Genomic DNA, 55,724 nt, shown 5'->3' with positions numbered 1-55,724 from the left:
CGGAACCCTTCCGCAGCGAGCGCAAGCGTAATACCTCGGACAAGGGCCCCGACGGCGTCAAGAGCACCGTTGCCTATGAATGGACCACCGATAAATCGCCGCGCAAGCCGCTGTTCGCGCTCACCACCACGACCAGCAAGAACAGCGTGGCGCAGGGCGTCGCCACCGCAGCCATCGGCAAATAACTCGACTGGCTTAGGGCAACTTGATCTTGATGATCGCGTTACCCGAGGTCGCGTACAAGTTGCCCTTGCCGTCGTTGGTGATGCCCCGGATGGCCGCCAGGCTGCCCGGCAGGTTCCCCGCCTGCAGCGCCGTGGCGCGCGTGGTGCCGGCGATCGTCGTCACCACGCCGGCCGGGGTGATCTTGCGCACCAGGTTGTTGACTGCGTCGGCCGCATAGACATTGCCTTGCGGGTCGACCGTCAGCGCCACCACGTCTTCGAAGCTGGCCGCGGCTCCCGTTCCGTTCGCCGCACCGCGAGCGCCGCCGGCCGTGCCGGCAAGCGGCGTAAGGACATTCATGGTGGCGATCGTGGCATTGTTGGTCCGGCTGATCCTGCGCTGCAAATCGAACACATAGACGTTGTTGCTGCTGTCGGTCGCCACCCCACGCGCCTCGGCGATGCGCGTGCCGAACAGGTCCTGTATCACCTCCACGCCCTCCAGCATGGCCGTGCCGCCAGACACGATGCGGCGTGTGCTGAAGCCATTCGTGACCAGCAAATGGCCGCGTGCGTCGACCGCGATCCCTCTGGCGGCAATCGCCATCATGCTGCGGCTGTCGACGTTGGGGCCGACCGGAATGGTGGCCACGGTGCCCACCTGGCCGCTGCCGGCCACGCTGCGGATGCGCAAGGCGTCGGTGACGAAAAGGGTGCCGCTGCCGTCGATCGCCAGCGCAGTGGGATCGGCGAAGCGTGCGCGGTCGCCGGCTCCGTCGATGATGGCGTTGTTCGGGTTGGCGGCGCCGGCCAGGGTAGTGACGACGCCGGCCGGCGTGATCTTGCGGATCGTTTGATTGCCGGTGTCGGCCACGTACAGGTTGCCGGCGGCGTCGATGGCGATGCCGCGCGGATCATTGAAACGTGCCGCATCAGCGGTGGCATTGGTGCTGCCGGTTTCGGTAGCGCTGCCCGCGACGATGCTGATGGCGGCCTGCGACGGCGGCGGCTTGTCGTCGCCGTCGTCCGCCGGCGGATGGTCGCCGCAGGCGGCCAGCAGCAGCATGGCCGCGGATGCACATACCAGGCGCAGGCGCCTGCGCGCCGCGGTGTTGACTTCGTGCTTCTTCATGAACGCCTCTCCGAGAGTCCGATCAGCAGATGCTAGCACGCGCCCGCGGCCCCGCTGCAGGGATTCGTCATGAGCCTTGCATGAAATGCGTTGTCGGCCGCCGTCACATCCGGTCCAGGATCTGCACCGATGCGCGCTCGCTCATCACCAGCACGAGTTTCAGGCGCGCGCGTGTCATGCCGACGAACAGTTTCCTCAGCGTCAGCTCGTCCATCTCTTCGAAATCGATCTCGGTGAAGATCAGCGCCGGCGCCGATTGTCCCTTGAAGCGGTACACCGATTCCGCCAGCAGCCCGCCCTCGCGGAACACCGGGTTGCCAAACAGGTCGTAGGCACCGGTGAAGGAGCGCAGCGTGTGGGCGTCGCTCAGTTTGTCCAGTTTGAGGATGGCCGATTTTTCGCGCCCGCGGAAGGAGCAGATCGCGATGTCCTGACGCTGGAAGCCGGCGGCCAGGCAGGTCGTGACGGCGCGCCGGGTCTGCCCCAGCATCGCCTCGGTATCGCCTTCAGGGTAGGTCAGCTCCTCGATGTCGGCGCCCTTGAAAGGGCTGCCCGCCTCCACCGGCTGGCTCACCGCGCCGATGGAACTGAGCATCTGCACGATCTGGCGCGGGCTGCGGTAGTTGGTGTTCGAGTGCAGCACCACCCAGGCCGGTAGCGGCACGCTCTCCTTGCCGTACAGGTTCTGGTCCGGGTCTTCCAGCCAGATGGCGCGCCCGCCTTCCCTCAGCATGCGCAGCACGATGTCGCGCCAGGTGGCCGAGAAGTCCTGGCCCTCGTCGACGATGACGACGTCGTACTGCCAGGTCTCGGGCAGGTCGGCCGAAGCCAGGGAGCCTTCGATCTCGGCCCAGACCGTGGGCGAGCCGTAGTCGGGCGTCCTGCCCTGGGCACGCAGCCAGGCGTCGCACAGTTCATGGAAGTTGGCGACGCGCCCGCCCGCCGGCACCAGGCGCTCGATGTGGTCGGCCAGCGGGCGGTTGAAGCAGACATAGAGCGGGCGCAGGCCGGCGTCGATGGCGGCCGTGTATTCGGCCAGCGCCAGCTGGGTCTTGCCGCTGCCGGCAGTGCCCATCACGCGCAGGCGGTAAGGCGTAACCTCGAGGCGCCGCGCCCAGGTCGCGAGGCCGCCCGACAGGCGCGTCACCATCTGGGTGGCGCAGCCGATCATCGAGCTCGGGTCGGGGCGCAGGCTCAGGGTGTCGCCGAGGTAGCGCGTGACCCGGTCGAAGTCCTCGGTGCGCGGCGTCAGCGGCAGGATCTCGCGGATCTTCGCGCCCAGCTGGCCCTTGGTGGTGGCGTCGATGATGTGGCTGGGGTCGATGCCGGCCTGCTGCGGGTCCTTGACGATGTAGTCGGGGCAGTACAGCAGGTAGTCGATCGACAGCTCGCCCTGGTAGCGCTTGGCGAAGCCTTCGATGGTGTGCAGGATCTGGTGGCGGATCTTGCGCGGCTTGCCCTGGTAGTTCTTCACCAGGCCGTCGCGGCTCTCGTTCAGGAAGCCGGCGATCTGCTCGATCAGCAGCAGCCTGCCGTTCGGCGCCAGGATGATGAAGTCGATGTCGCCGTAGGCCGAGAACCCGTGTTCGACATTGGTCCAGTGGACGCCGTGGTAGATCTCGTAGGGGGTGTCGGACAGGCGCTTCTCGAGCAGCGCCAGGGTTTCGATTTCACGCGCGGCGGCACCGGTGACGGACATCTCGCGCCAGCCGGCAGGATGGATATGGGCCATGGATCGTCGCTCAGCTGTTTTTAGAATAGCAACATTTTGACATCCTCCCCTCCCTAATGGAAGCGGATTCCTACTGCGCTGTGCGATTCGTTGCCAGTCGCTTCGGTGGTTCCTGCTTCATCGAGCGGCCCAGCTGCGCCGTCTCTCCACAGGCTAGCAAGCGGTGCCCCCGCTCAAGTACGTTCATTGCGCCGACTACGTCGGCGTTGTTAGCGTAGCCACAGCCGATACACAGGAACTGGGCCTGCGTGCGCCGGTTGTCCGGCGAGACATACCCGCATTGCGGACAGGTCTGGCTCGTATGGTGCGGCGGCACCGCAAACAGCAGGCCGTCGTTCCATGCCATCTTGTATTCCAGCTGGCGACGGAATTCATACCAGCCCTGATCCAGGATGGCGCGGTTCAGGGCAGTCTTCTGCTTCACGTTCCTGCCAGGCCGTGAGGCCGTACCGCGCGCCGATTTTGCCATGTTCCTGACCTGCAGGTCCTCGATGCACACGAGCGCGTGGTTTTTGCTGATCGTGGTGGTGGCCTTGTGCAGGAAGTCGCGGCGAACGTTTGCGATGCGGGCGTGCAGCTTCTGGACACGAGCCTGTACCTTTTTCCAGTTGCTGCTGAATTTCACCTTGCGGCGTAGGCGTCTCTGATAACGCGCCAGACGCTGCTTGTGCCTTTTGAAGCTGTTGATCGGTTCTATAAAACTGCCGTCGCTGAAGGTGGCGAAACGGACAATGCCAACGTCAATGCCGATGGCACCCGTCGATGCCGGTACGGGCTGGGCGACATCGCGTTGTGTCTGGATTGACACGTACCACCTGCCGGCTGACAGGCTGAGAGTCACATTACGCACCTCGCCCTGCACGTTGCGGCTCTTGCGGTAGCGCAGCCAGCCGAGCTTGGGTAGGAAAATACGACCGTTGCCTTGATCGAGTTTGATTTGTTTCGGATCTGGGTAGCGGAAGCGGTCGTGCCGTCCTCTTTGCTTGAACCTTGGAAAACCGGCGCGTTGTTCGAAGAAATTGGTGTATGCCCGCTCCAGGTCTTTCAAGGCCTGCTGCAGCGGCTGGGCCGGCGCCTCAGCCAGCCAAGCGGTCTCTGGGTCGTGGCGCCAAGCGGTGAGTTGGCGGCACAGGCCGGCGTAGCCAAGCTTCGGCAACGCGACTGCGTGGCGCTCCTGCTGCAGCGCCAGCGCCTTGTTGAACACGAAGCGGCAGCAGCCGGCGAAGCAGAGCATGAGGCGCGACTGTTCGCCAGTTGGCATCAGTTCATACTTGAAGGCTTGTAGGTGCCGCATGCCCTCAAGCCTGGCCGTCTTGCCAATGCGCGCCATGATTTGCGCCAATGGTGCGCGCGTCCGCGCGATCCTTCCCCCGCCCTGAAGAAAGATGCATGCCGCGCACCTCAGTAAAGCCGGTCACGTTTGCTATCGCTGAATTACGAATAGCTCTTTAATTCGGCGGCGAACGAACGCACCTGTGCGCAGCTGTCGGCAGCCGCCCGTGCGCACCATGCGCTCAAGGCCTCCTGCAGCTGCTCCTCGCTGGCCAGCGAGCGCTGCCACAGCTGCGCCAACTGCTCGCGCAGGGCCTGCACCCGGCGCAGGGAATCGCTGGCGGCCAGCACGCCGCCCAGCCGTCCTTGTTCGTCGCCGTCCAGGTAGCCCGGGTCGCGCATCAGGAGGCGCAGGACGGTTTTCCGGTCGATCCCGGCGCCGAGCGGGATGGCGCGGAGTTCGCGCCGCCACACCGGCTTGAGCCGCGCATTCAGCGCCGCCATCACGCGTGCGCGATTCGCTAGCACGGCGCGCAGGGTCATGGCATCGACTTCGGCGTGGCGGTAGCGGATGCCGGGTGCTGCCGGCAGCGGCCGCGCCTTCGCCAGCCGCAACCATTCCAGCATCCGGATGTACATCCAGCCGATGTCGAACTCATACCACTTCACCGACATCTTGGCCGAGCAGGCGAAGGTATGGTGGTTGTTGTGCAGCTCTTCGCCGCCGATCAGCAGGCCGAAGGGCAGAATGTTGGTCGCCGCTTCCGGGCAGTCGAAGTTGCGGTAGCCGATGGCATGGCCGGCGCCGTTGATCACGCCCGCCGCCAGCACGGGAATCCACAGCATCTGGATGCCCCAGACCGACAGGCCGATGACGCCGAACAGCAGCACGTCGATGATCAGGAGCAGGCCCACGCCCTGCCACGTAAAGCGGCTGTACAGGCGGCGTTCGATCCAGTCGTCCGGGCAGCCTGCCGCGTAACGCGCAATCGCTTCGTGATCATTGCTGGCGCTGCGATAAAGTTCCGCACCGCGCAGCAGCACGGTGCGCAGACCCACCTGGCGCGGGCTGTGCGGGTCGCCCTCGCGTTCGCAGTGCGCGTGGTGACGGCGGTGGATGGCGACCCATTCGCGCGTCACCATGCCGGTGGTCAGCCACAGCCAGAAGCGGAAGAAATGGGAGATGACGGGGTGGAGCGAGAGGGCGCGGTGCGCCTGGTGGCGGTGAAGGTAGACGGTCACGGCGACGATGGTCACGTGCGTCGTCAGCAGCGTGGTGGCCACGATACCGGATGCCGGAGCCCCTGTCAGGCCATCGGCCAGGAAAAACAGTAGCTGGTCCATCGCGTGCTCCCGTCGTCAGGTAGGCATACCGGAGTATGAACCCTTCCTGACGGCGGCGCGCACGCCTGCCCGGTATTAACGGCGGCGCGGAGGCGCGCGGCGTGGTGCGGCCGGGCCGCGCGTTTCGATGTGGCGGAACACGATCCGGCCCTTGGTCAGGTCGTAGGGCGACAGCTCGAGCGTCACGCGGTCGCCGGCCAGGATACGGATGTGGTTTTTCTTCATGCGGCCGGCGGTGTACGCGATCATCTTGTGTCCGTTGTCGAGGTCGACGCGGAAACGCAGTTCGGGCAGCACTTCGCAGACAAGGCCGTTCATTTCGATCAGTTCTTCTTTTGCCATGGTGGCTCCTGGAAAGGGTGCGTCCCGGCGCAGCGGGTCGACAGTGGGGAGGGAGTCGCGGCATGTCGCCACGTGTGGGGAGCCCGGCCTGGGACAGCCAGGAGGGGAAGAAGAAAAAAGCCCGCTCATGCGGATCCATTTTCTGGCGTGACCGGTATGTCGCCTTGCACCTGCACGGGCACAGCGAGGCAACCGGAAGCGGCAAGGCAATACCCTACCCGCTGGGACCAGTATAACAGCATTAGCCCTGCAGCGCCTGCGGGCCGTCAAGACCGCTATACTGCCCGGTTTGACGGAGACGCGATGAACAAGAACTATGTGATGGCGCTGGTGCTGGCCGCCGCCGCGCTTCCGGCAGCAGCCCGGGACGCGATCCACTGCACCCTGCTGGTCGATGCCGCGAGCGGCAAGACGCTGCTGCGCGACGGCCAGTGCGAGCAGCGCGTGACGCCCGCCTCGACCTTCAAGGTGACGATCAGCCTGATGGGCTTCGACAGCGGCATCCTGCAGGACGCGGCAAGCCCGCTGCTGCCTTTCCGCGCAAGCTACGCGGACTGGCTGCCGGAATGGCGCACCGCCACCGCCCCGGATACGTGGATGAAGCATTCGGTGGTGTGGTACTCGCAGCAGGTGACCACGCGCGTCGGCGCCGAGCGTTTCCAGTCCTACCTCGACCGCTTCGACTACGGCAACCGCGACGCCTCCGGCGGGCTGACCCAGGCCTGGCTGGGCAACTCGCTGAAGATCTCGCCCGACGAGCAGGCCGTATTCCTGCGCAAGCTGGTCAACCGCACCCTGCCGGTGTCGGCCAAGGCGGTCGACATGACGGCCTCGCTGATGCGCTATCCGCGGCTGCGCAACGGCTGGGATCTCTATGCGAAGACCGGCAGCGGCTCGGAACCGGGCGCCCTGCCGCATGGCTGGCTGGTGGGCTGGACCAGCGACGGCAAGCGCACGGTGGTGTTCGCGCGGCTGGTGCAGGATGCGAAGCGCGAGCCCGGCGGCCGTGCCGGGCTGCGGGTGCGCGATGCCTTCATCAGGGAGCTGCCGGCGCTGCTGGAGCGGCTCTGAGTATTCTGCACCGCACAATTTTTCCTTGACATACGGCCCACTCCTCTTTTAGAGTGGATCGCATGTCCTTCCACCTGCATCTGTCGACTTCCCTACTGCTACTACGCGCGTAATCCACGCCCGTACGTCCCGGCGCCTATGCCGGCCAAACAAGCAGCCAGGAGTTGTACCGATGTCCAAGATTGCCTTCCCTACTTCGTCGTTCTCCACTACCGGCACCAGCCTGGCAGCAGGTTCGCGCGCGCTTGTCCGTCTGCTGCTAAAGCTACCGACCGGTTGCCGGGCCTAGCGTTCGTGGCCCGTCCGGCAGCCTGCCGCCACACCCCCCGCCTAGCAAGGCGCACCGTGTACCGCAAACCAGGAGCAAACGATCATGCTGAAGAACCCCGCCGCCAAATACCGTCCTTTCCCCGCCGTCCCGCTGGCCGACCGCCAATGGCCGAATGCCGTCATCGCCAAGCCGCCGGTCTGGATGAGCACCGACCTGCGCGACGGTAACCAGGCACTGATCGAGCCGATGAGCCCCGAGAAGAAGCTGCGCTTCTTCGAGATGCTGGTCAAGATCGGCATCAAGGAGATCGAGGTCGGTTTCCCGTCGGCCTCGCAGACCGACTTCGACTTCGTGCGCATGCTGGTCGAAGAGAAACGCATTCCGGACGACGTGACCATCATCGTGCTGACCCAGGCGCGCGAGGAGCTGATCCGCCGCACGGTGGCGTCGGCGGCCGGTGCGAAACGCGCCGTGGTCCACGTCTACAACTCGGTGGCGCCGGTGTTCCGCCGCGTGGTGTTCGGCATGGAACGCGAGGAGATCGTGCAGATCGCGGTGAAGGGAACGCAGCTGATCAAGGAACTGGTGGCCCAGCATCCGCAGACGCAATGGGGCCTCGAGTATTCGCCGGAATCCTTCTCGACCACCGAGCTCGATTTCTCGAAGCAGATCGTGGATGCCGTCAGCGCCGTGTGGCAGCCGACGCCGCGGAACCCGATGATCGTCAACCTGCCCTCCACCGTGGAGGCGAGCACGCCCAATGTCTATGCCGACCAGATCGAGTGGATGTGCCGCCACCTGGAGCGCCGCGACGCGCTGGTCATCAGCGTGCACCCGCACAATGACCGCGGCACTGCCGTGGCGGCGGCCGAACTGGCCGTGATGGCCGGCGCCGACCGCGTCGAGGGCTGCCTGTTCGGGAATGGCGAGCGCACCGGCAACGTCGACCTGGTGACCCTGGCCATGAACCTCTACACCCAGGGCATCGACCCGGGCCTGGATTTCTCGGACATCGACGCGGTGCGCCAGCTGGTGGAGGAATGCAACCAGCTGCCGGTGCACCCGCGCCATCCGTATGCGGGCGACCTGGTGTTCACCGCCTTCTCCGGCTCGCACCAGGATGCCATCAAGAAGGGCTTCGCCGTGCAACAAGCCGACGCGCTGTGGGAAGTGCCCTACCTGCCGATCGACCCGGCCGACCTGGGACGCAGCTACGACGCCGTCATCCGCGTCAACAGCCAGTCCGGCAAGGGCGGCATGGCCTATTTGCTGCAGCAGGAATACGGCCTGGAGCTGCCGCGCCGCCTGCAGATCGAGTTCTCGCGCGCGGTGCAGCGCATGGCCGACCAGACCGGCCGCGAAGTCGCGGCATCCGACATCCATGCGCTGTTCTCGCGCGAGTACCTGGAACAGGACACGCCCTACGAATACGTCGCGCACCGCATGCTGGAAGACAGCGCGCACGGCGTGCAAATCGACCTGAACCTGGCGCGCCACCACGCGCCCCAGGCCCTGAAGGGTGAAGGCAACGGCCCGATCGACGCCTTCGTCAACGCGCTCGGCCTCGACATCCGCGTGATGGACTACCACGAACACGCGATCGGCCGCGGCGCCGATGCGCGCGCCGCCTGCTACGTCGAGCTGCGGGTGGGCAGCGGCCAGACCCTGTTCGGGGTCGGCATCGACAGCAATATCGTGACGGCATCGTTCCGCGCGCTGCTGTCGGCGGTGAACCGCCACCTGGCCGCCGCCAGTACAGGAGACACGAGCATTGCCGCCTGAGGGTGTAAGTTGCTGTCGAAAAATTTTACAGGCGGCAAGGAAAAGCTTCGCAAGTAACTGATTCGATTATCTGGAATAGTTTTTGCTCCACTCCTGGCATTTAACTAGGGGGCGAGATGAAAACTCTATCTTTCGTATCATTCGCTGCGGCTGGTTTCTTGTTGCTGTCCACCGTCAGCAGTGCTGCAAACGCTGGTCCAAGCATGCAGCTTACAACCGGTACTTGGACCAATGGAAAGAACGAGAATTACCAGGATACTGCTTTTCATTCGATCAGCTCACGTACTGAAGGTAACACCGGCGCCGGTGGCCAGCCCATTCCGCCCTACGTCGTGTCCGCCAATGCGTCAGGCATTGCAGGCGGCGGTGTCATCAAAGCTTCTGCGGATTCGTCGTACACGACCGGGCCACTAGCTGCGTCGTCGACCTCGTTTGTGCAATGGAGTGATCAGTTTCAAATTAACAGCAATAGTTTCGCGACAGGTACGGCTATTCAGATCCACTATAGCTTTCTGCTCGACGCCGCTCTTTCACTGGATTTTACTCAACTGAGCGGTTTCGGAAATGGTGACGCTTCGCTGGGATGGACAGAGTGGCGCTTCAACCATTACGCTAATTCGACATCCGTCAATTTTGGGGAGCGTATCGACGTCATGGATAACGGCAGCCTTGTGACCTCCCAGCAAGGAAACCACCAGGCACTTCCACAAGGCGGACGAATCAATCTGGTGGCGAATACGGCTGTCGGAATGCCGACACACATTTATATGGGTTTGTTGGCGCAGACTTTTATCGGCAATGGACGCGCCGTATCATCAGGCAACGCGGTAGCTGATTTAGGAAACTCGCTTTACTGGGGTGGTATTGATCGTGTCACCCTCGCCGACGGTACAGCGATTGATTTTTCTGCTTCATCCGGCAGCGGCATCGACTATGCCAATTCTTTTATTCCAACTGCTGATGTACCAGAACCAAATACTCCGGCCTTGTTTGCACTGGCAATGCTAGGTTTTGCTTTGGTTCGGCACAAACGTTCCAGGAACGATTGAACGAATCAGAAAAGCGCTGATCTGCTCAGTTCCGTCCGAACGCCTGGCGGTACTGCGCCGTCGTCATGCCGGTGACTTCCTTGAACATGCGGCGCATGCTGGCATCGCTGCTGAAACCGAGATCCGCGCTGATGCTGCTGGCCGGCGCCGAAGTGTGGATCAGGCGCTCGCTCACCTGGTTCAGCTTGATGCGCCGCACCCAGCTGGCCGCCGGCGTCCCGGTGGCCGCGCCGACCTTGCGCGACAGGGTGCGTTCGGTCGTCCCCAGTTCCTGCGCCAGGCGCGCCAGCGTCACCTCGAACGCGGGCAGGCGCTCGACCGTGTCGTGCAGGCGCTGCATCAGGCGGCCGGGCTGGCCGATCAGGTTCACGGTCTGGAAGGCCTGGTGGGTGCGCTCGGGGCGCGGCAGCACCATCAGCCGGGTCAGGTCGCGGTAGGCGTCGATGCTGAGGCGCTGCTCGATCAGGGCCTGCGCGATCGGAAGATAGCCGTTGACGCCCGAGGCAGTCGCGCTGTGTTCATTGAACACGCAGGTGCGCTCGACCTGCCAGTCCACGCGCGGGAAGCGCGCGCGCGCGGCGTCGGCCAGCCACCAGGTGATGGTCGCGGGCTGCCGCTCCAGCCGGCGCGCGGCCGCCGCCAGGCACACGCCGGTGCAGTAGCTCCACACCATGACGCCCTTGCCGAGCCGGCCGATGGCGGCGACCAGGCCCGCGTTGTCGGCCAGCGCCGCTTCCACCTGGCGCGCGGATTCGGTCCAGAAGCCGGGCACCAGCAGCGCGTCCAGTTCCGCCGCATCGAGCCGGGCCTGGGCCGGCAGGCGCAGGCCGTGCGCGCAGTCCACGATATCACCCGAAGCGGCCACGTACAGGGTCTCGAACAGCTGCCGGCCCGCGCGGCGGTTGGCGGCGTGCAGCAGGTCGGCGAAGGCAAGCAGCCCGGCCGGCATGCAGCCCGGGTAGAGCAGCAGACCGACGCGGAGCGGAGTGGTGTCCATGGCGTGAAATGGATGGTTTATGTCGATCCCTGCCATTTAAGCAGATGGCGCGCCGGCGGACAATGCTTTCATTCCCTCGAACCGGAGCATCCCATGAAGATCACCCAGCTGCGCAATGCCACCGCCATCATCGAACTCGGTCCCTACCGCATCCTGGTCGACCCCATGCTGGCGCCGAAACACGCCCTGCCCGCGCTGAAGTTCGGCGGCGGGCGCGCACGCAACCCGACCGTCGACCTGCCGCAAGCGAGCGACGCCCTGCTCGACGGCGTCACCCACTGCCTCATCACGCACTGCCAGAAGGGCCACTTCGACCACCTCGACCGCGCCGGCAAGCGCTGGCTGCGCGAGCGCGCCATCCCGGTCATCTGCACGCCGCACGACTCGGATTACCTGCGCGGTCGCGGCCTGAACGTGCAGCCACTGGCCGGCTGCGGCCACGCGCCGCAGCCCTTCCTGCGCGGCCAGGTCACCACGGTGCCCTGCCGCCACGGCCGCGGCGCAGTGGCCCTGCTGATGGAACACGGGGTCGGCTACTTCATCGAGATGCCGGGCGAGCCGACGCTTTATCTGTCGGGCGACACGGTCCTGACGCCGCAGGTACTGGATTTCGTCGCGCGCCGGCAGCCGGACGTGTGCCTGGTGCCGGCCGGCGGCGCCCGTTTCGACCTGGGGCACGAGATCATCATGAACACGGAAGAAGTGATGCGCCTGATGCGGGTGACGACCGGCAGCGTGGTGGCCAATCACCTGGAGGCGCTGAGCCACTGCCCGGTAACGCGCCGCGAACTGCTGGATGCGGCGCGCGCGGCCGGCGTGGCGGACCGGCTGTGGGTGCCAGGCGATGGCGAGGCGCTGTCCTTTACCCTCAGATTGTTGAGCGAAGCGGAATAATCTTGCTGCGCAGAAGCTAATTATCTTTTTCCGATAATAGTCCATCATGAAGGCATCCACTCACCACAAGGAGGCAGCATGAACCAGGACACCCGGCCGGTCGCGATCGTCACCGGCGCCTCGCGCGGCATCGGCGCCGCCCTCGCCCAGCGCCTGGCCGAAGACGGCTACCAGGTGGTCGTCAACTATGCCGGCAACGAGGCCGAAGCCCATCGCGTGGTCGCGACCCTGCACGCCTGCGGCCACAGCGCGATCGCGGTCAAGGCCGATGTCGCGAACGCGGAGGACGTGCGCGCACTGTTCGACAGCGCCGAGCGCGAACTGGGCAAGGTGGACGTCCTGGTGAACAATGCCGGCGTGCTAAAGACCATGCCGCTGGCCGACACCAGCGACGAGCTGTTCGCCCAGACCTTCGGGGTGAACGTGCAGGGCACCTTCAACACCCTGCGCGAAGCGGCGCGCCGCCTGAACGACGGCGGGCGCATCGTGAATTTTTCAACCTCCGTGCTGGCGATGAAGCTGCCCGGCTACGCCATCTACAGCGCCAGCAAGGCGGCGGTGGAAGCAATGGGCGCCGTGTTCGCGAAGGAGCTGCGCGGACGCCGCATCCGCGTCAACACGGTGGCGCCTGGGCCGGTCGCCACCGAGCTGTTCTTCACGGGGAAGACCCAGGAGCAGATCGAGGGTTTCGCCAGGCTGCCGCCGCTCGAGCGCCTGGGCGAGCCGGGCGACATCGCGCGCATCGTGTCCTTCCTGGTGAGCGAGGAGTCGGGCTGGATCAACGGCCAGGTGCTGCGCGCCAACGGCGGCACCGCCTGAACGGCGGAGACTATAATGGTCCCATGTCCTACCGCCTTGCCATTTTCGACTTCGACGGCACGCTGGCCGATTCCTTCCCCTTCTTCATCAGCGTGTTCAACCAGATCGCCGACGAGCACGGCTTCCGGCGCGTCGGCGCGGCCGAGGCCCAGGACCTGCGCCACCACGACACCCGCGCGATCATGCGCCACGTCGGCATGCCGGCCTGGAAACTGCCGCTGGCCTCGCGCAGCTTCATCGGCCTGATGCGCGAGAACGCGGCGCGCATCCCGCTGTTCGAGGGGGTGAGGGAAGCGCTGCACGGGCTGGACCGCGAAGGCGTGCGGCTGGCGATCGTATCCTCGAATTCGGAGCAGAACGTGCGGCTGGTGCTGGGCCCGCACCTGAGCGCCCTGTTCGGGCACTACGAATGCGGGATGTCGGTGTTCGGCAAGGCCGGACGCATCCGCAAGGTAATAAAACGCGCGGCGGTGCCGGCGGCGCATGCGCTGTACGTGGGCGACCAGGCGCTGGACGCCGATGCCGCGCGCCGGGCCGGGGTGGCCTTCGGCGCGGTAAGCTGGGGCTATGCGCCGATCGAGGCGCTGCGGCGGGTGGCGCCGGAGCGCGAGTTCGGCACGCCGGCCGAACTGCTGCACATCCTGCGTCCGCCTAACCCTTTACACAGACCACCTGCTTGAGGGTGTGCACGACCTCGACCAGGTCGCGCTGCGCATGCATGACGGCGTCGATGTCCTTGTAGGCCATCGGGATCTCGTCGATCACGCCCTCGTCCTTGCGGCATTCCACGCCCTCGGTGGCGCGTTCGGCATCCAGCCTGGTAAAGCGGCGCTTGGCCTCGGTGCGGCTCATGACGCGCCCGGCGCCGTGGCTGCAGCTGTTGAAGCTTTCCGGGTTGCCCTTGCCGCGCACGATAAAACTCTTCGCGCCCATCGAGCCCGGAATGATGCCGAGCTCACCTTCACGCGCCGACACCGCGCCCTTGCGCGTGACGAACACGTCCTTGCCGAAGTGCTTCTCCTTCTGCACATAGTTGTGGTGGCAATTGACTGCCTCCACGTGCGTCTCGAAGGGTTTGGTGATCACCTCGCGCATCGCCCGGATCACGTTGTGCATCATCACTTCGCGGTTGATGCGCGCGAACTTCTGCGCCCAGCCGACCGCTTCCACGTAGTCGTCGTAGTGCTGGGTGCCTTCCTCGAGGTAGGCCAGGTCCTGGTCGGGCAGGTTGACCATGTGGCGCCGCATGTCCTGGCGCGCCAGCTCGATGAAATGGGTGCCGATCGCATTGCCGATGCCGCGCGAGCCGGAGTGCAGCATCACCCAGACGGAGCCTTCCTCATCCAGGCAGACCTCGACGAAGTGGTTGCCGCCGCCTAGCGTTCCCAGGTGCTTGTAGTTGTTGGTGCCGCGCAGCTTCGGGTACTTGCGGCAGATCTCGTCGAACTCGCCCTTCAACTTCGCCCAGCCGGCATTGACCGGCGGCGGCGGGTTGCTCCAGGAACCGACGTCGCGGCCCTTGTGGCCGCGCGTCCTGGGCGACATCCCGTGCGGCACCGCCTGTTCGATGGCGCTGCGCAAGCCGTGCAGGTTATCGGGCAGGTCGCCGGCGCGCAGGGTGGTCTTGGCGGCCATCATGCCGCAACCGATATCCACGCCGACCGCAGCCGGAATCACCGCGCCCAGGGTCGGGATCACGCTGCCGATGGTCGAGCCTTTGCCAACATGGACGTCCGGCATCACGGCGACGTGATGGAACACAAAGGGCAATTGCGCCAGCTTCTCGAGCTGTTCCTTCGCCTCGGCCTCGACCGGGACGCCCTGGGTCCACATCTTGACCGGCTTGCCGCCCGCGGGCGTGAGCAGCTCGATGTCTTCCTTGGTCTGTTCGTGCTTCATGATCTGCGCTCCTTGGGTTCCATCTTCGCGCAAAACCCGGAACCACGGTGTCCGTCTCGAATCCGCGGCTTTGCTGTGCATGATCAAGAACCGCTTTACCGCAGGCACAAGACTGGGAGATGTTTCGAGCAAGAAAGGACAACCATGCGCATCATTGCGGTATCCGCCCTCCTGTTGGCGCTTCCCTGTGCGGCCCAGGAAGCCCGCTTCGTCACCCTGGACAACGACAGCTGGTTCAAGACCGACCGCTACTACACCAACGGCATCCAGTTCAGCGCGCGCACGCCCCAGGACGAGCGCGGCGAGCTGGTGCGGCGCTGGCTTGATGCAGCCTGCCGCCTGTTCGGCTGCGGCGATGCGCGCTTCATGCTGTCCCAGCACAGCGTCGGCCAGCTGATGTACACCCCGGCCGACATCACCATCGCCGCACCGCAGCCCTTCGACCGTCCCTGGGCCGGCCTGCTCTACGCCGAGCGCCAGTGGCTGTTCCTGGCGCCGGATGGCGCCGCGATCACGACCCTGACGGCCCAGGCCGGCATCACCGGCAAGCTGTCGCTGGCCGAACCGGCCCAGAAGCTGTTCCACCGCATCATGGACCGCCCGGCGCCGCAAGGCTGGGACCACCAGGTCGGCAAGTCGCTGTCGCTGCTGGTCTCGGCCGAGCGGCGCTCGGCCTTGCCGCTGCTTTCCGGCCAGCTGGCGGGGGACCTGCAGCTGCGCACGGCCGGCCACTGGCGCCTGGCCGCCGGCAACATCATGAGCTATGCCGCGGTCGGCCTGAGCATCACGATCGGCAAGAACCTGCCGCTCGTCGCGCCCGCCCCGCCGGGCATCGTCAACCGCGTGACGGGCGTGGAGACGGCCTGCCGCTGGCGCTGGGTCCAGTGCACGCTGGTGCTGGGCGCGGAGGCGCGCGGCATGGCCTACAACCTGTTCCTCGAAGGGCGGCCCTGGAAGGACGACCCGGGCGTGAAGCCGCGGCGCTGGGTCGGCGACCTGACGGCCGGGCTGCGCCTCGATTTTCCCGGCACGCGCGGCCGCGACCACGGCCCCTGGTTCGCCCAGCTGCGTGCCACCCGCCGCACGGCCGAGTTCCGCGCGCCGGTGCCGGTGCCGCGCCATACCATCGGTTCGCTTACGCTGGGGGTCGATTTCTGAACGTCTGGGCAAGGTGCGCGCGGTTGCGCCCATCCGATGCCCCTTCTATACTCCGTCAGGCGATGCACTCATGCATCTTTTGACAACGGAACCGCCATGCGCATGCCATCCATCCTGCTTCGCCCGCTGACTGCGGCACTGTTTGCACCGCTGCTGCTGGCCGGCTGCGTCAACGATTGGGCCAGCTACCAGATCGAGGGCAAGGAGCATGCGCTGACCCTGCGCGTGGTGCAGGACTATTTCTGGAGCAAGGAGGCGACGCTGCGCCTGACCGCCGCCCGGATGCCGGACTGCCAGCGCCAGATGGAGCTGGGCAAGGTATCCCTGCCGGGCCTGGAGATCGAGCTGTTCGCAAGCGGTCCCAATGTGTACACGCTGCGCGTGGGCGAGGATGTCTGGCAGGTCGACACCCAGGGCTGTACCGAACTGGAAGCGCCGGACGCGAGCGCCGTCACCGGTCAGGCGCTGGGCAGTTTCCATCTCGACGAGCACGACAAGCTGGTATTCGAGGCGGCCAATGCAAGCGGGAGCTGAGAAGACGAGGTAGGAAAGCGCGGCCGGCACGAGAACCCGTCCACGCGTCCTGCGTGCGTTGGATCCCCTCGTACGACGCAATGGCGGCCGCTACCTTGCCGGCCGCGCTAGCCTACTTTTCAGGGACGCAGCCAGCCGCGCCCGATCGGTACCGCCAGCACGCGGCGGTACAGGTTTTCCGTTACCGGCAACAAGGACGCGCAATACGCGCGCGCTGCCGGGGTCGATACCAGCAAGGCCATCGCTGCCGACATGCACAGTGCAACGGCCATGTCCTTCGGCCAGTGCCCCCCCAGGTAGACGCGCGACCAGGCCGCCATCAGCCACTGCGCGGCGCCGGCTCGAAGATAAAATATTGGCACATTCTTAGAGTAGCCGAGCTTGGCCGCCGCACTTTTCGAGAAGTGCAACAGATTGTGACAATGTGTAAGCGATGTCGCACACTCCTGCGTCAGCTCAACGCCGGTTGAGCAAACGGCGCAACTGGGTCAGTTCCAGCTCGCGCCCGGACTTCTCGAGTGCGCTTTCGAGCAGGCTGCGGTCGGCGTCGCGCAGCATGGTCCACTGCGTGAAATATTCGTGCACGGTGCGCCAGGGCGGGAAACCCGGCGGCATGCTGCGCCAGGTAGCGCCGGTATGGAGGAAATACAGGACGGCGCAGAACACGTCGTACAGGTCATGCTTGCGCGGGCGGGTCTTGCGGCGCGCCGCTTCCAGCATGCTGCGTACAGGCTCGAACTGTTCGCGGGAAATATCGCTGGGATAAGCCGGACGTTCCATGGCGCGCCCTCCGAAAATTACTTGGAGATCGGCGATCCGGAACAGGTTCCAAGGCGAGCCCGGCCGCGAGGCCCGGCCGGAGGTCCGATTACTATCAGCTTAGTCCTAGTCGCGCGCCAAAGCGAGGAATTCCGTGCGCAGCGCCAGGTTCGGCTGCAGTTCACCCAGCATGGCCGAGGTAATGGTTTCCTCGCCGATGGCGCGGATGCCGCGGCTTTCCATGCACAGGTGGCGGCATTTCACCACCACGCCGACCGCCTTCGGTTCCAGCACTTCCATCAGCGCGTTGGCGATCTGGATCGTCATGCGTTCCTGCACCTGCAGGCGCTTGGAGAAGATGTCGACCAGGCGGGTCAGCTTCGAAAGGCCGACGATCTTCCCGTTCGGCAGGTAGCCGACCGTGGCCTTGCCGAAGAATGGCGCCAGGTGGTGCTCGCAATGGCTGTAGACGGGGATGTTGCGCACCACGATCAATTCATTGTATTCCTCGGCGCCGTCCTCGAAGGCCTTGAGCACTTCGACCGGATCCTGGGTGTAGCCCGAGGTCCAGTGTTTCCAGGCTTTCGCCACGCGGTGCGGCGTTTCCTGCAGGCCCGGACGGTCGGGATCTTCGCCCAGGCTGGCCAGCAGGCGGCGCCAGTCTTGTTCGGTGAAAGCTTCTTTGTCAGACATGGTGAACCTTAAAAAATCAATTGCCGCAAGTATATAGAAAATGCGTGCAGGGCAGCAGCCACTGCCGGTTTATTGAGCAAAGTTAATGTGCCGACCTTGGGCCGAGCGTAGCGTGGAAGGTGGTTCCTCGCCTGGGAGATCGCCATGTTCGGCAGCACCGTCCTCGAAGTCGCCATCGGTTTGACGTTTTGCTACGGCACCCTGGCGCTGGTCGTCAGTACCGTGCAGGAAGCGCTGGCTGCAGCCTTCAGCCTGCGCGCCAACATGCTGCTCGACGCCGTCAAGCGCATGCTGGACGATCCGCGCTGCGAAGCGCTGGCGCAGAGCCTGTACGACCATCCGCTGGTCAATCCCCACGGCGGCGGCAAGGCCCGGCGTCCGCTGTCCGTCAAACCATCGTACATCGAACCCGCCCACTTCGCGATCGCGCTGCTCGATTCGCTGCGCAGCAACCCGGCCATTCCACTGCAGGCCGCCATCGACGCCCTGCCCGACGAGCAGGTGAAACGCGTGCTGCTGGCGCTGCACCGCCAGGCCGGCGGCGACCTGCAGCGTTTCCAGGACGGTATCGCCGGCTGGTTCAACAGCGCGATGGAGCGCCTGTCCGGCGTCTACAAGCGGCGCCAGCTGCTGATCTCCTTCCTGCTGGCCCTGCTGCTGACGATCATGCTGAACATCGACAGCATCCATCTGTTCCAGACCCTGTGGCAGAACCCGGCGCTGGCGGCGCAGATCAAGGCGGCCCCGGGAGCGCTCGACGCCGAAGCGCTGCGCCAGCTGTGGGCGATGCCGATCGGCTGGCGCAGCTTCCCGCCGCAGCTCACAAGCGCCTTCGCGCTGCAGGTGGCCGGCTGGCTGATCACCGCCGGCACCACGCTGTTCGGCGCGCCCTTCTGGTTCGACCTGCTGCAGCGTGCGGTGCAACTGCGCGGCACCGGCGCCAAGCCCCAGCCGGCCGCGCGCACGACGCCGGACAGCGTGCCGGCCCGGGGCTGAGGGCTAGCGTCCCGGCGGACGGTGCGCGTCGACCAGCACGCTCGACACCGATATGTGCGGCACCCGTTCGGGCCATTCGTCATCCGGCCCGAACCAGCGCGCTTCCGAAATTTCCGAGGCATCGACCCGGATCTCGCCGTCCAGGTAGTCGGCCGTGAACGCCAGCATCAGCGAATGCGGGAAGGGCCAGGACTGGCTGGCGAAGTAGCGCAGGTTCTGCACCCGCAGCCCCACTTCCTCATACACTTCGCGGTGGATCGCTTCCTCCACCGACTCGCCCGCCTCCAGGAAGCCGGCCAGCGGCACGAAGCGCTTGGTGGGCGACGCGACGTGCATCGCCAGCAGCACGCTGTCGCCCTTCTTGATCAGCACCATCATGGCCGGTGAGATGCGCGGGTAGGCCATGTGCCCGCACTGCACGCACTTGTAGCAGCGCTCGCCGGCGGCGAGCACGGTGCCGCTGCCGCAGGCGCCGCAGAAGCGGTGGGTACGCGCCCATTCGGCGACCTGGGCGGCGCGCGCCGCCAATCCCAGCAGCGCTTCATCCATGTCCGTAAACAGCGAACGCAGGCCGCGCAAGGCATAGCCCGGCGGCAGTGCGGGTTCGCTGTCGAACCAGCCGGTCTCGCAATAGCGTTCGCCATGCAGGCCAAGCGGCTGCAGGCGGGCGCGGTCCACCTCCAGCCGCTCCAGGGTCGCGGCGTCGGGCAGGGCGAGGTCGTGTTCGCGCACCAGCAGCCTGCCGCCGTGGAACAGGAAGCGCAGGGGTGCGGGATCGGGACGGGGTGCGAACAGCGGCGTGAAGGAGGCAGGTGTCTGGAGCATGGTCGGCCAGTAGGCAGGCAGGGCAATACCTCGATCATACCGTCTTTCCGGGTGCCGCTCTTCGACCCCCGTTTAGGCCCCGGCGCGGTGTGCAAACCCAGGCTGGCTTGGGCCAGCGCAAAAAAAACGCAGACGGCGCGGGGCGCGGTCTGCGTTGGAAGCCGGCTTGCGCCGTGCGAGGAGTGGGTGCCGGCCCCTGGCTGGCGAAACCGTTACTTCAGCAGTTTGGTACGGCTGGCAACGAAGGCGATGACCAGCGACAGGCCGCCGACGTAGGCGATCGCTGCCCGCATGCCGACGAAGTGGGCGACGGCGCCGATCACCGGCGGGCCCATCAGGCTGCCGCTGTAGGCCATGCTGGCGACGGCGGCCAGGGCCATCGGGCCTTGTGCGCCGGCCGCGCTGAACACGAAGGGGAACAGCAGCGACAGGCCGAGGCCGGCGATCGCGAAACCGCCCAGGGCGACGTAGGCGTTCGGGGCCATCACGGCGAAGAACAGCCCGGATGCCGACACCAGCGCGCCGATCTTGACCAGGCGCTGGGCGCCGAAGCGCACTTTCATCTTGTCGCCGACCATGCGCGACAGCAGCATCATGACCGAGAACGCCGACAGGGCCAGCGGCGCCAGGCCGTCCGAGGCACCGAAGTGCTCTTTCAGGAACACGCCGCTCCAGTCGGCGATGCTGCCTTCCGACATCGAACCGAGGAAGCCCAGCAGGCCCAGCAGCGCCAGCGGACCGCGCGGCAGCGAGAACGACTTCTTCTCGACTTTCTCGACACTGTCGTCGGCGTCCATCATGTTGAAGGCGCCCCACAGCGCCAGGGCCAGCGGACCGGCCAGCATCAGGAAGTGGGTGGCCGGGGCGATCTTCATGCTGGCCATCAGGCTGCCCAAGGTCGCGCCCGCCAGGCCGCCGGCGCAGCCGATACCGTGCAACATCGACAGTTCCGACTTGCCGGTCTGCTTCTCACGCTTGGTCGCGGCCGAGTTGATGGCGACGTCGAAGGTGCTGGCGGTGATGCCCAGCATCAGGACCGACAGCATCAGGCGCGGCACGGTCGGCGCCATGCCGATCGACACCAGCACGCACAGCAGGGCCATGCCCGAGATCAGCAGCGACTTGCGGGCGCCGAAGCGGCCCATCAGGAAGGACGAGATCGGGTAGGAGACGACGGCGCCCAGGCCGCCGCACAGCAAGACCATCGACAGCGCCGAGTGGGACACCTGGACACGCTCGGCCAGGGCCGGGATGCGGCCGGCCCACGAGCCCATGATCAGGCCGAACAGCGCGAACAGGACCGGCAGCGCGTACTGCTGGGTCTGCGCGAGAGAATACGAACGTGGTGCAGAAACAGTGGTGTGCATTGAAAGAACCGAATTGTTAAATTTTTTGGGTGATTAAAAACTGCCAAGGCGCCCTGAAATGCAAACGCCAACCGCAATTAGTTGGCGTCAGAAAGCTGATGGGAGGCAATTTTAACGACCGGAAAAAATCTGTGTTTGCCGTGCGGAAAAATATTTGCGCTTGTTGTTTTCCGTCGACGAAAACATGACAACTCTATTGGCGAAGCACTACGAAACCAAGGAGAAAGCCCGGCAGATTGCTGCAAAAGCGTGCAGTTAAACGGATTTACTGCTGAGTTTGTTCTTCACTCTTTCTGCCGAGGCCGCCTCGAAACGGCCCCTATTTGATAAAGGACGGATAAAAAAATAGCGGGAAATACGAACTCGGCATTATTCCGAAACCGTATTTCCCGCCATAACAATTCCCGCACCCACTGACATTATCGGGTGCACCGAATTGTGAAATATATGAAGTACGAATATGCGGCATACACATGCCGCATTACTTCAGATCATTAAATCAGTTCCAGGCTCACGTCGATGTTGCCGCGCGTCGCATTCGAATACGGGCAAACGAGATGCGCGCGCTCCACCAGCAAACGTGCTTCCTCTTCCGGCACGCCCGGCAGGCTGATCTGCAGCGTCACCTCGATACCGAAACCGCTCGGGATCGGACCGATGCCGACGCTGCCCTGCACCGACACGTCCGGCGAGATCTTCAGCTTGTCGCGCGCAGCCACGAACTTCATCGCGCCGAGGAAGCAGGCCGAGTAGCCGGCGGCGAACAGTTGCTCCGGATTGGTACCCCCGCCGCCCGCGCCGCCGAGTTCTTTCGGGGTCGACAGCTTGACGTCGAGTGCGTTGTCGGACGAGACGGCACGGCCGTCGCGGCCGCCGGTGGCCTTGGCGCTTGCACGGTAGAGGACTTTTTCGATTGCCATGATGATGTTCCTTTGCTGGTTGAGGGCACTTGCCCGGTTGCCTACTTAACGATTAGATAGTGCACTACACAATTGTATATAGCGCACTATTTAATTGCAAGCGATTTTATTACTGAAGCCCACGCCATTCCCAGCTCCGGCGTCCGGGAGTATGCTGCTCATGGCGATTCCTCAAGGGAGAACTCTGATGGGTGACACGGTACGATGGGGCATCCTGGGCACAGGCGGCATCGCGCGCGCCTTCGCACTCGGACTGAGGCACGCGCCCGGCGCGGTGCTGGCGGCGGTGGGCTCGCGCACGCTGGACAGCGCGCAGACCTTCGCGCGCGAACTCGGCGCCGAGCGGGCCTGCGGCTCCTATGAGGAACTGGCCGACGCGGAGGGCGTCGACATCATCTATATCGGCACGCCGCACCCGATGCACGCGCCAAACACCCTGCTGGCGCTGGGCGGCGGCAAGGCCGTGCTGTGCGAAAAACCCTTTGCCATGAACCGGCGCGAGGCCGGTGAGATGGTGGCGCTGGCGCGTGCCAAGAACCTGTTCCTGATGGAAGCCATGTGGACGCGCTTCCTGCCGGCCCTGGCGGAGGTGAAGCGCATCATGGCTTCCGGCGAGATCGGCACGGTCACGCAGGTGCATGCGGATTTCGGTTTCTCGGCCACCACCGATCCCGAGCACCGCATCAACAAGCGCGAACTGGGCGGCGGCGCGCTGCTCGATCTCGGCATCTACCCGCTGTCGATTGCCTGCGCCTTGCTGGGCAAGGCGGACAGCGTCCATGCGGAAGCCATCGTGGGCGACAGCGGCGTCGACACCAGCACCGCCTTCATCATGAAGCACCGCGGCGGCACGCTCTCGGTCTGCAGCTGCTCGATCCGCGCGCGCTCGGCTTCCGAGCTGATCGTCTCCGGCACGGGCGGCAGCATCCGCATGCACCGCCTGTTCCACCTGGCCGAGCGCATCACCGTCGAGCTGCAGGACGGCTCCTCGCGCACCGTCCCGACGCCCTACCTCGGCAACGGCTACACCCATGAGGCCATCGAAGCCGGCCGCTGCCTGCGCGAGGGCCTGATCGAGCATCCGCTGATGACGCACGAGGACACGCTGTCGGTCATGACGCTGCTCGACCGTATCCGTGGGCAGATCGGCCTGCGCTATCCGTCCGATCAGTAGGCTGCGCGGCAGGACAGCAGCGTATTGCGGGAAGGCCTCAGCCCTGGTCGCGTACCTGGCTCGGGCTCACGCCCAGGATACGCCGCATCCAGCGGGCCATGTGGCTCTGGTGCGCAAATCCGGTGTCGAAGGCGATCTGGCTGGCGGGCAGGGCGCCGTTCCGCAACAGCTGCCTGGCGCGATCGACCCGGCGCCGGATGACGTATTCGTGTACGGGCATTCCGGCGGACTTCCTGAACTGCACACCAAAATGAGAGGTGCTCAGGTCCGCCAGGGCGGCAAGGCTGGCCAAGGAAAGCTCCTGGTCCAGGTTTTCCTCGATGTAGGCCGTCACCCGGCGCAAGACATGCTGCGGGAGGCCGCCATGCACACGGGACGGCGCCCGGTATTTTCCGAGCAGGTGCACGGCGAGCGCCATTGCCAGGAAGTCCGAATAAAGTCTGCCGTTCGGACAAGCTGCTTCACGCTCCGCGTTGAGTGCCCACGCGACGTGCTCGATTCGGGGGTCGCGCAAGCCAAAGCGCGGCTCCAGCCCCGTCAGCGCCGCGCCGATGCCAACCTGGTCGGCCGCCTGGCGCAATATCGCATGGGGGACGCTTACCGCCAGTGTCACGCTCGGCGAGAACTCCTCCCACTGCTCCGCCCGGCCCGCGGGCAGAATATCGATGTCGCCCGCAGTGTAGTGGAAGCTGTCCACGGCGCAGGCACCGGTGACGGGCGCCGCCTGGACGCGCACGAGATGTTCCGCGCCTGCCGCCAGGTCGACGATGCCGGCATTTCTTCGCTCCACCGCCACGCGCACGCGCGTGCCGGCAGGTTCTCGTCCGTGAAGTTCTCGTCCGTGCTGGCGGAATACGTCAGGGAAGGGAAGTTGGGTTGTCATGGCCGCCGCTCTCTCGATGCACCAAGCCCGATTCTATCACCCGCTCGAGCCGGATAAATCTCGTGCATTCCTGCTCGGCGCCGTGCAAATGGACGCGACGGCCGCGCACGCATCCTTGAAGATCATGACCGGCGAATTCGCCGAACAGCGATATGAGGCTTGATCTGAAAGGAATGTAGAAATGAGTGATGTATCTGTCATTGGATTGGGGGCAATGGGACTGGCCCTGGCCAGGCGACTGGCTGACGCGGGTTTCGCGCTCACGGCATGGAACCGCACGGCGCCAAACGCGCGGCTGCCGCAGCTTGCCGGCATGCGCCTCGTCTCCGACGTGGTGTCAGCGGTGCAGGCCAGCCCCGTCGTCATCGTCTGTGTGACCAACTACGGGGCTGCCAACGCGGTGCTCGCCGACCCTCGTATCGGCTCGGCGCTCGAAGGAAAACTGCTGATCCAGCTCAGTAGCGGGACGCCACAGGATGCGCGCGATGCCGACGACTGGGCAAGGGCGCGCGGGGTGGAGTATGTCGACGGGGCCATCATGGCGACGCCTTCGCAAATCGGCACTGAGCAAGCGGCGATCCTCGTGTCGGGCCAGGAAGAGGCCTGGCTGAAGGCGCGGCCGGTCCTGAGCCCGCTGGCGTCCAATGTGGCCTATCTCGGCCAGCCGGCCGGCCTCGCTGCGACGGCGGATATCGCGATCCTGTCGTACCTGTTCTGCGCGCTGCTCGGCTTCTACCACGGCGCGAACGTGTATCGTGCGGAGGGGCTTCCGGTCGCATCGTTCGGAGCGATGCTCGGGCAGCTTGCACCGACACTGACGCACATGGTCAATCATGAGGCCAACACCATTGCGAACGAGACCTACCATGACGCGCAGAGCAGCGTTCGTATCGTGGCCGAGACCGCGGACACAATGGCACGCCATGCGCAGGAAGCAGGCATCGACGGGGAGATCCCGGCATTCCTGGCGAATATCTTCGGCAAGGCGGTCAGGGCCGGGTTCGGTGAGCAGCAAGTGGCCGCGCTCTTCAAGCTGCTGAAGGGCGACCATGTCTGACACCTTGCATGCCGAAGATCGCAGCCGGCAATGCGCATGTGCTTGCGGACAGCTTCATGCGCGCGTCACCGGTGAGCCCCTAGGGGTCTACCTGTGCTGTTGTGAAGACTGCCAGAAGCTTTCCGGCACGGTGTTCGCGTACAGGGCGCGCTTCAAGGCATCCGAGGTCACGGTGACGGGCCGCCAATCCGTCTGGACGCGGATGAGAGCCTCGGGCCGCAGGCTCTCGTTCGCGTTCTGCCCGGACTGCGGGACCACCCTGCTCACCTGGTCGGACGCGAACCAGGAATTCGTCGCGCTGTCGGCGGGAGGATTTGCGGACCCGCGTTTTCCAGCGCCGGAACGTGCCTATTGGACGACGAGGATGCATCACTGGCTGGCCCTGCCCGCCGCCACTCGCGCCTGCGAAACGCAGTGAGACGGCAGTGCGCATCTCCGCGAATGGGCTTGCGCTATCCGTTCGACGCCTGGGCGCTGCGATGATTTCCACACCGGGCGAATGATCTCAATTCGATGATGGGATCGACCAAGGTTCTGCACCTGCGTCGGGCCGGCCAGCAGCAGGGCCAGGCGCGAGATTGTTTCCCATGGGACAACTCGATTTGCCCGTAGTAACGCGTCGCCCGATCCATGCAAAAACGGTACAGTAGGCGCATTTGCCACCTGCTCAAGCATGGAGCTTCGCGTGAACGACAGCCCCCCTGCCCTTCCGCCACGGCGCCTGCTGCTGGCAAGCGACCTGAGCGCGCGCTGCGACCGCCCGTTGCAGCTGTTCCTCGGCTCCACCGCCGCGCGCCTTGCACGGGAACTGGCGCAGCCGCTGCTGGTCGTGCGCCAGCGTACGCGCGGCGGCTATGAACGCATCGTGGTGGCGATGGTGGTGGAAGCCGTGGCACGCTACGTCCTCGAGAACATGGTCCAGCTGGTGGTGCTCGGCGTGCACCGCCATTCGGGCGTGGCGCGCGTCTTCATGGGCAAGCGCAGCGACGATCTGCTCCAGCATCTCGGCTGCGACACCCTGCTGGTGCGGGAGGGCAGCGACGATGGCTGACGCTCCGGCGCGCCGGCGCCCAGCCAGGAGCCGGGCGCGATGCTGCTGATACTGCTCCTGCTCCCTTTCGGCGCCGCTTTTGTTGCAGCCTGCATGCCCGGCGACTCGCGCGACCGTCCCGCCGCGGTCGCCGGCCTCGCCACCCTGGCAGCCCTGGCGCTGGCCGTCTCCCGTTTCGACCTCATCGCAGGCGGCGCCGTGCCGCAGGAACGCTACGCCTGGCTGCCGGCTTTCGGGCTCGACATCGTGCTGCGCATGGACGGCCTGGCCTGGGTCTTCACCGTCATGGTGCTCGGCATCGGGGTGCTGGTGCTGCTCTACGCCCGCTACTACATGTCGCGGCGCGATCCGGTCGCCCGCTTCTATGCCTACATGATGGCCTTCATGGGCGCGATGCTCGGCGTGGTCCTGTCGGGGAACCTGATCCAGCTGGTCGTGTTCTGGGAGCTGACCAGCGTCACCTCCTTCCTCCTGATCGGCTACTGGCAGGAGCGCAACGACGCGCGGCGCGGCGCCCGCATGGCCTTCACGGTCACCACCATCGGCGGCCTGTGCCTGCTGGCCGGGGTGCTGCTGCTCGGCCACATCGCGGGCAGCTACGCATTGCAAGACGTGCTGGCGGCCGGCAACCGGATCCGCGCCCACGACTGGTATGTGCCGGCCCTGGTGCTGGTGCTGCTGGGGGCCCTGACCAAGAGCGCGCAGTTCCCCTTCCACTTCTGGCTGCCGCATGCGATGGCGGCGCCGACGCCGGTGTCCGCCTTCCTGCACTCGGCCACGATGGTCAAGGCCGGCGTGTTCCTCCTGATCCGCCTGTGGCCGGCGCTGGCCGGCACCGAGGAATGGACCTGGATCCTCGGCGCGGCCGGCGTCTGCACCCTGCTGCTGGGGTCCTTCTTTGCGATCTTCCAGTACGACATGAAGGGCCTGCTGGCCTATTCCACCATCAGCCACCTCGGCCTGATCACCGTCCTGCTGAGCATCGGGACGCCGCTGTCGGTGGTGGCGGCGATCTTCCACACCATGAACCACGCCGTGTTCAAGGCCTCGCTGTTCATGGCGGTCGGCATCGTCGACCACGAGAGCGGCACCCGCGACATGCGCCAGCTGCGCGGCCTGAAGCGCGCCATGCCGCACACCGCGGCGCTGGCCATCGTGGCCACGGCGGCCATGGCGGGGGTGCCGCTGATGAACGGCTTCCTGTCGAAGGAGATGTTCTTCGCCGAGACCATGGTCGTGGGCGGCAGCGAGAACTGGTGGATGTCGGTGGCGGCCGGCATGATGGGGCTGTTCAGCGTGATCTACTCGCTGCGCTTCATCAGCGTCTTCTTCGGGCCGCTGGCGCACGACCTGCCGGACGAACCGCACGAGCCGCCGCGCTGGATGCGGGTGCCGATCGAGTGCCTGGTCCTGTTGTGCATCGCGGTGGGCGTGATGCCCGAGCGCGTGGTGGGCGACGTGCTGGCGGTGGCCGCGCACTCGGTCCTCGGCCCCACCATGCCCGAATACAGCCTGGCGATCTGGCACGGCGTCAACCTGCCGCTCCTGATGAGCATGATCGCGCTGGCGGGCGGCCTGGTCGGCTACCTGGTGCTGCGCAACTGGTTCGAGCTGGCGCAGCGCGACCGGGTGCCGGTGCTGCACCGCCTGAAAGGCGCCCAGCTCTACGAGAACGTGCTGGTCGGCCTGTCGCAGGGCGCGGCCTGGCTGCTGCGCCTGGCCGGCACCCGGAGGCTGCAGCCGCAGCTGCTGGTGCTCATGGCGGCGACGGTGATCGTGCCGCTGCTGCTGGCCGGGCCGGTACGCGATCTCGCCATGCCGCCACCGGCCGGCGCCGATCCCCTGTTTGCCTTGCTGTGGCTGATCGGCGCCGGCTGCGCCGTGGCCGCGGCCTGGAAGGCCAAGTACCACCGGCTGGCGGCACTGGCCCTGGTCGGCGGCACCGGGCTGGCCACCAGCGCCACCTTCCTGTGGCTGTCTGCGCCCGACCTGGCGCTGACCCAGCTGATGGTCGAGACGGTGACCACGGTCCTGATCCTGCTCGGCCTGCGCTGGCTGCCGCCGCGCTTCCGCCCTGCCTACCTGGCGGCGCGCGTCCCGCCGAGCGCCTGGCTGCGCCGTGGGCGCGACGCACTGGTGGCGACTGCCGGCGGCCTGGGCCTGGCGGCGGCGAGCTACGCGGTCCTGACTTCCCCGCAGGCGGGCGGAACCAGCATCCGCGACTTCTTCGTGCGGCGCGCCCTGCCCGAAGGCGGCGGCGCCAACGTCGTCAACGTGCTGCTGGTGGACTTCCGCGGCTTCGACACCATGGGCGAGATCACCGTGCTGTCGGCGGTGGCGCTCACGGTCTACGCCCTGCTGCGCCGCTTCCGCCCGGCGCCGGAGAGCATCGCCATCCCGGTGCAGCAGGCCAACGACGTCGACCCGGCGGTCGGCCAGAAACCGGGCCAGCAGGCGCGCGACGGCTACCTGATGGTGCAGTCGGTCTACCTGCGCTTCCTGCTGCCGGTGATGGGCGTGGTCGCCGTGTACTTCTTCATGCGCGGCCACAACCTGCCGGGCGGCGGCTTCGTGGCGGGCCTGATCTTCGCCACCGCCCTCATCGTGCAGTACATGGTGGCCGGCACCGACTGGGTCGAATCGCACCTGCGCCTGCGCCCGCACCGCTGGATCGGCTGGGGCCTGGTCAGCGCCTGCGGCACCGGCATCGGTGCCTGGCTGTTCGGCTATCCCTTCCTGACCAGCCACACCGCCCACCTCACGCTGCCGCTGCTCGGCGAGCTGCACCTGCCCTCGGCCTTCGTGTTCGACCTCGGCGTGTTCCTGGTGGTGGTCGGCACCACCATGCTGATCCTGGTGGCGCTGGCCCACCAGTCGCTGCGCAGCCGCCGCACGCCGCTGGCCGGCAAGCCCAGTGCCGCGGCGCTGGCGGCGATCCCGCCCACCAAGGAGATCGGCTGATGGAGATCGTGCTGGCACTCGCGATCGGCATCGTGTTCGGCTCCGGTATCTGGCTGGTGCTGCGCCCGCGCAGCTTCCAGGTCCTGATCGGCCTGATGCTGATGTCGTATGCCGTCAACCTGTTCATCTTCGCCATGGGCCGCCTCAGCGTGGACCGGCCGCCGCTGACCCCGGCCGGCACGGTGCCCGACCCTGCCGCGCTGGCCGATCCGGTGCCGCAGGCGCTGGTGCTCACCGCCATCGTGATCGGCTTCGCCACCACGGCGCTCTACCTGGTGGTGATGATCGGCGCGCGCGGCCTGACCGGCACCGATCATGTGGATGGGGAGGAGCCCGAGACATGACGCTGGACTGGATGCACCACCTCGTGATCGTCCCGGTGCTGCTGCCGCTGCTGTGCGGCGCCCTGCTCGCGCCGCTGACGGAAGGCCGCCACCGCCTGAAATTCGCGGCCAGCTATGTCTCGGTGCTGGGCCTGCTGGCGAATGCGCTGGCGCTGGTGCTGCTCACCGATGGCGAATGGGCCGGCGGTATCCAGGCCTACTTCGCCGCCAACTGGGCCGCGCCTTTCGGCATCGCGCTGGTGGCCGACCGCCTGTCGGCCATGATGCTGGTGCTCACCGCGGTGCTGGCCCTGGCCGCCCTGCATTACGCGCAGCCGCGCTGGGGCCGGATCGGCGTGCATTTCCATTCGCTGTTCCAGTTCCTGCTCATGGGGATCAACGGCGCCTTCCTGACCCACGACCTGTTCAACCTGTTCGTGTTCTTCGAAGTGATGCTGGCCGCCTCCTATGGCCTGGTCCTGCACGGCTACAACGTGGCGCGCCTGCGCGCCAGCATGCAGTACATCGCGGTCAACCTGGCCGCCGCCCTGCTGTTCCTGATCGGCGTCGCGCTGATCTACGCCACCACGGGCACGCTCAACATGGCCGACCTGGCGCAGCGGGTCGGGACGCTGCCGCCGCATGCCACCGGCCTGCTCAAGGCGGGCGTGGCGGTGCTGGCGCTGGCCTTCCTGGTCAAGGGCGCCATGTGGCCGCTCGGCTTCTGGCTGCCGACCACCTATGCCGCGGCCTCGCCGCCGGTGGCCGCGATGCTGGTCCTGATGACCAAGGTCGGCGCCTACGTCATCCTGCGCATCTGGCTGCTGGTGTTCCCGGAAGGGAGCTCCGACACGGCGCGCTTCGGCTACGACGCCCTGCTGTGGGGCGGAATGGCGACCATCGTGTTCGGCGCGGCCGGCATGCTGGCCACCGACGCCGCCGGACGCATGGCCGGCTATGCGGCGATCGTCTCGTCCGGCACGCTGCTGGCCGTGACCGGCTACGGCCAGCAGGCGCTCGTGACCGCCGGGCTGTACTACTTCGTCGCCTCCACGGTGGCGATTGCCGCCTTCGTGCTCCTGATCGAACTGGTCGACCGCATCCGCACGCCGGGCGCCGCGATGCTGGCGCTGACGATGGAAGTGTATGCCGTCGAGGACACGCCGGCCGAACCGAAGGGCCGGGGCGTACCGGCCGCGATGGCCTTCCTGTCGCTGGCCTTCGCCGCCTGCGCCCTGATGATCGCCGGCCTGCCGCCGCTGTCGGGCTTCGTCGCCAAGTTCGGCATGTTCCACGCCCTGATCAACCCCGGGCCGGGGCTGCCGCCGATCGGCGCCGGCGGCTGGACCCTGATGGCGCTGGTGATCCTCTCCGGCCTGGTCGCCATCGTCTCGCTGATGCGCTTCGGCGTGCGCACCTTCTGAGCCGCCGAGACCCTCGGCCCGCCGCGCCTGCACGCCGCGGAAGCGCTGCCGGTGGCGGGGCTGCTGCTGGCATCGGCGCTGCTGACCATACAGGCGCAGCCGGTCTACGACTACCTGGCGCGCGCCAGCAGCGTTCTGCACCGTCCCGCCCTGTATATCGACCGGGTGCTGGGCACGCCACCGGTACCGGGACCGGAGGCGCGATGACGCCCTGGCTGCCCTTTCCCATCGTGTCGCTGTCCCTGTGCGCGCTGTGGCTGCTGCTCAACCAGACGCTCGACCCGGCCAACCTGCTGTTCGGCGCGGCGCTGGGCATCGCAGTGCCGCTGCTGACGCGCCGGCTGCAGCCCTTCGGCTATCCGCGCCTGCGCGCACCGCTGACCATCCTGCGCCTGGCCGCCATGGCCTCGGTCGAGATCATCCGCTCGAGCTTCAACGTGTGCCGCATCATCCTGTTCCGCGACCATGCAACCGTGAATGCGCAGTTCATCCGCGTGCCGCTGACGCTGCGCGACCCCTACGGACTGGCGATGCTGTCCTGCCTGATCAACATGACGCCGGGGACGGTGTGGGTGGAGATCCTGCCGGAGCAGCACGAGCTGTCGCTGCACGTGTTCGACCTGCACGACCGCCAGTGGTGGGTCGATACCATCAAGGGCCGTTACGAGCGGCCCCTCATCGAGATCTTCGAATCGGAGGACGACCATGCAAACCGTACTTGAACTGGCGATCGGCTACGCGATGGTGTGCGTGCTGGTGGCGATGGGCTTCTGCGCACTGCGCCTGCTGATCGGGCCCTCGGGGCACGACCGGGTGCTGGCGCTGGACACGCTGTGGATGTGCGGCATTTTGCTGGCCCTGGTGCTGGGCATCCGCTTCGGCACCCAGGTGTATTTCGAGGTGGCGATCCTGATCGCGCTGGTGGGCTTCGTGTCGACGGTGGCGATGGCGAAGTTCCTGATGCGTGGGGAGATCATCGAATGATCAGCGGAATGAGCGGCATCGAGCACATCCCCGCCTGGGCGGCGCTGCCGGTGGCCCTGCTGCTGGTGCTGGGCGCCAGCATCGTCCTGATCGGCGCGCTCGGCCTGCTGCGCCTGCCCACCTTCTACCAGCGCATCCACGGCCCGGCCGTCACCGTCACGCTCGGTGCCGGCTGCCTGCTGCTGGCATCGATGCTCTACTTCACGGCGGCGCAGTCGCGGCCCGTGATCCACGAAGTCATCATCTCGGTGTTCATCCTGCTGACGGCGCCGGTGGTCTCGATGACGATCATGCGCGCCGCCGTGTACCGCGACCTGCGGGCGCGCAGGCTTGATGCCGGAGCGACGGCAGGGGATGTCTATGCGATCGCCGACAATCCGAAGCCGCGCCGGCCCGGTGAGCCCGACTGAGGGTCACGCGCCGACGATCCGCTGCCGCATCCTGCGCGTGATGGAGGCCACCTTGTCGACGATGCGCTCCGCCAGTACACGCTGGCTGGCGTCCAGCCAGGGCATGACATCGGCCGCAGCAGCCGGGACCGCGACGTCGACCGCAAGGGCCATCTCTCTTGCGAGTTTCAGGAGGTACTTCGGCCCGATCCCCAGGGTGGCAGCCAATGCAAGGAAGTGCTCCTGCCTCATCTTTCCTGGATCGGTTTCCCCGCCAATCGACAAGGCGAAGTGCGTTCCAAGGCCGGTGTAGGCCCGCGTGCACATCAGGTCGTAGAAGGGCGCAAGCCGCATGCCGCGTCCTGCCGCGATCATGGACAGGTTCTTGGCGTGCGAATCGTTATTTCCCGTATAGAGATTGAAGAACAGCCAGCGTAGCAGGTGACGTTGGTCAACACCGGGCTGGGTGGACTGCTTCAGGAGCGCGAAACATTCCGGAAAGCCGGGACCGCCGTCGTGTTCGTATTTGACGTCGGACGGCTTGCCCAGTAATTGGCAAAAATCCGCCTGCCAAAGCCGCCGCAGCACATGGTCTTCCCCGGGCTGCCGGTCGTAGCGCTCCACCAGGCATGCCCGGGTCTCGGGCTGGTAGCGCACTGCCGCCGTCGGCAGGCCGCACCGTCGTGCGGCGAGCATCATGATGGTTTCGTTCGCAGCCGATGCGAAGACCTTGATGTCGGAGCGGACGATATCGGGCTTGAGGATATGGGTCGACGGCGAACTCCCCATTGGCCGGCATGGCGTTCCGTCGTCGTCGATATACAGCAGGATCTTGTGCTGCGCGCCCGAGATCGACATACGGGGTTCCGGCATGCCTTTCGCAGCCTTGTCGATGGCCTTGCGTTCGGCCGTTCCCGCCCCCCGGTGGACCAGGGCATCCACCTGTTCCCAGTTCAAGCGCTGGTAGATCGGCCGCTGCGGCTCCTCTCCTTCCGGCAGCAGGACGACCGAACCGGCGCTTTCTCCCCCGATGCAGGACAACAGGCCGAATACGGTCGAGACCTGCTCCCTCATCATGACGAGCCTGCGCTGGTCTCCTTCCGGAAGCAGGTTTTCGAAGAATGCGTTGACGAATTCGGAATCGAGCGCTTCGGCGCCCAGGGGTAATGCAGGATGCAGGGCTTGCGCATCGGGCTTGTCCAGCCAGCTTGAGCTGTAGCGGAAGCTCAGTGGTTCTGTCGGATACAGGCTGCCGATCAGGCCATCCGGCCCGAATACCGACAAGGACGGTGGTAATGGCTGGTGCTTTGCCATGATCAGGCTTTCCGGATGACCAGTTCCAGCCCAAGCAAACCGAGCACGTCGATCACCTTTTGCATCTGGACAGTTTCCTTGCCATGTTCAAGGTCGATGATGAAGCGGTTGCCGAACCCGGCCAGTCCCGATACATCCTGCTGGGTCATGCCTTGGCCCTTCCGCACTTCACGGACGGCGATCCCGAGTTCGTGTACGGAAGTGATGGCCTTTTCGTTCCAAGCGCTTGGAGAAACAGCTGTCTTTTCCATGGTGGCTTCTGATATGCGCGATCGGTAAGATTATAGTCCTATAAAGCTCAATCAGAACAAAAACTGTTAGATCGGTAATTTTTTGCCCGATGCACGCTGATCGGACAATGAAACATACCGATCGGTAAGCTATGTGCGCGGGACGCGCGGGACGCGGGACGGGGTCCGCGGGACGGGGTCGGTCCGCGGGACGGGGTCAGGTCTGACATTCGGACACCGGGACGGGGTCAGGTCTAACATTCGGACACGGCCTCGACCTTACTCACACCGCTTCACCTTCTCGAAAGCAGCCACCGCCCGGCTGACGGTCTTGGTCGACACACCGAATGCGGATGAGATCCGCGTCATAGTGAACGCGGTCGATAAGTAAGCGCGTGCCATGGCTTCGCGCGGGACGGGGTCAGGTCCGCGGGGCGGGGTCAGGTCTGACATTCGGACACGGCCTCCGGGGCGGGGTCAGGTCTGACATTCGGACACGGCCTCGACCTTACTCACGCGCGGGACGGGGTCAGGTCTGACATTCGGACACGGCCTCGACCTTACTCACACCGCTTCACCTTCTCGAAAGCAGCCACCGCCCGGCTGACGGTCTTGGTCGACACACCGAATGCGGATGAGATCCGCGTCATAGTGAACGCGGTCGATAAGTAAGCGCGTGCCATGGCTTCGTCTCTGTCGGAAAATAGAATTTGATAGTCCGTCAGGGAAAGCGCAACGGCACGTCGCTCGGCCCTCACCGTTTCTAAAATTTTTTAAGAGCGTTCCAACTGCTGAAGTTGTGATACAAAAGCGTCATCGCCGAGAAGTATCTGGTGGCGGGTAGCCGTAAGCGGACTGGCCCGATCGATCCCATCAATGATAAAAGCTCGATAAGCTGAGACAACTGCACGATAAGAAGTGCCGAAACGGCTCAACAACCAATCGCGCTCGAGCCAGGCAAGCGGGCAATTTTCACGTAGGAAATAATAATGACTGCTCCACATCCATTCATCCAGAGACAATACCATCTTTGCCCGTAAAGGATTCAAGACGATGTAACGGGATAGCTCCAGAAGATAGCTTTCTTTCTGCACCAAGATGGCTTTGTAACGTCCCTGGAAAAGGTGCCCGACGAGGCGGTGTCGCCGATTGAAATGCTGGGTATATAACCCATTGAGCTGACGCATCGCTTGCGGCAGATTCGCCTCCACCGTTTCAATCAGTAAATGATAGTGATTGGTCATTTGGCAAAGCTGTGGATGACGCAGTGGTGCCGTTCGCAAACAAGCGCAAGCACATCTAGCCAAGCACACCGATCATCATCGTCGCGATAGATATCGTTGCGTCGGTTGCCTCGTGATGTGACATGGTAGAGTGCGCCAGGAAATTCGAGTCGAAGCGGTCGAGTCATGGCGGTTACGGTACTGGACCATCGTGCCGTACGCGCTGAGCTTGCGCAGCCGTCTACGCGGGACTTGGCTTATGGTTGAGTTCGTGTCCGAATGTCAGACCTGACCCCGTTCTGGAGTTACGGTACTGGACCATCGTGCCGTACGCGCTGAGCTTGCGCAGCCGTCTACGCGGGACTTGGCTTATGGTTGAGTTCGTGTCCGAATGTCAGACCTGACCCCGTTCGAATGTCAGACCTGACCCCGTTCTGTGACCCCGTTCTGGAATGTACGCGATGAGCAAGTCGGCCCTGACCGGGCTGGCCAAGGGACTGGCGCGCGACCTGGGCCCACGCAACATCACGGTCAACAATGTCCAGCCCGGCCCGGTCGATACCGACATGAATCCCGCCGAAGGCGAGTTCGCCAGCTTCCTGCATGGCTTGATGGCCGTGCCGCGCCACGGGCATGCCGACGAGATCGCGGGCATGGTGGCCTACCTGGCGAGTCCGGAAGCGGCCTTCGTGACCGGGGCCGACCTGCTGATCGATGGCGGCTTCGCCGCCTGAGCCGGAGCGCCGCGCAATAAAAAAACGGATGGGCCTCGCGGCCCATCCGTTTTTCTGGCTGTACTGAAACGCCGCTCGATCAGAACGGAATGTCGTCGTCCATGTCCGAGAAGTTCGGCGCCGGTTTCGGCTGCGGACGGGCTGCCGGTGCCGGCGGGGCCTGGCGCGGGGCCGGGCGCTGTTGCGGCTCGTAGCCGCCGCCGTCATCCATGCCACCCATGCCGGCGTCGCCGCCCATGCCCTGGCGGCCGCCCAGCATCTGCATGTTCTCGGCGATGATGTCGGTCGCGTAGCGCTCGATGCCGTCCTTGTCGGTGTACTTGCGGGTCTGCAGGCGGCCTTCGACGTAGACCGACGAGCCCTTCTTGAGGTACTGGCCCACGATCTCGGCCAGGCGGCCGAAGAACGAGATGCGGTGCCACTCGGTCAGCTCTTTCTGTTCGCCGGTCTGGCGGTCTTTCGACTTGTACGAGGTGGCGACCGCGATGTTCGCGATTGCATCGCCGCTCGGCATGTAGCGGATTTCCGGATCGCGGCCCAGGTTGCCGACGATGATGACCTTGTTAACTGATGCCATGTTGATACTCCAGTGAGTTTTGTAGAGCCCTGACTCTGCACGTGACTAAGCGCCAGGGAACGTGTGCTGCAACTGACTATTATGGGGCCGATGAGCAGGAACCGAAAGGGCTTTTTCGCAGCACTGCAGCGTCATGACCCATGTCAAAAATACCGCTCCGGCGCCGCTCAGCTTTGCTTGCCGTGCTGCGCTTCGTAGGCCGCGCGGCTGGCCTTCAGGCCGGCAATGATGGGGAGAACCCGGTCGTCGTCAGCAGTCATGTCTTCCAGGAACATGGCGTTGTGGTCACGGATCCAGGCCAGGGGCATCTCCCACCACGCCAGATCGCGCAGGGCCGCGCGAACGGCTTCCGAAAAGCGGAACCGGATCAACCTGGCCGGCGAACCGGCATAGATGCCGTAGGGTTCGGAGCGGAAGTTCGGAGGGAGAACGGAGCGGGCGCCAATGACGCAACCGTTTTCAATGACCCCGCCGCCCAGCATCATGACTTCGTCGCCGATCCAGACATCGTTCTTGACGACGGAATCGCCATACTGCGGCGGTGGCGCGGTGTCCATGCCCATGTCCAGGATGGAGAACATATAGGTCGAGATCGTTCTCATCTCATGCTGGCCGTTGAGCAGGAAGCGAAGGCGCAAGCCGCCTGCCACGAAGCGGCCTATCACCAATCCCTGATGCCCGGCATCATATTTGGCCAGCGAGCCCACACCGAGGGCCGAGCAGCGGCCAATATGGAAACGGCCATGCATTGCTTCTTCGTCCAGCCAGTTGCGGAAGAAATGATGGGGGATGAGACTGGTCCCGCCGCTTGCGTAGCCAATCACCATGAATTGTTTGACAAACGGATGGTCTTCCTGGACCCCGGAAAAATCGTCTTCGGTAGTAATTTCCATCGTTTACTGCCCTTCTGCATTGCCAGCAAAGCGCATGTTTGCCAAGTAACAACACTCTACTATGAAGTCGCGCGCCGTGACCTGCTAAAAAACCTGGAATGTTGACGAGCGAACTATTGAACTGGCGTGAGAACGCATCAGATACCACTGTTGGGGTGTCCAGTACGATGTGTCTTGACGGCACAAAAGTGCTGGATGCATGTACAGCACTTCCAAAAACCAGCTACACTACGAGGTTCTCCCTGATTGGCCCGCTCACCGCGACCATGTATCGTGCGCCGGCCCTGCAAACTTACTGAAAGCCTGCAAAAAAAACTAATGGAAGAAATTCGAATCCGCGGCGCGCGCACGCACAACCTCAAGAACATCAACCTCGACCTTCCGCGTAACAAGCTGATCGTCATCACCGGCCTCTCGGGTTCGGGCAAGTCCTCGCTCGCCTTCGACACCCTGTACGCCGAGGGCCAGCGCCGCTACGTCGAGTCGCTGTCGGCCTACGCGCGCCAGTTCCTGCAGCTGATGGAAAAACCGGACGTCGACCTGATCGAAGGCCTGTCGCCGGCGATCTCGATCGAGCAGAAAGCCACCTCGCACAACCCGCGTTCGACCGTCGGCACCGTCACCGAGATCCACGACTACCTGCGCCTGCTGTACGCGCGCGTCGGCACTCCCTACTGCCCGGACCACCCGCAGGAGCCGCTCGCGGCCCAGACCGTGTCGCAGATGGTCGACAGCGTGCTGGCCATGCCGGAAGGCACCAAGCTGATGATCCTGGCGCCGGTCGTGGCCAACCGCAAGGGCGAACACGGCGACCTGTTCCAGGCCATGCAGGCCCAGGGCTTCGTACGCTTCCGCGTCGCCAGCGGCGTCAACGCGGCCAAGATTGTCGAGATCGACGAGCTGCCCAAGCTCAAGAAGACCGAAAAGCACACCATCGATGTCGTGATCGACCGCGTCAAGGTCAATCCCGAGATCAAGCAGCGCCTGGCCGAAAGCTTCGAGACCGCGCTGCGCCTCGCCGATGGCCGCGCCGTGGCCTACGAGATGGACACCGAGAAGGAAACGGTGTTCTCGAACAAGTTCGCCTGTAACGTCTGCGGCTATTCGCTGCAGGAGCTCGAGCCGCGCCTGTTCTCCTTCAACAACCCAATGGGCGCCTGCCAGGAGTGCGACGGCCTCGGCCACATCGAGTTCTTCGATCCGAAGCGCATCGTCGCCTTCCCGCACCTGTCGCTGGCCTCCGGCGCCGTGAAGGGCTGGGACCGCCGCAACCAGTTCTACTACCAGATGCTGCAGAGCCTGGCGGCCTACTATGACTTCGACCTCGACAAGCCCTTCGAGACCCTGCCGAAGACGGCGCAGGAAGCCGTGCTGTTCGGCTCGGGCAAGACCTCGATCCCGTTCAGCTACGTCAACGAGCGTGGCCGCACCGTGATCCGCGAGCATACTTTCGAAGGCGTGGTCAACAACCTGCAGCGGCGCTACCGCGAGACCGACTCGATGGCGGTCAAGGAAGAGCTGGCCAAGTTCATCAACGAGAAGAAGTGCCCGGCCTGCGAGGGCGCGCGCCTGCGCACCGAAGCACGCTACGTCAAAATTGGCCAGGGCGCGCAGCAGCGCGCCATCTATGAAGTGTCCGACAAGCCGCTGCGCGATACGCTGGACTTCTTCGAGACGCTGGAACTGACCGGCGCCAAGAAAGACATCGCCGAGCGCGTCATCAAGGAAATCACGGCGCGCCTGAAGTTCCTGAACAACGTCGGCCTCGATTACCTGTCGCTCGACCGCAGTGCCGACACCCTGTCCGGCGGCGAAGCCCAGCGCATCCGCCTGGCCTCGCAGATCGGCTCCGGTCTGACCGGCGTGATGTACGTGCTGGACGAGCCCTCGATCGGCCTGCACCAGCGCGACAACGATCGCCTGATCGCGACCCTGAAGCACCTGCGCGACATCGGCAACAGCGTGCTGGTGGTGGAACACGACGAGGACGCGATCCGTACCGCCGACTACATCGTCGACATGGGTCCGGGCGCGGGCGTGCACGGCGGCCAGATCATCGCCGAAGGCACGCTCGAGCAGATCATGAAGAACGAGCACTCGGTGACCGCGCAGTACCTGGACGGCCGCCGCAAGATCGCCGTGCCGAAGAAGCGCACCAAGGCCGACCCGGCGCGCCAGCTGGTGATCACCGGCGCCAGGGGCAATAACCTGAAGAACGTGTCGCTGACGCTGCCGGTGGGCCTGATGACCTGCATCGCCGGGGTCTCGGGCTCGGGCAAGTCGACCCTGATCAACGACACCCTGTACCCGGCCCTGTCGCGCCACCTGTATGGTTCGCAGACCGAGCCTGCGGAGCACGATTCGATCCACGGCCTGGAACACTTCGACAAGGTGATCTCGGTCGACCAGGCCCCGATCGGCCGCACCCCGCGGTCGAACCCGGCGACCTACACCGGCCTGTTCACGCCGATCCGCGACCTGTTCGCCACGGTGCCGACCGCGAAGGAACGCGGCTACTCGGCGGGCCGCTTCTCGTTCAACGTGAAGGGCGGCCGCTGCGAAGCCTGCCAGGGCGACGGCGTGATCAAGGTCGAGATGCACTTCCTGCCGGACGTGTACGTGCCCTGCGACGTCTGCCACGGCAAGCGCTACAACCGTGAAACGCTCGAGGTGCAGTACAAGGGCAAGAACATCACCGAAGTGCTGGAGATGACGGTCGAGGACGCGCACGAGTTCTTCAAGCCGGTGCCGGTCATCGCGCGCAAGCTGCAGACCCTGCTGGACGTGGGCCTCGGCTACATCAAGCTGGGCCAGAGCGCGACCACGCTGTCGGGCGGCGAGGCGCAGCGCGTCAAGCTGTCGCTGGAACTGTCCAAGCGCGATACGGGACGTACCCTGTACATCCTGGATGAGCCGACCACCGGCCTGCACTTCGCCGACATCGACCTGCTGCTGAAAGTCATCCACCGCCTGCGCGACCAGGGCAATACGCTGGCGATCATCGAGCACAACCTCGACGTGATCAAGACGGCCGACTGGATCGTCGATCTGGGCCCCGAAGGCGGCGCGGGCGGCGGCATGATCGTCGCCAGCGGTACGCCGGAAGACGTGGCGAAGAACAAGGCCAGCGTCACCGGCAAGTATCTGAAACCGCTGCTGAAGCAGTGATGCCGGAACGGTAACAAAGGGAAGAGGCTTCGGCCTCTTCTTTTTTTGCCGGTCGCAGCCGTGATACATTGGGCGCACTTCCACAGCCCAGTTTCCGCATCATGAGCGACCTCGTGCTTGCCAGCCTCCACCACCTGATCGTGTTCGGCCTCGCGGCCGTGCTGGCTGCCGAACTGGCCCTGATGCGGCCCGCCGCCATGTCGCCCGGCACGGTCAGGCTGCTGGGTCGCTTCGATGCCGCCTACGGCATGCTGTCGCTGGCCATCCTGGCCGTCGGCGCCGTCCGCGTCTGGCACGGCGCCAAGGGCGCCGACTTCTACCTGCAGAATCCCATGTTCTGGGCCAAGATCGCCGCCTTCGGCGCCGTGGGACTGCTCTCGGTCCGGCCGACCATGCGCATCGCGGCCTGGCAAAAAGCGCTCAAGGCCGACGCGGCCTTCGTGCCGCAGCAGGAGGACGTCGGCAAGCTGCGCCGCATCATGCTCGCCGAGATCCACGTATTCGCGCTGATTCCCATTCTTGCGGCCGCGATGGCGCGCGGGGTCGGCTTCAGCTAGCGGTCGCGGCTGCGCTTGTCGTTCCTGGCCTTGGTGCCCGAGCCCATGGTGCCGGCCGCGCTGCTGCCCATGCTGGCCGCGCCCTTGCCGCTGGTGATATTGGCCAGGGCCTGGCGCAAGGCATCGGCCTGCGGATTGCGGATCTTCCCGCTCAGGACATCGCGTGCCGCCACCTGGCGCCCGTAATAGGCCGCGGTTTCGTCTTCGTCGTAATCGACATCGGCCACGCTGACCGCCGCGCCGCCGAACAGGCCTTCGGTATCGGACCACACGGTGATGTTGCCCCAGCCGGCCGATCCCACGCCCTGCTTCGACCAGTTCACCAAGGTCAGGCCGGCGTCGGCATTCAGGGCGAATTTATTGTTCTGCATGAAGCTGTTCATCGCCGTCTGGTCGTTGAGGAAGAAAGCGATGGCGCCGGCCTCCACGCCGGCCTGCAAGCCGGCGCTGACGCCGCCGAAGTTATAGAAGGCCGGGTTGCCCCAGCTGTTGCCGACTTTCACGCCGCGCGCACGCTGCAGTTGCGCGCGCATGTCCGGTGTCGCCTGCATCTGGCCGACGACTTCGATGGCCTTGTTGATGTGCGTGGTCGCATCCCGCATCTCTTCCCTATTGCGCTCGGTGCCCGGGGTCGCCGCCTGCTGCGCCGGCCCCACCTGGGCGGCGGGGCTTCCTGCCAGCAGTACGGCAAGCAAAGCCGCAAGCAGCTGCCTCATGGCGCATTCAGGGTCTCTCCTTTTTTGCATGGCAGTGGAAACCCAGAAGCCTAGTCCGCACGCGGTCCAGGGAGCGCTACTTTGAATCGGGAAAAAAGCTTGTATGCAAGGTCTGAAGAAAGCGGTATCGAACAAATCAGGGCAGTACCATAAAGCTACTGCCCTGATGTTTTCAGCGCCTCATATGCACTGATCGGCACATCTCAAGCATGACCCGTGTGTTCCGCTACGGCGGTCGACTTCGATTGCTGCTTGCGGCGGCGCGATGCCAGGAAGCCAGCGACGCCCAACATCATGAGTCCCGCAGTGGCCGGCTCGGGCACGTCGGCTGGCGGAACATACTGGCCGAAACCGTCGATGTAGGCGTAGCCGACATGCCCGGTAGGCTGGCAATCTGCGACCATCAATGAGATCGTAAAGTCATGTCCTTGTAGCCCAATGTCGATCGCCAGCTGTTCAATCTGCCATTGGGGAGTGTAGAAAAGATCACCAACCGCCGTAAACCGGTTGTCCACACCACCACCACCCGCGCCGGCATTGTAGACACGGTTGATGAGCAGCGTACCGGTTGTATCGTCAGTGAGCGTGATCACCATGATTGCCGAGCTATCGTTGCTGTGGCCACCATTTTCAAGCACGGCTTTCCAGGCAAAGAAGATGTTCGCATCCGTGTAATTCTGCACTTTCTGGCTGAGCACGGACGCGTAGCCACCAGACGCTGTGTCTTCGCCGCGGTAGGAATAATTTCCTGAATAGACAGTCGAGCCCAGCGCGGAACCGACCAGCGGGTCGACAGTGCCGGCAGTGATGATCGACGACCGGTTCGACGCCGCGTATCTGGCTCCGCCCGGAAGGAAGTCCGCCGGCGAGAGTGCGGAATTACTGACGCCACTGCGATAGCCGCCCCCAGTCGTCCATCCGTTGGCGCTTCCATCCTCGAAGCCGCCATTTACCAAGGGCCCGGCGTAAGCAGCGTTTGCAGCTGCAAAAAAAACGGTGGCTAACAGTGCTTTATATATTTTCATTTTCTCTCTCTTTCGTTAGTTGATTTACATACAACAGATACCGAAAGTAGTCATAGCATCAAGTGTGCCAGCGCACTAATATCATGATTAGAAAGAGAAATTTTCTCCCGATGCAGTATTAGTATTTACTAATGTAAGTTTGCTCGACAATAAAATATTTACCAACTTTAAGCGTTATTATCGCGTTGCAATGAACAGTGACCTTCTTACGCAGATAAAAATGCAAAAAGGATTCATTCACATGAATCCTTTTTGTTCAACCCTGCGGCTCGCACAACGAACGACAGAATGCCGTCCGCCATGCGCGATATCGACTCAAACCGCCAGTTGCTTCTCCAGCTTGGCCTTGGTATCCACCAGCTCCTGCGGCAGGTGGTAAGCCAGCTTCTCGAACAGCTCGCTGTGCAGCTTCAGCTCTTCGTTCCAGGCGGCCTTGTCGATCGAGGTAATCTGGGTGAACTGCTGCTCGGTGAAGTCGATGCCGTCCCAGTTCAGGTCGCCGTAGTTCGGCGAGGTGCCGAACAGGTGCTGCTGGCCGCCCTGGGCGCCGCCTTCGGCGCGGTCGAGGATCCACTTCAGCACGCGCATATTGTCGCCGTAGCCCGGCCACACGAAGCCGCCGTCTTCGCCGGTGCGGAACCAGTTGACGCAGAAGATCTTCGGTGCGCTGCCCTTGGCTTCGACTTTCTTGCCCAGGTCCAGCCAGTGCTGGAAGTAGTCGCTCATGTTGTAGCCGATGAAGGGCAGCATCGCGAACGGGTCGCGGCGCACGATGCCCATCTGGCCGGCGGCGGCGGCGGTGGTTTCCGAGCCCATGGTGGCGGCCATGTACACGCCTTCCACCCAGTTGTTGGCTTCAGTGACCAGCGGCACGGTGGTCGAGCGGCGGCCACCGAAGATGAAGGCCGTGATCGGCACGCCGGCCGGATCGTCCCAGGCCGCGTCGATGACCGGGTTCTGGGTGGCGGCGACGGTGAAGCGCGCGTTCGGGTGGGCGGCCTTGGTCCCCGATGCCGGGGTCCAGTCCTTGCCCTGCCAGTCGGTCAGGTGATCCGGCGCCTGCTTGCTCATGCCTTCCCACCACACGTCGCCGTCGTCGGTCAGCGCCACGTTGGTGAAGATGACGTTCTCGCGCAGCGAGGCCATGCAGTTCGGATTGGTCTTGTCATTGGTGCCCGGGGCCACGCCGAAGTAGCCGGCTTCCGGGTTGATGGCGTACAGCTTGCCGTCCTGGCCCGGCTTGATCCAGGCGATGTCGTCGCCGATGGTGGTCACCTTCCAGCCGTCGAAGGCCTTCGGCGGGATCAGCATCGCGAAGTTGGTCTTGCCGCAGGCCGAAGGGAAGGCGGCGGCCACGTATTTCTTCTCCCCCTTGGGCGATTCGACGCCCAGGATCAGCATGTGCTCGGCCAGCCAGCCGGTGCCGCCCTGCTGGGCTTCCTGGTAGCCCATGTTCGAGGCGATACGCAGTGCGAAGCATTTCTTGCCCAGCAGCGCGTTGCCGCCGTAGCCCGAACCGAAGGACCAGATCTCGCGGGTTTCCGGGTAGTGGACGATGTACTTGGTGCTGTTGCACGGCCACGGCACGTCTTGTTGGCCGGCGGCCAGCGGCATGCCGACGGTGTGCACGCAGGGCACGAACTCGCCGTCGGTACCGAGCACGTCGAACACGGCCTTGCCCATGCGCGTCATGATGCGCATGTTGACGGCGACATAAGGCGAGTCGGACAGTTCCACGCCGATGTGGGCGATCGGCGAACCCAGCGGGCCCATCGAGAACGGCACCACGTACAGGGTGCGGCCGGCCATGCAGCCGTCGAACAGGCCGTTCAGGGTGCGGCGCATCTCGGCCGGGTCCATCCAGTTGTTGGTCGGGCCGGCCTGCTCTTTGGTGGCCGAGCAGATGTAGGTGCGGTCTTCGACGCGGGCGACGTCCGACGGGTCGGACCAGGCCAGGTAGGAATTCGGGCGCTTTGCCGGATTCAGCTTTTTCATGGTGCCGGCTTCGACCATCTGTGCGCACAGGCGGTCGTACTCTTCCTCGGAGCCGTCGCACCAGTAGATGCTGTCAGGCTTCGTCAGGGCGGCGATGTCCGCGACCCAATTGATGAGCTGCTGGTGTTTGACGTGAGCGGGAACGTTCAAAGCGGCGACGCCGCCCATCACGGGCTGGTTCATAGATACCTCCAATGCCAATTAAGAATGCTGTCTGTCCCAGGCACGGCAGGATCGTCGTCTGGCCGTTGCCTTAGAATGGCATGTCGCTCCAGCGGAGCGCGGCGTTTACGGCGGTCGTGTCGACGGTCTCTGAAGAGGAGACCGGGAACGGTGCTGCCGGGTTCGATACGAGCGTGTCAAACCCTCAAGAATTGGCCGATTGTACACCCGGAAAACCCCGATTTACGCTCAGCTACTACAAAAAAGTAGCAGAAATGCCCGAGTAATGTAGTAGGCTATTCGGCGGCTTTTTCGAACCTGTTATTTCGCTACGCGACAAACGTTTATTGAAAGAAACTCTCATGCGAATAGCTGTTTTGGACGATTACCAGGACGCGGTACGCGGCCTTTCCTGCTTCCGCCTGCTGGACGGGCACGAGGTCAAGGTCTTCAGTCATGCGGCGCGCGGCCTCGGTCAGCTGGCGATCCGGCTGGCCCCTTACGACGCACTGGTGCTGATCCGCGAGCGCACCGCCTTCCCGGCCGCCTTGCTGGCACGCCTGCCGAATCTGAAGCTGATCTCGCAGACCGGCAAGGTCAGCGGGCACATCGACGTCGCGGCGGCAACCGAACACGGCATCGCGATCGCCGAAGGCATCGGCTCACCGGTGGCGCCGTCCGAACTCACCTGGGCCCTGATCATGGCGGCCAGCCGCAAGATCGTGCCGTATGCGAATAACCTGAAGGACGGCCTGTGGCAGACGGCCTCGACCAACCCGGTGCTGAATGGCCTGGGGCGCTCGCTGCGTGGGCGTACCTTGGCGATCTGGGGCTACGGCAAGATCGGCCAACTGGTGGCCGGGTATGCGCGCGCCTTCGGCATGCGCGTGCTGGTCTGGGGGAGCGAGGGCAGCCGGCAGGCAGCCGTGGCCGACGGCTTCGAGGCGGCGGTATCGCGCGATGCGCTGTTCGTGCAGGCGGACGTCTTGAGCCTGCACCTGCGCCTTTCGGAGGCGACGCGCGGCATCGTGAAGGCCGAGGATTTCGCGCGCATGAAGCCGGATGCCCTGTTCGTCAACACGAGCCGGGCCGAGCTGGTCGACGAAGGCGCGCTGGAGCAGGCCCTGCGCGCGGGGCGGCCGGGCTATGCGGCGCTGGACGTGTTTACTAGTGAACCCTTGCGTGCGGATTCGCCCTTGCTGCGCATCCCGACGGTGCTGGCGACGCCGCACCTGGGGTATGTGGAGCAGGACAGCTATGAAATCTATTTCCAGACGGCCTTCGAGAACGTGCTGCGCTTCGCGGCGGGGCAACCGGACAATATCCTGAATCCGGAAGCGCTGGGAAAACGCTAGCTCTCCTGCTTCAGTTCCGGTGTGCCGGTGAAACTGGGCCGCCGCACCGGCATCACGTGGGTGCCGGTCCACAGGCCGGCCCAGCCCGGCGGCCAGCCGATCGCCGGGCCCGCGTAAGGCTGGAGCCCTGCGCGCACCGGCACCACCGGCACCGGCGGCGCCTCGACCAGCCCGCCACCCGCCGGGCGCTCCATATTGAGGCTGTACATGTAGCCCGGCAGCAACAGTTCGCACACCTGGTCGAACCAGGCCGTGTGGTCTTCGTCGCGGCCCAGCGCCTGCGCCAGCCCCTGGGGATCGAACTTCGCCAGCGCATGGATCAGCTCGTCCGTGCTCGCACCCGGCGTATCGCCCCAGCCCATGACCGGATTGTTGTTGTAGTCCGCGCCCGAGCCATACCAGCCTTCGCGCCAGGTGCGCTGCATCCAGTTGCGCGGGCCGGTGAACAGATGCCAGCGCCAGTGCAGTCCTGAAGGCTTGGGCCAGGAGTACAGGTAGAGTTTCTGGTAGCCCGCCTTGTGCAGTGCGCGCACCACCTCCATCAGGCGCGCGTGTGGCATGCGGTCCGGCGGCGTGCGGCGGAACAGGATCGGTTCGCCATCCGCGTGCTGCACCTCGTCGCTCGACAGGTTCAGGTCGAGCGTGCGCTGCTCGCTGCCGAAACGCGCCGAGATCCAGCCGGTCAGCAGGTTGACGTGGGTGATCACGCCATAGCCTCGATGGCGGTGGAAGATGACGGTGCCCGGTGCGACGGCTTTCATGGGAACAAATGAGAAAAAGGAAGAAGAAAGGAAAGAGTGTACTCATCCGATCCGGACGATTCTAGCGCAGTCACACACGGATACATACCCATTTACGGCTATCATTAGCCACCTTTTTTCTGCACGTGGACAAATCAACATGACTTTGCGAATCATCGCCACCGGTGGCACTTTCGACAAACACTATAACGAACTGAACGGCATCCTCGGCTTTGCCGACAGCCATCTGCCGGCGGTGATCGCGCGCTCGCGCATGACCGTTCCCGTCGAGCTGGAGGTGCTGCCGCTGCTCGACTCGCTCGACATGCATGACCCCGACCGCCAGCGCGTACTGGCTTCCTGTCAGGCGGCAAAAGAGAAAGCCATCGTCATCATCCACGGCACCGACACCATGCGCGAAACCGCGGCCGTGCTCGGTGCGGCGAGCCTGGGCCAGACCATCGTGCTGACCGGCGCCATGATCCCCTACGAGATCGCGAATTCCGACGCCCTGTTCAATCTCGGCTTCGCCTGCGGCGTCGCCCAGACCCTGCCGGCCGGCGTCTACGTCGCCATGAACGGCCAGGTGTTCCCGTGGGATAACGTCACCAAGAACCGCGCCGCCGGCGTGTTCCAGCAGCTCTAATACTCTGGGGCAGGCGCGCGCTGCGCCTGTGCGCGCCTGCCTATACTGCTTCCTCCGATCGCATCCGCACGAGGAGAAAGCAATGAACGAGCAGCGTCCCATCCTGACCACGCGCCAGGGCCACCCGGTCCGCGACAACCAGTCGCTGCGCTCGGTGGGCGAACGTGGTCCGGCCACGCTCGAGAATTACCAGTTCATCGAAAAGATCACCCATTTCGACCGCGAGCGCATTCCGGAGCGCGTGGTGCACGCGCGCGGCACCGGCGCCCACGGTTTCTTCGTGCCCTACGGGACCATCGGCGGCGAACCCGCCGGCAAGTACACGCGCGCCCGCGTATTGAACGAGCTCGGCGTACAGACGCCGATCTTCGTGCGCTTCTCCACCGTGATCGGCGGCAAGGAGTCGCCCGAGACGGCGCGCGACCCGCGGGGTTTCGCGATCAAGTTCAAGACCGTCGACGGCAACTGGGACCTGGTGGGCAATAACCTGAAGGTCTTCTTCATCCGCGACGCGATCAAGTTCCCGGACATGATCCACGCCTTCAAGCCTGACCCGGTCACCAACCAGCAGGAGCCGTGGCGCTTCTACGACTTCATCTGCAGCCATCCGGAAGCCCTGCACATGGTCACCTGGGTCAAGAGCCCGTGGGGCATCCCCGCCACCTACCGCGAGATGGAAGGCTCGGGCGTGAACACCTATAAACTGGTCAACGACCAGGGCGTGGCCCACCTGGTGAAGTTCCACTTCGAGCCGAAGCAGGGCGTGCGCAACCTGACTGCCAAGCAAGCGGCCGAGATCCAGGCCCACGACACCAGCCACGCCACACGCGACCTCTACGGGGCGATCGAGCGCGGCGACTATCCGGAATGGGAATTCTGCGTGCAGATGATGAGCGACGGCGAGCATCCGGAACTCGATTTCGACCCCTTGGACGACACCAAGCGCTGGCCGGAAGACCGGTTCCCGCTGCTGCCGGTGGGCCGCATCGTGCTCAACAAGAACCCGGACAACGTGTTCGCGGAAACCGAGCAGTCGGCCTTCGGCACCGGCGTACTGGTGGACGGCATCGACTTCTCGGATGACAAGATGCTGCAGGGCCGCACCCTGTCCTATTCCGACACCCAGCGCTACCGCGTGGGCCCGAACTACCTGCAGCTGCCGATCAACCAGCCGCAGGAAGGCGCGGCGGCGCGCACCAACCAGCGCGACGGCCAGATGACCTATTACGTGGACGGCCGCGGCGAGGACAAGCACATCAACTACGAACCGAGCCTGATGGGCGGCTACAGCGAGGCGCCCAAGCCCGAGAAGGAATACCACCAGGTCGTGGAAGGCCACCTGGGCCGCTACCAGACCACCCGCACGATGGACGACTACGCCCAGGCCGGCGCGCGCTACCGGAGCTTCGAAGACTGGGAACGGGACGACCTGGTCGGCAACGTCGGCGGCGACCTCAAGAAATGCCCGGCGCCGATCCAGCTGCGCATGGTGTGGCACCTGTGGCATTGCGACGAGGATTACGGGCGGCGCGTGGCGGAAGTGGCCGGGATCGACCTGGAACAGGCCAAGGCCTTGCCGCCACTGCCGGGCAAGCCGGCGCCGCACCAGAACCGGGCGGGGCCGACCTACTCGAATGGCCGGACGGAACAGGAAGATGAGCCGTCGACCAGTGAGGAGATGGTGGGAGAAAAGTAGCCGGTCAGGCCTTGGCTTCCCCGCCCAGCGCCTCGACCACGTCCGCCATCAGCTTGGCCAGTTCACCCGTCATCAGCATGATGTCGTTATCGAAACGCTCGTCGTCGCTATAGGTAACGGCTTCGCCTTCCTTGATCACGTCGAGCGGCTTGATGCCCTTGATCGCCAGCGACTCGGTCAGCACGAAGCTGATGCGGTCAGTCCAGGTCATGGCCAGGCGGGTGCACTGCTTGCCGGCGGCGATGTGGCGGCGGATGTCGTCCGGCTCCAGGGTGTGCTTCACGTAGCGCACGGCCGCGCGGCTTTCGCCGGTGGCGCGCAGTTCGGTGTCCTGGTCGATGGTGAAGCCGTAGGGCGCTTCGTCCGCTTCCAGCCAGCCGGTCATCACGGCCACCGGCGAGCGCTGCACGCGCAGCGATTCCAGCGGCATGCGGTCGACCGCCTTGAGCAGCAGCTTGATGACGTCATCCGCCTTCGAGGGGCTGGCGGCATCGACCACCAGCCAGCCGTTGACCGGGTCGATCCAGACCCAGACATTGCTGCGGATCGAGAAGGCACGCGGCAGCAGTTCGTCGGCCACGCGTTCCTTCAGTTCCTTCATCGCCTTCTTGCCCGGCGGGAAGCCCTGCTGCTCTTCCAGTTCGGCGGCCTTGGCCTTGGCGACCTGGTTGATGACCGAGCTCGGCAGCAGCTTTTTCTCGGTGCCCAGCATCATCAGCATCTGTTTGTTGACGACGTGCACCAGCTTGCCGTTGCCGCGTGGCGAATCCCAGCCCTGGCGCAGCAGTTCATTGCTGCTCGCGGGCGTGAAAGCCTGCGACTGCAGTGCTTCTTCCATCTGTTCAGGGTTGAATGCCCAAGGAGCGGGCAGGCGGTAAATCTGGAGATTCTTGAACCACATACGCTGTTATCCGATTGTTTCCAAAATTCTGGGGAACGACATTCTACGCTGCCGGAAGGCAATTGCAGCTGGCAGGAAAGGGAAAAAATTAATCTGTTGCCGAGTCGCCAACTGCCTCGACGATCGCCGCCGGCAGCGTGTCGTCGAACAGGCGCAGCTGCTCGACCGTCTCGGTGTCGCCCAGCCGCACGCCGACACCCAGCAAGCGCACCGGGCGGCTATGGCGGGCCCAGCCGGTTTCCATCAGGCGGGCATAGGTCGGGATATGTGGCGCATAGCCAACACACTCGACCGTGGTCTGCTGGAAGTCCGAGAACTTGATCTTCACGAAGAGCTTGTTGATGAATTTTTCAGCACCGTTACGCTTGATGCGGCCCAGCAGGTGCTCATACAAATCCGGCAGCAGCTTCAGGCAGGCGTCCAGGTTCGGCACGTCCGGCGTGTAGGTTTCCTCGGTGCTGATCGACTTGCGCTCGCGCGAGGTGTTGACTTCGCGATCATCGATGCCGCGGCAGAGCTTGTGCAGGCGGTAGCCGAAGCTGCCGAAGTGTTCGGTCAGCCGTTCGATGCTCCAGCTGCGCATGTCGGCGCAGGTCTGCAGACCGAGCCGGCTCATCTTTTCGGCCGTCACCTTGCCGACGCCATACAGCTTCTTGACCGGCAGCGCGGCAACAAACGCGTCCACCTCTTCCGGCCGCACCAGGAACAGCCCGTCCGGCTTGTTCCAGTCGCTGGCGATCTTGGCCACGAACTTGTTCGGCGCCACCCCGGCCGAGGCGGTGATGCCGACCGTCTCGACGATGCGGCGCCGGATTTCCTGGGCGATCAGGGTGGCGCTGCCCTTGCAATGGGGCGAATCGCTGACGTCGAGGTAGGCTTCGTCGAGCGAGAGCGGCTCCACCAGCTCGGTGTAGTCGCGGTAGATGTCCATGATCTGGGTTGATGCGATGCGGTACTTTTCCATTGCCGGCGGGATCACCAGCAGTCCCGGGCACAGCTTCATCGCCTGGGCGGTGGCCATGGCCGAATGGATGCCGAAGCGGCGCGCCTCGTAGTTGCAGGTGGCGACCACGCCGCGCTGGTCGGGGCGGCCGCCGACCGCGAGCGGACGGCCGCGTAGCGACGGGTCGTCGCGCATCTCGACCGATGCGTAGAAACAGTCGCAGTCGCAGTGGATGATTTTACGAAGGGAGGCGTTCACGTGACGGCGGAGCCGACTACTGTAATTGCATACAGTATCCGTTTTTTCTTGCAAGACGTCAAAGAAAACGCGCGGCATGCCGCGCGTTCCCGGATGAAGGCGGCGCAGGGAGCCGCGCCGTTTCCTCCTGAGCTTACCAGCCCAGCTTCACGTTGTAGGTGCCTGCGGCACCGGTATAGCCGCCGTAGTACACGACGCGCACGTAGCGGGTCGCCGTGGTGGTACCGGTATTGGCCGAGCTCACGCTCTCGGCCGCACCGACGCCGTTCTGGCTGCGACTAAGTAACATACCCGAGCCGCTGTAAACGTACAGGTCGTAGTCCGAGGTCGAGTTTGGCGTCATGACCGCACTCAGGGTCTTACCTGCCGGCAGGTTAACCCGGAAGTAATCCTTATCGGTCGAGCTGCCCAGGACGCCATTAAGGGTAGTTCCGCTGGTCGAGACCAGGTTCGCGGTACCCGTGCTGTCATTCGACTCGGTCTCGTTGATGTTCGGGCCGGACGGGGTGATGCTGCCGCCAATCGCCGCGTTCACCGCCGCGGTCGCGTCCACGATGCCGGTGCCGCAGCCCGAGCAGCTTGCGGGGAAGGCGCGCGCGGTCGACTTCAGCATGCTTTCCACCTGGTCCGGGGTCAGGGCCGGCTTGACAGCAAACATCAGCGCAGCGACGCCGGCAACATGCGGAGTCGCCATCGAGGTGCCCTGGTAGCCGGCGTAGCTGTCCGAGCCTGGGGCAGAGGAGCCCGTATTCAGGGTCGAGATCACACCGTAGCCGTCGCCGCCGCCGGGCGCGGCCACGTCGATCAGGGTCCCGTAGTTCGAGTAGGAAGCACGTGCACCTGTCTTTCCGGTTGCCGCCACGGCGATGACGCCCGAGCAGTTTGCCGGGCTGGCGTTGCTGACGTCCGTGTTGGCGTTACCCGCCGCCACGACCACGACCGCACCGCGTGAACGGGCGCTGTTGATCGCGGTCTGGGTAGTGACGTCGCAGGCGCCGCTGCCGCCCAGCGACAGGTTCAGCACCTTGGCCGGGTTCGCGTTGGCCGGCACGCTGTTCACGGCGCCGCCCGAGGACCAGATGATCGCATCGGCGATGTCCGAGGTATAGCCGCCGCACTTGCCGAGCACGCGCACCGGGACCATCCTGGCGTTGAACGCCACGCCGGCCACGCCCAGGCCGTTGTTGGTCTTCGCAGCAACCGTGCCGGCCACGTGGGTGCCATGCCAGCTGGAATTTTTGGCCGGAGAACCGGCATAGCATTCGCCTGCTGCGATCTGGTCGCCCGGGTCGCTCGGATCGCTGTCGCGGCCGGTGCCGTCATTGCCCATGGTGGCGTTGCTAATGAAGTCATAGCCCGGCAGGAACTGGCCGCTCAGGTCGGCGTGCGGGCGATAGCCGGTGTCGATCACGGCCACCACGACGCCGGTGCCGGTCGACTTGTCCCAGGCGGTCGGCAGGCGCAGGCCGCCGGTCGCATCGGTGTAATGCCATTGCTGGGCGTAATATGGGTCGTTCGCGGTCGCCATGTAGGTCATGATGCGGTCCGGCTCGGCGTATTCGATGTCCGGGTCGCGCGCCATCATTTCGGCGGCCAGCTTTTCGACTTCCTCCAGGTGCTTCTTGCCATTGAGCTTGAACACATGGGCGCCAGTCGCAATCGAATGGCTCTCGCTGACCACCATGCCGAACTCCTGGCCCGCACGGTCCAGCTTGGCCTTGCGGTCGGCCTTCAGGGCCGCCTTGGCCGCCTTCTTGCTAGCCGGCGCCGAGTCCGTGTACTTGACGATGACACGGTCTGTATCTACGATAAAGTTCCGCTCGGCCGCGCCAGCCATGGCTGCCACGAAAGCAAACGAGATTGCAGCGCACATTTTCAGCATTGCAGGATGCAGCGAATGGATATGCGTCATCTTTCTTCCTTAATGTATGTTTTCCGTTGGCAATATATTCTTGCCTATGGCCGATTCCGGTAATTGCCGGTGACCAATGGATGCAACGAAAAGCAGCGTAATACGAAAGGAAGAACTGTTGAGTGACAATTCGACATAATTTCGGCGCATTCACAACACGAAATTAAACTTATTTTGCAGGAAAAATTTTTCTTCTGCGAAACGTTAGTTCGGGAAAATAATGTATTCCATAATTGTGTTAATAGATATATAATATTCTTATTGAGGCAATATAAGGACGACACGGTGCCCGGATAGTGCAGCTCTTCCATACTTGAACAGATTGCACTCCAAAAAAAGAAGGCGCTGTCACCGTTACCTGTTGAGTTCCTTGAACTGTTGAGCTGTTCCACTGTCTGACCTCCATCCCGACGACAGCAGAGGCGAACATGGATGCAGCACGCTTCAGGAAGTGGCTTGGACAGTTGGCCTTGCTCACCAGGCGCCAGCGTGAGCAATTGTTCTCGAACCTGCGCCTGATGCTGGACCTGGAACGGGCCTGCGCAGCAATCGAGGGAGCCAGGCCGGCCTTGTGCTGTCCGGCCTGCGGCAACCAGCGCAAGCATCGCCACGGCCTCGACCGCGGCGTGCAGCGCTACCGTTGCTGTGCCTGCGGCCGTACCTTCAGCGCCCTCACGGGAACCCGCTTGCCAGGCTGCGCCATCGCGCGCGCTGGCTCGCGTATCTGGAAGGAATGCTTGATGCAAAGTCCGTACGGACTGCGGCCGAGGCGCTCGGCGTGCATCGCAACACCTGTTTCCGCTGGCGCCACCGCTTCCTGCACCTGGCAAAATCCGACCGCCCCGCGGTGCTCGCGGGCATCGCCGAGGCCGACGAAATGTTCCTGCTTGAGTCGCAGAAGGGATCACGCTCGCTGGATAGGCCGCCGCGTAAGCGAGGCGGCGTGGCCAGCCGGCGCGGCATCAATCGCGAGCACGTGTGCGTGTTGGTAGCACGCGACCGAAGCGGGGCGACCGTCGATTTCGTGACGGGCCGGGGCGCGGTCACCGCGGCCGAGCTCCACCAGCACCTGCTTCCCGTCCTCGACAAGGAGGTGCTGCTGGTCAGCGACGGGCATGGCGCTTATCGTGCGTTTGCGCGCGCCGCCGGCATCTCGCACGAAGCCGTCAACCTGCGTGCAGGCGAACGGGTACGCGGAGCTATCCATGTCCAGAACGTGAACGCCTATCACAGCCGCGTCAGGCAGTGGCTGGTGCGCTTCAAAGGCGTGGCGTCTCGCTATCTGTCGAGCTACCTGGGCTGGCAGTGGGCGGTCGATGGCCGGCGCATCGCATCGGCTGAAGCCATGCTACGCGCGGCGATCGGTGCGAACTCCAACACGCAACGGTGACAGCGTACATGGACGCCCCCGGTTTGCAAGTACATCAGTCGCTAAGGGCAAGTAGGTAAGTCTGCAAGCGTACATTCGGACTTGTGTGGGTTGTTAACCCTGTCCCTGATTGGTTCCGCTGGCCAACGTCCCAGTCGCCAAAACGTGCTCGAAGTACGATGCTGTCATCGGGCTATGTCGACCACGGTCTAACCTGTTTGCCATCAACGTCTGAAGCGTCCTCGCAACTGGTGGAATCTGCTTACTGCTGCATTACTGAACTATTTTCCAACTGATCATGTGCCATCAAGGCCCAGACGACCCGCGCGTTCTTGTTAGCCAGCGCTACTGTCGCGATGTTGTTGTTGCTACGGCCCATTAATTTGCTAAGCCAAACATTGCGTTCGGGCTTTCGCTCGGCGCTTTTTACAACCGCTCGCGCTCCGTGTACCAGCAAGGTGCGTAGGTAATTGTCACCTCTCTTACTGATGCCTTGCAGCTTGGTCTTACCCCCGCTGGAGTGCTGTTTGGGTACCAATCCTAGCCATGCGGCGAGCTGCCGACCGTTCTTGAAGTTGCGTGCATCACCAATCGATGCCACTAGTGCACTGGCCGAAATTGGACCGATTCCCGGAACCTGCTCCAAATTCCGGGAAGCCTCGCTAGTGCGGTGCCAATGATGAATCTGGATCTCTAGTTCGTCGACCTGGCGCGTCAGTTCCTTCATGTGCGCCAATAGCCGGTGGATGAGTTCCCGGAATACGCCAGGTACGGTGTCTTTGGTTTCATCGAGCATTGTCGGCACCTTCAAAAACAAGTTCGAGATCCCTATCGGAACAACTAACCCGAATTCGGCGAGCAACCCTCGAATCTGGTTGGCCTGAGCCGTTCTGGCTTTGATCATTCCTTGTCGCACCCGATGTACCGTGAGGTGTACTGTCAATAACGGACACGCATGTCTTAAGCCGCCTGCGGCTGTTCGCTGAAGGATTCGGCGAACAACGCTGGCGGAACAAAGCCGATGCGGGAATGGCGCCGCTGTCG

The 55,724-nt window shown here is 64.4% G+C and carries 51 protein-coding genes and 4 pseudogenes (1 of these 55 running past the window's edge); 28 read left to right on the top strand and 27 right to left on the bottom strand.

Annotation, left to right across the window (positions count from 1 at the left end; all coding sequences use genetic code 11):
• Positions 1-185, top strand: partial view of an NMCC_0638 family (lipo)protein gene (locus AC56LK_RS21035; RefSeq protein ID WP_497186425.1) — the end only. The gene continues 265 nt to the left of window position 1, outside the view; only the last 185 of its 450 coding nucleotides appear in the window; its start codon lies off the left edge, out of view; the stop codon is at positions 183-185.
• Between the two features lie 10 nt (positions 186-195).
• Here AC56LK_RS21035 and AC56LK_RS21030 read toward each other — a convergent pair whose 3' ends face one another.
• From AC56LK_RS21030 to infA, 5 genes are all read right to left on the bottom strand, one after another.
• On the bottom strand, positions 196-1,296 hold the full coding sequence (locus AC56LK_RS21030; RefSeq protein ID WP_497186424.1) for an NHL domain-containing protein: 1,101 nt from the start codon (positions 1,294-1,296) through the stop codon (positions 196-198).
• 103 nt (positions 1,297-1,399) lie between these two features.
• Positions 1,400-3,028: an ATP-binding domain-containing protein gene (locus AC56LK_RS21025; RefSeq protein ID WP_497186423.1), complete on the bottom strand. Its 1,629-nt coding sequence runs from the start codon at positions 3,026-3,028 to the stop codon at positions 1,400-1,402.
• A 70-nt stretch (positions 3,029-3,098) separates the two neighbouring features.
• A complete protein-coding gene (locus AC56LK_RS21020; protein WP_497186452.1) occupies positions 3,099-4,322 on the bottom strand; it encodes an RNA-guided endonuclease InsQ/TnpB family protein in 1,224 nt (407 codons plus the stop codon).
• Between the two features lie 140 nt (positions 4,323-4,462).
• Positions 4,463-5,644 carry a DesA family fatty acid desaturase gene (locus AC56LK_RS21015; RefSeq protein ID WP_497186422.1) on the bottom strand — a complete coding sequence of 394 codons (1,182 nt, stop codon included), beginning with the start codon at positions 5,642-5,644 and terminating at the stop codon, positions 4,463-4,465.
• A gap of 75 nt (positions 5,645-5,719) precedes the next feature.
• Positions 5,720-5,986: a translation initiation factor IF-1 gene (gene infA, locus AC56LK_RS21010; RefSeq protein WP_436103876.1), complete on the bottom strand. Its 267-nt coding sequence runs from the start codon at positions 5,984-5,986 to the stop codon at positions 5,720-5,722.
• 303 nt (positions 5,987-6,289) lie between these two features.
• Here infA and AC56LK_RS21005 point away from each other — a divergent pair, with 303 nt between their 5' ends.
• The 3 genes from AC56LK_RS21005 (at position 6,290) to AC56LK_RS20995 (ending at position 10,159) form a co-directional block, all read left to right on the top strand.
• On the top strand, positions 6,290-7,057 hold the full coding sequence (locus AC56LK_RS21005) for a penicillin-binding transpeptidase domain-containing protein (RefSeq protein WP_497186421.1): 768 nt from the start codon (positions 6,290-6,292) through the stop codon (positions 7,055-7,057).
• 370 nt (positions 7,058-7,427) lie between these two features.
• Positions 7,428-9,110 (top strand): 2-isopropylmalate synthase, encoded by a 1,683-nt coding sequence (gene leuA / locus AC56LK_RS21000; RefSeq protein WP_497186451.1) that lies wholly within the window; start codon positions 7,428-7,430, stop codon positions 9,108-9,110.
• A 116-nt stretch (positions 9,111-9,226) separates the two neighbouring features.
• Positions 9,227-10,159: a PEP-CTERM sorting domain-containing protein gene (locus AC56LK_RS20995; RefSeq protein ID WP_497186420.1), complete on the top strand. Its 933-nt coding sequence runs from the start codon at positions 9,227-9,229 to the stop codon at positions 10,157-10,159.
• Positions 10,160-10,184: 25 nt separating this feature from the next.
• Here AC56LK_RS20995 and AC56LK_RS20990 read toward each other — a convergent pair whose 3' ends face one another.
• Positions 10,185-11,156 (bottom strand): GlxA family transcriptional regulator, encoded by a 972-nt coding sequence (locus AC56LK_RS20990; protein ID WP_497186419.1) that lies wholly within the window; start codon positions 11,154-11,156, stop codon positions 10,185-10,187.
• Between the two features lie 93 nt (positions 11,157-11,249).
• Between AC56LK_RS20990 and AC56LK_RS20985 the strand changes: the two genes are divergently transcribed.
• The 3 genes from AC56LK_RS20985 to AC56LK_RS20975 all read left to right on the top strand — a co-directional run bounded on the left by AC56LK_RS20985 (position 11,250) and on the right by AC56LK_RS20975 (position 13,549).
• A complete protein-coding gene (locus AC56LK_RS20985) occupies positions 11,250-12,050 on the top strand; it encodes an MBL fold metallo-hydrolase (protein ID WP_497186418.1) in 801 nt (266 codons plus the stop codon).
• Between the two features lie 78 nt (positions 12,051-12,128).
• A complete protein-coding gene (locus tag AC56LK_RS20980) occupies positions 12,129-12,869 on the top strand; it encodes an SDR family oxidoreductase (RefSeq protein ID WP_497186417.1) in 741 nt (246 codons plus the stop codon).
• Positions 12,870-12,892: 23 nt separating this feature from the next.
• A complete protein-coding gene (locus AC56LK_RS20975; protein ID WP_497186416.1) occupies positions 12,893-13,549 on the top strand; it encodes an HAD hydrolase-like protein in 657 nt (218 codons plus the stop codon).
• On the opposite strand, the gene AC56LK_RS20970 is transcribed toward AC56LK_RS20975, so the two are convergent.
• Positions 13,521-14,768 carry an RtcB family protein gene (locus AC56LK_RS20970; RefSeq protein ID WP_497186415.1) on the bottom strand — a complete coding sequence of 416 codons (1,248 nt, stop codon included), beginning with the start codon at positions 14,766-14,768 and terminating at the stop codon, positions 13,521-13,523. The two genes, AC56LK_RS20975 and AC56LK_RS20970, sit on opposite strands and share 29 nt — an antisense overlap.
• Before the next feature lie 144 nt (positions 14,769-14,912).
• Here AC56LK_RS20970 and AC56LK_RS20965 point away from each other — a divergent pair, with 144 nt between their 5' ends.
• Complete coding sequence (locus AC56LK_RS20965) at positions 14,913-15,926, top strand: lipid A deacylase LpxR family protein (protein ID WP_497186414.1); 1,014 nt, start codon at positions 14,913-14,915, stop codon at positions 15,924-15,926.
• A 96-nt stretch (positions 15,927-16,022) separates the two neighbouring features.
• Complete coding sequence (locus tag AC56LK_RS20960; RefSeq protein ID WP_497186413.1) at positions 16,023-16,460, top strand: hypothetical protein; 438 nt, start codon at positions 16,023-16,025, stop codon at positions 16,458-16,460.
• 119 nt (positions 16,461-16,579) lie between these two features.
• Here the strand turns inward: AC56LK_RS20960 and AC56LK_RS20955 are convergent, their stop codons facing one another.
• From AC56LK_RS20955 to folE, 3 genes and pseudogenes are all read right to left on the bottom strand, one after another.
• On the bottom strand, positions 16,580-16,780 hold the full coding sequence (locus AC56LK_RS20955) for a hypothetical protein (RefSeq protein WP_497186412.1): 201 nt from the start codon (positions 16,778-16,780) through the stop codon (positions 16,580-16,582).
• A 184-nt stretch (positions 16,781-16,964) separates the two neighbouring features.
• Positions 16,965-17,240 (bottom strand): annotated as a pseudogene (locus AC56LK_RS20950) (transposase); the annotation flags it as partial.
• A 105-nt stretch (positions 17,241-17,345) separates the two neighbouring features.
• On the bottom strand, positions 17,346-17,912 hold the full coding sequence (gene folE, locus AC56LK_RS20945; protein WP_497186411.1) for a GTP cyclohydrolase I FolE: 567 nt from the start codon (positions 17,910-17,912) through the stop codon (positions 17,346-17,348).
• A gap of 144 nt (positions 17,913-18,056) precedes the next feature.
• Between folE and AC56LK_RS20940 the strand changes: the two genes are divergently transcribed.
• Complete coding sequence (locus tag AC56LK_RS20940; RefSeq protein ID WP_497186410.1) at positions 18,057-18,908, top strand: hypothetical protein; 852 nt, start codon at positions 18,057-18,059, stop codon at positions 18,906-18,908.
• 3 nt (positions 18,909-18,911) lie between these two features.
• On the opposite strand, the gene nudC is transcribed toward AC56LK_RS20940, so the two are convergent.
• The 3 genes from nudC to AC56LK_RS20925 form a co-directional block, all read right to left on the bottom strand.
• Positions 18,912-19,733 carry an NAD(+) diphosphatase gene (gene nudC / locus AC56LK_RS20935; protein ID WP_497186409.1) on the bottom strand — a complete coding sequence of 274 codons (822 nt, stop codon included), beginning with the start codon at positions 19,731-19,733 and terminating at the stop codon, positions 18,912-18,914.
• A gap of 212 nt (positions 19,734-19,945) precedes the next feature.
• The gene (locus tag AC56LK_RS20930; RefSeq protein WP_497186408.1) at positions 19,946-21,100 is read right to left on the bottom strand and encodes an MFS transporter; all 1,155 of its coding nucleotides are present in this window, start codon (positions 21,098-21,100) and stop codon (positions 19,946-19,948) included.
• Between the two features lie 494 nt (positions 21,101-21,594).
• Positions 21,595-22,020 (bottom strand): organic hydroperoxide resistance protein, encoded by a 426-nt coding sequence (locus tag AC56LK_RS20925; RefSeq protein WP_497186407.1) that lies wholly within the window; start codon positions 22,018-22,020, stop codon positions 21,595-21,597.
• Positions 22,021-22,207: 187 nt separating this feature from the next.
• On the opposite strand from AC56LK_RS20925, the gene AC56LK_RS20920 reads away from it, so the two are divergent.
• Positions 22,208-23,194 carry a Gfo/Idh/MocA family protein gene (locus AC56LK_RS20920; RefSeq protein ID WP_497186406.1) on the top strand — a complete coding sequence of 329 codons (987 nt, stop codon included), beginning with the start codon at positions 22,208-22,210 and terminating at the stop codon, positions 23,192-23,194.
• Between the two features lie 37 nt (positions 23,195-23,231).
• On the opposite strand, the gene AC56LK_RS20915 is transcribed toward AC56LK_RS20920, so the two are convergent.
• Positions 23,232-24,077, bottom strand: a complete 846-nt coding sequence (locus tag AC56LK_RS20915; RefSeq protein WP_497186405.1) for an AraC family transcriptional regulator — start codon at positions 24,075-24,077, stop codon at positions 23,232-23,234.
• Between AC56LK_RS20915 and AC56LK_RS20910 the strand changes: the two genes are divergently transcribed.
• From AC56LK_RS20910 to mnhG, 10 genes and pseudogenes are all read left to right on the top strand, one after another.
• Complete coding sequence (locus AC56LK_RS20910) at positions 24,076-24,240, top strand: hypothetical protein (protein WP_497186404.1); 165 nt, start codon at positions 24,076-24,078, stop codon at positions 24,238-24,240. The two genes, AC56LK_RS20915 and AC56LK_RS20910, sit on opposite strands and share 2 nt — an antisense overlap.
• An 18-nt stretch (positions 24,241-24,258) precedes the next feature.
• Complete coding sequence (locus AC56LK_RS20905; RefSeq protein ID WP_497186403.1) at positions 24,259-25,134, top strand: NAD(P)-dependent oxidoreductase; 876 nt, start codon at positions 24,259-24,261, stop codon at positions 25,132-25,134.
• Entirely contained in the window at positions 25,127-25,552 is a 426-nt protein-coding gene (locus AC56LK_RS20900; protein WP_497186402.1) for a GFA family protein, read from the top strand. The genes AC56LK_RS20905 and AC56LK_RS20900 overlap by 8 nt, the downstream gene beginning before the upstream one ends.
• A gap of 267 nt (positions 25,553-25,819) precedes the next feature.
• On the top strand, positions 25,820-26,185 hold the full coding sequence (locus tag AC56LK_RS20895) for a universal stress protein (protein WP_497186401.1): 366 nt from the start codon (positions 25,820-25,822) through the stop codon (positions 26,183-26,185).
• Positions 26,186-26,224: 39 nt separating this feature from the next.
• Positions 26,225-29,146: a monovalent cation/H+ antiporter subunit A gene (locus AC56LK_RS20890; RefSeq protein WP_497186400.1), complete on the top strand. Its 2,922-nt coding sequence runs from the start codon at positions 26,225-26,227 to the stop codon at positions 29,144-29,146.
• Complete coding sequence (locus AC56LK_RS20885; RefSeq protein ID WP_497186399.1) at positions 29,146-29,490, top strand: Na+/H+ antiporter subunit C; 345 nt, start codon at positions 29,146-29,148, stop codon at positions 29,488-29,490. Before AC56LK_RS20890 ends, AC56LK_RS20885 begins: the two co-directional genes overlap by 1 nt.
• A pseudogene (locus tag AC56LK_RS20880) lies at positions 29,487-31,100 on the top strand (monovalent cation/H+ antiporter subunit D). Before AC56LK_RS20885 ends, AC56LK_RS20880 begins: the two are co-directional and overlap by 4 nt.
• Positions 31,097-31,615: a Na+/H+ antiporter subunit E gene (locus tag AC56LK_RS20875; RefSeq protein ID WP_497186398.1), complete on the top strand. Its 519-nt coding sequence runs from the start codon at positions 31,097-31,099 to the stop codon at positions 31,613-31,615. The pseudogene AC56LK_RS20880 and the gene AC56LK_RS20875 overlap by 4 nt, the downstream one beginning before the upstream one ends.
• On the top strand, positions 31,599-31,877 hold the full coding sequence (locus tag AC56LK_RS20870) for a K+/H+ antiporter subunit F (RefSeq protein ID WP_497186397.1): 279 nt from the start codon (positions 31,599-31,601) through the stop codon (positions 31,875-31,877). The genes AC56LK_RS20875 and AC56LK_RS20870 overlap by 17 nt, the downstream gene beginning before the upstream one ends.
• Complete coding sequence (mnhG, locus tag AC56LK_RS20865; protein ID WP_497186396.1) at positions 31,874-32,287, top strand: monovalent cation/H(+) antiporter subunit G; 414 nt, start codon at positions 31,874-31,876, stop codon at positions 32,285-32,287. Before AC56LK_RS20870 ends, mnhG begins: the two co-directional genes overlap by 4 nt.
• Positions 32,288-32,290: 3 nt before the next feature.
• On the opposite strand, the gene AC56LK_RS20860 is transcribed toward mnhG, so the two are convergent.
• From AC56LK_RS20860 to AC56LK_RS20850, 3 genes are all read right to left on the bottom strand, one after another.
• A complete protein-coding gene (locus AC56LK_RS20860; protein WP_497186395.1) occupies positions 32,291-33,580 on the bottom strand; it encodes a type II toxin-antitoxin system HipA family toxin in 1,290 nt (429 codons plus the stop codon).
• A gap of 2 nt (positions 33,581-33,582) precedes the next feature.
• Positions 33,583-33,831, bottom strand: coding sequence for a type II toxin-antitoxin system Y4mF family antitoxin (locus AC56LK_RS20855; RefSeq protein WP_436103844.1), 249 nt, complete (start codon positions 33,829-33,831; stop codon positions 33,583-33,585).
• A gap of 752 nt (positions 33,832-34,583) precedes the next feature.
• Positions 34,584-35,054: a transposase gene (locus AC56LK_RS20850; RefSeq protein WP_497186394.1), complete on the bottom strand. Its 471-nt coding sequence runs from the start codon at positions 35,052-35,054 to the stop codon at positions 34,584-34,586.
• 431 nt (positions 35,055-35,485) lie between these two features.
• Here AC56LK_RS20850 and AC56LK_RS20845 point away from each other — a divergent pair.
• Positions 35,486-35,767: pseudogene (locus AC56LK_RS20845) on the top strand (SDR family oxidoreductase); the annotation flags it as partial.
• A gap of 79 nt (positions 35,768-35,846) precedes the next feature.
• Here AC56LK_RS20845 and ssb read toward each other — a convergent pair.
• Positions 35,847-36,344, bottom strand: a complete 498-nt coding sequence (ssb, locus tag AC56LK_RS20840; RefSeq protein WP_497186393.1) for a single-stranded DNA-binding protein — start codon at positions 36,342-36,344, stop codon at positions 35,847-35,849.
• 167 nt (positions 36,345-36,511) lie between these two features.
• The gene (locus AC56LK_RS20835) at positions 36,512-37,237 is read right to left on the bottom strand and encodes an LbetaH domain-containing protein (protein WP_497186392.1); all 726 of its coding nucleotides are present in this window, start codon (positions 37,235-37,237) and stop codon (positions 36,512-36,514) included.
• 318 nt (positions 37,238-37,555) lie between these two features.
• Between AC56LK_RS20835 and uvrA the strand changes: the two genes are divergently transcribed.
• Both uvrA and AC56LK_RS20825 read left to right on the top strand, forming a co-directional pair.
• Positions 37,556-40,405, top strand: coding sequence for an excinuclease ABC subunit UvrA (gene uvrA, locus AC56LK_RS20830; RefSeq protein ID WP_497186391.1), 2,850 nt, complete (start codon positions 37,556-37,558; stop codon positions 40,403-40,405).
• Between the two features lie 101 nt (positions 40,406-40,506).
• Positions 40,507-40,962 (top strand): DUF2214 family protein, encoded by a 456-nt coding sequence (locus tag AC56LK_RS20825; protein WP_497186390.1) that lies wholly within the window; start codon positions 40,507-40,509, stop codon positions 40,960-40,962.
• On the opposite strand, the gene AC56LK_RS20820 is transcribed toward AC56LK_RS20825, so the two are convergent.
• From AC56LK_RS20820 to AC56LK_RS20810, 3 genes are all read right to left on the bottom strand, one after another.
• Positions 40,959-41,678 (bottom strand): lipid-binding SYLF domain-containing protein, encoded by a 720-nt coding sequence (locus AC56LK_RS20820; RefSeq protein WP_497186389.1) that lies wholly within the window; start codon positions 41,676-41,678, stop codon positions 40,959-40,961. The genes AC56LK_RS20825 and AC56LK_RS20820 overlap by 4 nt on opposite strands.
• A gap of 203 nt (positions 41,679-41,881) precedes the next feature.
• Complete coding sequence (locus AC56LK_RS20815; RefSeq protein ID WP_497186388.1) at positions 41,882-42,703, bottom strand: PEP-CTERM sorting domain-containing protein; 822 nt, start codon at positions 42,701-42,703, stop codon at positions 41,882-41,884.
• Between the two features lie 315 nt (positions 42,704-43,018).
• Positions 43,019-44,881: a phosphoenolpyruvate carboxykinase (GTP) gene (locus AC56LK_RS20810; RefSeq protein ID WP_497186387.1), complete on the bottom strand. Its 1,863-nt coding sequence runs from the start codon at positions 44,879-44,881 to the stop codon at positions 43,019-43,021.
• 341 nt (positions 44,882-45,222) lie between these two features.
• Between AC56LK_RS20810 and AC56LK_RS20805 the strand changes: the two genes are divergently transcribed.
• A complete protein-coding gene (locus AC56LK_RS20805) occupies positions 45,223-46,215 on the top strand; it encodes a D-2-hydroxyacid dehydrogenase family protein (protein ID WP_497186386.1) in 993 nt (330 codons plus the stop codon).
• On the opposite strand, the gene AC56LK_RS20800 is transcribed toward AC56LK_RS20805, so the two are convergent.
• Positions 46,212-46,976 (bottom strand): L-asparaginase, encoded by a 765-nt coding sequence (locus AC56LK_RS20800; protein WP_497186385.1) that lies wholly within the window; start codon positions 46,974-46,976, stop codon positions 46,212-46,214. The genes AC56LK_RS20805 and AC56LK_RS20800 overlap by 4 nt on opposite strands.
• A gap of 139 nt (positions 46,977-47,115) precedes the next feature.
• Between AC56LK_RS20800 and AC56LK_RS20795 the strand changes: the two genes are divergently transcribed.
• Positions 47,116-47,601: an asparaginase domain-containing protein gene (locus tag AC56LK_RS20795; RefSeq protein ID WP_497186384.1), complete on the top strand. Its 486-nt coding sequence runs from the start codon at positions 47,116-47,118 to the stop codon at positions 47,599-47,601.
• 82 nt (positions 47,602-47,683) lie between these two features.
• Positions 47,684-49,297 carry a catalase gene (locus tag AC56LK_RS20790; RefSeq protein WP_497186383.1) on the top strand — a complete coding sequence of 538 codons (1,614 nt, stop codon included), beginning with the start codon at positions 47,684-47,686 and terminating at the stop codon, positions 49,295-49,297.
• A gap of 4 nt (positions 49,298-49,301) precedes the next feature.
• Here the strand turns inward: AC56LK_RS20790 and AC56LK_RS20785 are convergent, their stop codons facing one another.
• From AC56LK_RS20785 to AC56LK_RS20775, 3 genes are all read right to left on the bottom strand, one after another.
• Complete coding sequence (locus AC56LK_RS20785) at positions 49,302-50,198, bottom strand: recombination-associated protein RdgC (protein ID WP_497186382.1); 897 nt, start codon at positions 50,196-50,198, stop codon at positions 49,302-49,304.
• An 88-nt stretch (positions 50,199-50,286) separates the two neighbouring features.
• Positions 50,287-51,399: a DNA polymerase IV gene (gene dinB / locus AC56LK_RS20780; protein ID WP_497186381.1), complete on the bottom strand. Its 1,113-nt coding sequence runs from the start codon at positions 51,397-51,399 to the stop codon at positions 50,287-50,289.
• A 133-nt stretch (positions 51,400-51,532) separates the two neighbouring features.
• Positions 51,533-53,311, bottom strand: a complete 1,779-nt coding sequence (locus tag AC56LK_RS20775; RefSeq protein ID WP_497186380.1) for a S8 family peptidase — start codon at positions 53,309-53,311, stop codon at positions 51,533-51,535.
• 428 nt (positions 53,312-53,739) lie between these two features.
• On the opposite strand from AC56LK_RS20775, the pseudogene AC56LK_RS20770 reads away from it, so the two are divergent.
• Positions 53,740-54,760: pseudogene (locus AC56LK_RS20770) on the top strand (IS1595 family transposase).
• A 182-nt stretch (positions 54,761-54,942) separates the two neighbouring features.
• On the opposite strand, the gene AC56LK_RS20765 reads toward AC56LK_RS20770, so the two are convergent.
• Positions 54,943-55,724 (bottom strand): IS110 family RNA-guided transposase (locus AC56LK_RS20765; protein ID WP_497186379.1); only part of this gene is annotated, 782 nt, incomplete at its 5' end.

It is taken from the genome of Telluria sp. ZB4P36 (genome assembly GCF_059685865.1).
Note: the sequence above shows the minus strand (reverse complement) of the source record. Positions and strands in the feature narration are given on the sequence as shown.

Bases quoted from the DNA above. Each gene is read 5' to 3' on its own strand.
- AC56LK_RS21030 (WP_497186424.1), bottom strand. From the start codon at position 1,296: ATGAAGAAGCACGAAGTCAACACCGCGGCGCGCAGGCGCCTGCGCCTG.
- AC56LK_RS21025 (WP_497186423.1), bottom strand. From the start codon at position 3,028: ATGGCCCATATCCATCCTGCCGGCTGGCGCGAGATGTCCGTCACCGGT.
- AC56LK_RS21020 (WP_497186452.1), bottom strand. From the start codon at position 4,322: ATGCGGCACCTACAAGCCTTCAAGTATGAACTGATGCCAACTGGCGAA.
- AC56LK_RS21015 (WP_497186422.1), bottom strand. From the start codon at position 5,644: ATGGACCAGCTACTGTTTTTCCTGGCCGATGGCCTGACAGGGGCTCCG.
- infA (WP_436103876.1), bottom strand. From the start codon at position 5,986: ATGGCAAAAGAAGAACTGATCGAAATGAACGGCCTTGTCTGCGAAGTG.
- AC56LK_RS21005 (WP_497186421.1), top strand. From the start codon at position 6,290: ATGAACAAGAACTATGTGATGGCGCTGGTGCTGGCCGCCGCCGCGCTT.
- AC56LK_RS20995 (WP_497186420.1), top strand. From the start codon at position 9,227: ATGAAAACTCTATCTTTCGTATCATTCGCTGCGGCTGGTTTCTTGTTG.
- AC56LK_RS20990 (WP_497186419.1), bottom strand. From the start codon at position 11,156: ATGGACACCACTCCGCTCCGCGTCGGTCTGCTGCTCTACCCGGGCTGC.
- AC56LK_RS20985 (WP_497186418.1), top strand. From the start codon at position 11,250: ATGAAGATCACCCAGCTGCGCAATGCCACCGCCATCATCGAACTCGGT.
- AC56LK_RS20980 (WP_497186417.1), top strand. From the start codon at position 12,129: ATGAACCAGGACACCCGGCCGGTCGCGATCGTCACCGGCGCCTCGCGC.
- AC56LK_RS20975 (WP_497186416.1), top strand. From the start codon at position 12,893: ATGTCCTACCGCCTTGCCATTTTCGACTTCGACGGCACGCTGGCCGAT.
- AC56LK_RS20970 (WP_497186415.1), bottom strand. From the start codon at position 14,768: ATGAAGCACGAACAGACCAAGGAAGACATCGAGCTGCTCACGCCCGCG.
- AC56LK_RS20965 (WP_497186414.1), top strand. From the start codon at position 14,913: ATGCGCATCATTGCGGTATCCGCCCTCCTGTTGGCGCTTCCCTGTGCG.
- AC56LK_RS20960 (WP_497186413.1), top strand. From the start codon at position 16,023: ATGCGCATGCCATCCATCCTGCTTCGCCCGCTGACTGCGGCACTGTTT.
- AC56LK_RS20955 (WP_497186412.1), bottom strand. From the start codon at position 16,780: ATGGCGGCCTGGTCGCGCGTCTACCTGGGGGGGCACTGGCCGAAGGAC.
- folE (WP_497186411.1), bottom strand. From the start codon at position 17,912: ATGTCTGACAAAGAAGCTTTCACCGAACAAGACTGGCGCCGCCTGCTG.
- AC56LK_RS20940 (WP_497186410.1), top strand. From the start codon at position 18,057: ATGTTCGGCAGCACCGTCCTCGAAGTCGCCATCGGTTTGACGTTTTGC.
- nudC (WP_497186409.1), bottom strand. From the start codon at position 19,733: ATGCTCCAGACACCTGCCTCCTTCACGCCGCTGTTCGCACCCCGTCCC.
- AC56LK_RS20930 (WP_497186408.1), bottom strand. From the start codon at position 21,100: ATGCACACCACTGTTTCTGCACCACGTTCGTATTCTCTCGCGCAGACC.
- AC56LK_RS20925 (WP_497186407.1), bottom strand. From the start codon at position 22,020: ATGGCAATCGAAAAAGTCCTCTACCGTGCAAGCGCCAAGGCCACCGGC.
- AC56LK_RS20920 (WP_497186406.1), top strand. From the start codon at position 22,208: ATGGGTGACACGGTACGATGGGGCATCCTGGGCACAGGCGGCATCGCG.
- AC56LK_RS20910 (WP_497186404.1), top strand. From the start codon at position 24,076: ATGGCCGCCGCTCTCTCGATGCACCAAGCCCGATTCTATCACCCGCTC.
- AC56LK_RS20915 (WP_497186405.1), bottom strand. From the start codon at position 24,077: ATGACAACCCAACTTCCCTTCCCTGACGTATTCCGCCAGCACGGACGA.
- AC56LK_RS20905 (WP_497186403.1), top strand. From the start codon at position 24,259: ATGAGTGATGTATCTGTCATTGGATTGGGGGCAATGGGACTGGCCCTG.
- AC56LK_RS20900 (WP_497186402.1), top strand. From the start codon at position 25,127: ATGTCTGACACCTTGCATGCCGAAGATCGCAGCCGGCAATGCGCATGT.
- AC56LK_RS20890 (WP_497186400.1), top strand. From the start codon at position 26,225: ATGCTGCTGATACTGCTCCTGCTCCCTTTCGGCGCCGCTTTTGTTGCA.
- AC56LK_RS20885 (WP_497186399.1), top strand. From the start codon at position 29,146: ATGGAGATCGTGCTGGCACTCGCGATCGGCATCGTGTTCGGCTCCGGT.
- AC56LK_RS20875 (WP_497186398.1), top strand. From the start codon at position 31,097: ATGACGCCCTGGCTGCCCTTTCCCATCGTGTCGCTGTCCCTGTGCGCG.
- AC56LK_RS20870 (WP_497186397.1), top strand. From the start codon at position 31,599: ATGCAAACCGTACTTGAACTGGCGATCGGCTACGCGATGGTGTGCGTG.
- mnhG (WP_497186396.1), top strand. From the start codon at position 31,874: ATGATCAGCGGAATGAGCGGCATCGAGCACATCCCCGCCTGGGCGGCG.
- AC56LK_RS20860 (WP_497186395.1), bottom strand. From the start codon at position 33,580: ATGGCAAAGCACCAGCCATTACCACCGTCCTTGTCGGTATTCGGGCCG.
- AC56LK_RS20855 (WP_436103844.1), bottom strand. From the start codon at position 33,831: ATGGAAAAGACAGCTGTTTCTCCAAGCGCTTGGAACGAAAAGGCCATC.
- AC56LK_RS20850 (WP_497186394.1), bottom strand. From the start codon at position 35,054: ATGACCAATCACTATCATTTACTGATTGAAACGGTGGAGGCGAATCTG.
- ssb (WP_497186393.1), bottom strand. From the start codon at position 36,344: ATGGCATCAGTTAACAAGGTCATCATCGTCGGCAACCTGGGCCGCGAT.
- AC56LK_RS20835 (WP_497186392.1), bottom strand. From the start codon at position 37,237: ATGGAAATTACTACCGAAGACGATTTTTCCGGGGTCCAGGAAGACCAT.
- uvrA (WP_497186391.1), top strand. From the start codon at position 37,556: ATGGAAGAAATTCGAATCCGCGGCGCGCGCACGCACAACCTCAAGAAC.
- AC56LK_RS20825 (WP_497186390.1), top strand. From the start codon at position 40,507: ATGAGCGACCTCGTGCTTGCCAGCCTCCACCACCTGATCGTGTTCGGC.
- AC56LK_RS20820 (WP_497186389.1), bottom strand. From the start codon at position 41,678: ATGAGGCAGCTGCTTGCGGCTTTGCTTGCCGTACTGCTGGCAGGAAGC.
- AC56LK_RS20815 (WP_497186388.1), bottom strand. From the start codon at position 42,703: ATGAAAATATATAAAGCACTGTTAGCCACCGTTTTTTTTGCAGCTGCA.
- AC56LK_RS20810 (WP_497186387.1), bottom strand. From the start codon at position 44,881: ATGAACCAGCCCGTGATGGGCGGCGTCGCCGCTTTGAACGTTCCCGCT.
- AC56LK_RS20805 (WP_497186386.1), top strand. From the start codon at position 45,223: ATGCGAATAGCTGTTTTGGACGATTACCAGGACGCGGTACGCGGCCTT.
- AC56LK_RS20800 (WP_497186385.1), bottom strand. From the start codon at position 46,976: ATGAAAGCCGTCGCACCGGGCACCGTCATCTTCCACCGCCATCGAGGC.
- AC56LK_RS20795 (WP_497186384.1), top strand. From the start codon at position 47,116: ATGACTTTGCGAATCATCGCCACCGGTGGCACTTTCGACAAACACTAT.
- AC56LK_RS20790 (WP_497186383.1), top strand. From the start codon at position 47,684: ATGAACGAGCAGCGTCCCATCCTGACCACGCGCCAGGGCCACCCGGTC.
- AC56LK_RS20785 (WP_497186382.1), bottom strand. From the start codon at position 50,198: ATGTGGTTCAAGAATCTCCAGATTTACCGCCTGCCCGCTCCTTGGGCA.
- AC56LK_RS20775 (WP_497186380.1), bottom strand. From the start codon at position 53,311: ATGACGCATATCCATTCGCTGCATCCTGCAATGCTGAAAATGTGCGCT.